We start from the raw sequence: 57,285 nt of genomic DNA on the forward strand, positions 1-57,285 counted from the left end.
GCTGCTGCCAGCCGACCCCGGCACCCGCGACATCGCGCGCCGCCTGCTGGCCAGCGTGGAAGACCTACCCATCATCTCCCCCCACGGCCACCTCGACCCCGCAATGTTTAGCAGCAACGCGGCCTTCCCCAACCCCACCGCCCTGCTCATCAGCCCCGACCACTACCTCACCCGAGTCCTGCACTCGGCTGGCGTGGACCTCGCTGACCTCGGCGTCGGCGGCCACGACTGCGACCCCCGCGCCGCCTGGCGGATCTTCTGCCACCACTGGGACCTCTACGCGGGCACCGCCTCCGGGTACTGGCTAGAGCAAGAATTTGAACACGTCTTTGGCATCAACCCGGACCGACTATCGGTGCGCAGCGATGAAGAAGCAGACGCCATCTATGACGAACTCACCGACCTGCTCGCCCAGCCGGACTTCCGGCCCCGCGAACTCGCCGAACGCTTCGGCCTCGAGGTCCTGGCCACCACCGACGATCCCCTCGACGACCTGGCCATCCACCGCGAACTCGCCGAAGACACCACCTTTAGCCCCCGCATCCTGCCCACCTTCCGGCCCGACGCCTACACCAAGGCCTACCTGCCGGACTTCGCCGCCAATGTCACCCGGCTGATCGACACCGCCGGCGACGGCGCCACCGGATACGCCGGCTACCTCAAGGCCCTGGCCAACCGCCGCCAGTACTTCATCGACCACGGCGCCGTCTCCTCCGACCACGGCACCCACAACGCGGACTCCACCCCGCTGGACCCCGCCGACGCCCAAGCCATCCTGGACAAGGCACTGCGCGGCGAAGCCACCCGCGCCGAAGCCGCCGCCTTTGAAGCCAACATGACCTACCGCTTCGCGGAGATGGCCCAAGACGACCACCTAGTCATGACCATCCACCCCGGGGTCTACCGCAACCACTCCACCAGCGCATTTGATGCCTTCGGGGCGGATACCGGCCACGACATCCCCTTCCGGATGGACTACACCAACGGCCTGCAGCCCCTGCTCAGCGCCTTCGGCGAAAACCCCGACTTCCACTTCGTCATGTTCACCATCGACGAGACGGTCTTCTCCCGCGAACTGGCCCCCCTGGCCGGCTACTACCCGGCCGCCTACCTCGGCGCGCCCTGGTGGTTCATCGACGAAATCGACGCCATGAACCGCTTCCGCCAGGCCAGCACCGGCACCGCCGGCTTCAGCCGCTACTCCGGATTCATCGATGACACGCGCGCCTACTGCTCCATCCCGGCGCGCCACAACACCTCCCGGCGCGTGGAGGCCAACTACCTCGCCCGGCTCGTCGCCGAGCACCGCATCACCGAAGACCGCGCCGCAGACATCATCGTCGACCTGATCGACGCCTCTCCCCGAAGGGTGTTCAAGCTATGACCTCCGCAACCCCCACCCCGCTCAACCGCAGCACCGCACCCTGCCCGCCCGCCCCGCCCGTGCGGCTCGTCCACCTCGGGCTCGGCGCCTTCCACCGCGCCCACCAGGTGTGGTACACCCAAAACGCAGAAGACCCCGCCGGCGACCCGCAATGGGGATACGCTTCCTTCACCGGGCTGGGGCCCGAGCTGGCTGAAGCGCTCGCCCCCCAAGACGGCCTGTACACCCTGGTAGAGCGTTCCGGCAGCGGCGACACCCCGCAGCTGATCTGGTCCCTGGTGGACCCCCGGCCAGCCACCGATACGGCCCGGCTGTGCGAACTGCTTGCCAATCCTGACGTCGCCGTGGTCACCCTCACCGTCACCGAAGCCGGCTACCACCTCACCGCCGCGGGCGAGTTAGACACTGACGACGCCGAGGTCGCCGCGGACATCGCCGCCCTGCGCGGCAGCACCGCCTCCGACGCCGAGGTTGACCTGGTCACCGCCGCCGGGCGCGTCCTGGTGGGCCTGCGCGCCCGCAAAGCGGCACTGGAAGGGGGCGTCGATAAGCAATCCGGAATCGCCGTGATGAGCTGCGATAACATCTCCGCCAACGGGGAAACCACCCGCGCATCCGTGCTGGGCATGGCCCGCGCCGTGGACCCCGAACTGGCCGCCTGGGTCGAAGACCACGTGACGTTCCCCTCCACCTCCATCGACCGCATCACCCCGGCCACCACCGATGAACTCATCGCCGACGTCGCCGAGGAAACCGGCTTTGCCGACGCCGCCCCAGTAGTCACCGAACCCTTCGCCTCCTGGGTCATCTGCGGCGACTTCCCCGCCGGGCGCCCCGACTGGGAAAAGGCCGGCGCACAATTCGTCGACGACATCGACGCCTTCGAACGCCGCAAGCTGTGGCTGCTCAACGGCTCCCACTCGCTCATGGCCTACTACGGGCAACTGCGCGGCCACGACACCGTGGACCAAGCGATCTCCGACCCGCAGATCCGGCAGCGCGTCGAAGCCCTCTGGGACGCCGCCGCCGAACACCTCACCGCACCCGAACTGGCCGTACCCGACTACCGGGCCAGCCTGATCGAGCGCTTTGAAAACCCGCGCATCCGGCACTCTCTGGTGCAGATCGGCACCGACGGGGCCACCAAGCAGCGCATGCGCGCCGCAGCGATCCTGCACGCCGAACGCGCCGCCGGCCGCAGCGGACAAGCCGCCGCATTCTCGCTTGCCGCGTGGATCACCTACCTGCTCGGAGTCAACGAGCGCGGCGAAGAGATCCGCGACACCCGCGCCGCCGACCTGGCCGCAGCCTGCACCAGCGACACCCCCGTCGCCGCGCTGGTGGGTGTCCTCGACGAGGAGCTTGCCGCCGACACCGCGGCGGTGGAGCTCATCGCCGGGCTCGTCGAGGAGCTGCGCGCCGAGGCGTCCTAGCTGCCTGCGGTATCCGGCATCCGCCCCTGCCCCCCTGCCCCCTGCCCCGCATTTCTTCCTACTTCCAAGGAGTAATCCTCATGTTTTCTCAACTGGCCCCGGTGGAATCATCCACCCGCGAACACCGCATCCTGGACGGCACCTGGCGCTTCCTGGTCGACTGGGACAATGACGGCGAAGAGCGCCGCCTGTTCGCCGACACCCTGCCCGGCACCACGGAGATCGCCGTGCCCGCCAGCGTCAATGACCAATTCGCCTCCACGAAGGTGCGCAACCACGTGGGCTACTGGTGGTACCAGACCACCGTGCGCGTGCCCCGCGGCTGGGACGGCCAGCAGATCGTGGTGCGCTTTGGGTCGGTGACCCACCACGCCAGCGTGTGGGCCAATGACGCCCACGTGGGCGATTTCAAGGGCGGCTACATGCCGTGCGAGTTTGACGTCACCGAGCACGTCACCGCGGGCGAGCAGTTCCGCCTGACCGTGCGCGTGGACAACCGGCTGGACAACACCTGCATCCCCCCGGGACAGGTCGTTGAGCTTGCCGATGGGCGTCGGCAGCAAAACTACCTGCACGACTTCTACAACTACTCCGGCCTGCACCGCTCGGTGGTGCTCTACGCCCGCCCGGCGCGCCGCGTCGATGACGTGACCATCACCACCGACATCGACGGCACCACCGGCATCGTCTCCTGGGACATCAGCCAGGCCGGCGGGCCTGAAGCCGATGCCGCCGCAGCGCAGGTGCGCGTGGAAATCCTCGACCAGCCCACCGGCACCGTCGTGGCCACCGCCGACGGAGCCACCGGCACCTGCCGCATCGACGACGCCGTCATCTGGACCCCCGGCATCGGCGGGATGTACGACATGCGCATCACGCTTCTCGACGCCGCCGGCGCCACCATCGACGAATACCTCCAGCCCTTTGGCATCCGCACCGTGGAAGTGCGCGGCACCGAGTTCCTCATCAACGGCACGCCCTTCTACTTCACCGGTTTTGGCATGCACGAGGACCACGAGACCCTGGGCAAGGGCCACAGCAACGCCCACATGATCCAGGACACCGAGCTGTTGGCCTGGATCGGCGCAAACTCCCTGCGCACCAGCCACTACCCCTACTCCGAAGAGTTCATGGACCACTGCGACCGCCACGGCATCGTAGTCATCGACGAGACCCCCGCGGTGGGCCTGAACTGGAAGATGGGCGGCGGCATCATCGACTCCGACGGCGGCGAAACCTTTGAAAAGGGCCACGTTGACGATCAGACCCAAGCCCAGCACAAGCTGGAAATCGAGCGCCTGATCGCCCGCGATAAGAACCGCCCCAGCGTAGTCCTGTGGTCCATTGCCAACGAGCCCGACACCGCCTCCGACGGCGCCCGCGAATACTTCGAGCCGCTGGCCCAACTGGCCCGCGACTGCGACCCGACCCGCCCCGTCGGCTACGTCAACGTCATGTTCGCGCCCTACGACAAGTGCCAGATCTCTGACCTGTTCGACGTGCTCATGATCAACCGCTACTACGGCTGGTACCTCATGCCCGGCGACATGACCTCCGCGGCGCAGGCACTGTCCGCAGAGCTCAAGGGCTGGTCCGAGAAGTACAACCTGCCCATCATCGTCACCGAGTACGGCGCCGATACCGTCGCCGGCCTGCACTCCATCTATGACCAGCCCTTCACCGAGGACTACCAGGTCACCTACCTGGCAGAGACCTCCCGGTGCTTCGACGAGTGCCCCGCCGTCATCGGCGAGCAGATGTGGAACTTCGCGGACTTCCAGACCAAAGCCGGCTTCGCGCGCGTCGACGGCAACAAGAAGGGCGCCTTCACCCGCGACCGCCGCCCCAAGGCCGCCGCGCGCTGGCTCAAGGAGCGCTGGACGTCCATGGACGCCGCCGCCTACGGCCGCCGTAGCCCCGAGCTGCCCTAGTACCCGCTAGGTCAGCGCTAGCCCCTTCTCCCCTGCGCCTAGGGGCTAGTCTCCCCGTCCCGTTTCCTTAACCAGGAGCCACCGTGACCACCACTACCAGCGCATCCGCCTCCCCGCGCCTGAACGCGGGCAAGATGCCCTCCCACCGCGTCTTGTCCTATGCCCTAGGCGATGCGGCCAACAACCTCTCCTTCATGATGACCTCCATGTTCCTGCTGGTCTACATGACGGAGATCGCCGGAATTAGCGCCGCCACCGCCGGCGCGATCTATGGCATCACCAAATTCTGGGCGGGAGCCTCTGACCTCATCGCAGGCCAGACGGTGGATCGCTTTGATACCCGGTGGGGGCGGCTGCGCCCCTGGGTGCTGTTCGGATCCCTGCCGCTGGCAGTGTGCTTTGTGCTGCTGTTTAGCGTCCCGGCGGGCTTAAGCCCGGCGCTGACCGTGGCCTGGGTGTTCCTCTTCGACGCCCTGTTCCAGCTGGGCTACTCCTTTGTCAACATCCCCTACGGCTCGCTGGCCGCCTCGATGACACAGGACCCGGTGGACCGCTCCAAGCTCGCCGGCGCGCGCGCCATTGCGGGTGCGGTCACGGGCGTGGCGTTGAGCTTTGCCATCGCGCCGCAGTTCCGGGACACCGCCGTCGACGGCATCCGGCTGAAGTTCACCCTGACCTGCGCGGGCCTGGCCCTATTGGCCGTGGTGTTCTACCTGATCTGCTTCCTCAACTCTCGGGAGACCGTGCAGCGCCCGGAGGGCAAGATCTCCTTCCGCGCCACGTTCCGGATGCTGCGCAGCAACCGGCCGCTGCTCATGCTGTGCCTGGCTGCCTTCTTCCTGCTGGGCGCCATGTTCACCATGAACGCGGTGAGCATGTACTACGCCACCTATGTGCTGGGCAGCGCGTCCTACTACGTGTGGCTGATGCTCGCGCAGACGGTCGGCGGCGTGCTGGCCGCGTCCCTGACCGCCATGGTCACGGCGCGGTTGGGCAAGCGCAATGGCTACATGACCTTTGGCATGTGCGCCGTCATCGCCTATGTGGGCATCTTCTTCATCCCGGCGGGCAACCTGCCCATCGCCATTGCGGTGTGGTTCCTGTTCGGCATGGGCTCGGGCGGCACCAACGCCTTGATGTTCTCCATGCAGGCGGACACCGTGGACTACGGCGAGTGGCGCTCGGGCATCCGGTCTGAGGGCGGGTCCTATTCCATCCTTTCCTTCATCCGCAAGGTGGGCCAGGGCGTCGGCGGCTGGGCCGGGGCGGCAATCATCAGCATGTTTGGCTACGTGGCCAAGGCGCCCGTGCAAACCGACCACGCGCTTTTGGGCATCCGTATTGCCACGGGGCTAGTGCCGGCGGCGCTGGGCGGCTGCGCTGTGCTGGTGGCCATCGGCTACAACCTCACCGCGTCAGTGCACGCGCGGGCGGTCGCGGAGCTTCACGAGCGGCGCACCCAGGACGCGGTGGCACAGACCAAGGGCGTGGACACCGAGCGGGTGCGGGTCACCGCGCAGGGCAACCGCAACACGCTGCTGTCTCGCCTGGACCAGCCGCACCCGCCGATTGTCACGCTGTTCGGCCTGCGCGGTTCGGGCGCCACGGACATCGGCCCGGCGCTGGCGCAGCGGCTCGGCGTGCCCTACATCCCGCAGGCGTTTAGCTCCGATGAGCTTGTCGACGCCCCCGACATCGCCGGCACCGCGGTGCTCACCGACTCCGGCTTCGACCGGTGGTTGCGCCGAATGTCCCTGTCCTCTACGGACTCGGACCTGGCCAACGCCTCGAACCTGACGGCCAACCGCAAGATGGCCAATGAGAACACCCTCAACGTGCTCCAGTCCGTCGACGGCGGCGCGGTCATCATGGGCCGCAACAGCGCCCTGGTGCTGGGCCGGGTGGTCGGTGCGCTGCACGTGCGCATCGTCTCACCGCTGAAGAAGCGCGTGGAACGCGTCGAAGAGCTCACCGGTCTGCCGCGTGATGCCGCACGCGAACAGTGCTACACCGAGGACCGCCTGCGTGCAGAAATGGCCCGGTCCCTCTACCAATGGAACCCCAACGACGACGAGTACTACGACCTAGTGCTCAATTCCGGATCCCTGTCCGCCGAGCAGATCGTGGACATCATCGCGGAGACCTACAAGGACAAATACCCGGCGTACACGTCGGAGAAGATGCGCGCGGAGGCCGCACAATGACCACTACAACAACCCCCACGCACGGCGTAGGCAACCTGGCGCTCAAGCGCGTCATCGGCTACGGCTTCGGCGACGCGGGCTGCAACATCGCTTTCCAAATGACCGGCCTATTCCTGCTGGTCTACTACACGGACGTGGTGGGGCTTGATCCTCGCCACTCCTCCATGATCTTCATCTTCATCAAGGTCTGGGACGCTTTTGCGGATATCTTTGCCGGCCGGCTGGTGGACTCCACCATGACCAAGTGGGGCAAGTTCCGCCCCTTCCTGCTGTGGTACTCGGTGCCGCTGCTGGCCTCCAACCTGCTGTGCTTCTGGATCCCGGTCACTGACTACACCATGAAGGTGATCTGGGCGACCGTGTCCTACGCGTTGCTCGGCCTGCTCTACTCCCTGGTCAACATCCCGTTCGGCTCCCTGGCCGGGGCGATGAGCCAGGACCCCCAGGACCGTTCACGGATGTCCGCCGCCCGCATGGTCGGCTCCGGATTTACCATCCTGGTACTCGGCGTCTTGCTGGCCCCGCAGATCAAGGCCGCGGCCAACCTGCAGCGGACCTTCCTGTTCACCGCGATCGTCTTCCTGGTGGTAGGCACGGTGTTCTTTGCCATCACGTTTATCACCGCGAAGGAGCGCGTGGTCCGGGAGGTCGAGCGGGTCTCCCTGCGCGACACCTTGGACACGGTGCGCCGCAACGGCCCGCTGCTGCGGCTGTGCGCCTCCTCCTTCTTCTACCTCACCGGCCAAAACGTGGTCTCCGCGATGGGCATCTACATTGGCCTGGACCTGCTGGGCCAGTTCACGGACGGCAACTGGGCCCCCACCGTGGTCACCATCATCACCACCGGCGCGGTGCTCTACATGGGCCCCTTCGGCCCGGCGATCACCCGCTACCTGGGCAAGAAGCGCGGCTTTATCATCGCCGCCCTGTTCACGGTGGCCGGGATGATCATCTTCTGGCTGGGCACCTCGCACCTGGCCAACCTGTGGCTGGCGCTGGTGGGCCTGTTCATCGCGGGTGCGGGCATGGCTGTGCTCAACACCATGACCTGGGCCCTGGAGGCGGACACCGTGGAGTACGGGGAACTGCAGACCGGCATCCGCACCGAGGGCGCCACGTATGCGGCGTTCTCCTTCACCCGCAAGGTGGGCCAGGGCGTCGGTATGGCGCTGGCAGGCGCGGTGCTGTCCCTGGCCGGGTATGTCGCCCGTGACGGCGGCGGGCACATGACGCAGGCCAATGAGGTGCTGGCGTCCATGGGCCTGTGGCTGGCGATCTTCGCGGGCGGCTGCTTCTTGGCGGCCTGCTTGATCATGATGTCCTACCCGCTGACGGAGGAGCGTTTCCAGGAGGTCATGGCGGCGATCGCGGAGAAGCGGGCCAAGTTCGGTTCGATCTCGGGCCACGCCGATTCCTTGGAGGCGCCCACGTCCACCCCCACCCCCTAGTATTGGTACTATCAAACCGGTGGGGCGGGATCGCCCCACCACGCACACTTTTCAGGAGAGTCTCACAATGAGCAGCACAATCACCAAGGCAGAAGTATTCGTCTTCTCCACCTCCCGCAACTTTGTCACCCTGCAAATCACTACTGACGACGGCGTCGTCGGCGTGGGCGACGCCACCCTCAACGGCCGCGAACTCGCCGTCGCCGCCTACCTCAAGGAGCACGTCTGCCAGCTGCTGGTTGGCCGCGACGCCAAGAACATCGAAGACACCTGGCAGTTCCTCTACCGCTCCTGCTACTGGCGCCGCGGTCCGGTAACCATGGCCGCCATCGCCGCGGTGGACATGGCCCTGTGGGACATCCTGGGCAAGATGGCCAACATGCCGGTCTACCAGCTGCTCGGCGGGGCCTGCCGCACCGGCGCCCGCGCCTACGGCCACGCCTCCGGCACCGACCTGGAGAGCCTGTTCGATTCCATCCGCTACGAGATGGACCTGGGCTACACCATGATCCGCGTGCAAACCTCCGTGCCGGGCATCGACAAGCTCTACGGCGTTGCCGCCCAGGAGCAGTCCTCCGGCCAGCGCTATGACTTCGAGCCGGCCAACCGGGGCGACTGGCCGGTCGAGGAAGACTGGGATTCCGCCGCCTACATGCGCCACGTGCCCGGCGTCTTTGAGGCCGTGCGCAACGAGTTCGGACCGGAGCTGCCGCTGCTGCACGACGGCCACAACCGCCTGACCCCCCGCGAGGCGGCCCGCTTTGCCAAGGACCTTGAGCCCTACGACCTGTTCTGGCTCGAAGATGTCACCCTCGGCGAGAACCAGGAGAACCTGCGCATCATCCGCGAGCACTCCACCACGCCGCTGGCCATCGGCGAGGTATTCAACTCGGTCTATGACATCAAGGACCTCATTGACAACCAGCTCATCGACTACGTGCGCTGCGCCACCACGCACTTCGGCGGCATCTCGCCGCTGAAGAAGGTCATGGCCCAGGCCGAGCCGTACCAGATCAAGTCCGGCTTCCACGGCCCCACGGACGTCTCCCCCATCGGCTTCGCTGCCGAGCTGCACCTGGACATCAGCATCCACAACTACGGCGCCCAGGAGTACATGACGCACTCCAAGGAGACCCTGGAGGTCTTTGAGACGTCCATGACCTTTGAAAACGGCCTGCTGCACCCGGGCAATAACCCGGGCCTGGGCGTGACCTTCCACCCGGAGATCGCGGAAAAGTTCCCCTACGAGCAGGCCTACCTGCCCTACAACCGCCTGGCAGACGGCACCGTACACAACTGGTAAGAGGAGTGCTACAGCACGTGACACAGTCAACATCCGCACCCCGCGTGGTGGTCATGGGTGTTTCCGGTGCGGGCAAGACCACCATCGGAACCCTCCTGGCCGAGCGCCTCGGCGTGAGCTATCGCGATGGTGATGATCTCCACCCCCAGGCCAACATCGACAAGATGGCCTCCGGCCAGCCGCTCAATGATGAGGACCGGTGGCCCTGGCTCAAAGAGGTTGGCCAGTGGTTAGCCCAGGCCCATGACGGCGGGGTCATCGGTTGCAGCGCCCTCAAGCGCAGCTACCGGGACCTCATCCGGCAGGCCTGCCCCGACGTGGAGTTCGTCCACGTCCACGGCGACGTCGACGTGCTGGCCTCCCGGATGGACCAGCGCGAGGGGCACTTCATGCCCTCCAGCCTGCTCGAGTCCCAGCTGGCTACCCTCGAGCCGCTCGGCAGCGACGAGGCGGGCGCGGTGTTTGACATCGCCGCCCCCGCGGACGCTGTGGCGGATAAAGCAGCTGCGTGGGTGGCCTCCCGCGCCTAAGATAATGGGGCATGACCAGTCTTATCGTCGTTGACGTTCAGAATGATTTTTGCCCCGGAGGCGCGCTTGCCACCGCCGACGGCGACCGGGTGGCCGCCGGCCTGGCGCAGCTGCTCGCCGGCCCCCACCCCTACCGCCACCTCATAGCCACCCAGGATTGGCACATTGATCCCGGCTCTCACTTCAGTGAGCAGCCGGATTTTGTTGATTCTTGGCCCGTCCACTGCCGGGCAGACTCCGCGGGCGCCCAGTTCCACCCCGCGCTCGCCGACGCCGCCTTCGACGCCGTGTTCCGCAAGGGCCAATACACCGCCGCCTACAGCGGTTTTGAGGGCACGGAGGCCACCGGCCTGTCCTTGGAGCGCTGGCTGCGCGATCAGGACGTCACGCGTATCGACGTCGCCGGCATAGCCACCGACTTCTGCGTCCGCGCCACCGTCCTCGACGCCCTGTCAGCCGGCTTCGAGGTGCGCGTGCTCACCGACTTAGTCTCCGCCGTTGCCCCGGACTCAGGGGCGCGGGCACTCGAAGAGATGCAGGCTGCCGGCGCGCAGCTGGTCTAGCCTTTCGGCCATGGTGCTCAGCATCGCGGTCGCCGACTCAAAGGTGCCGTCCTCGGCTTTGGCCAGCACCGCGATACCCACCGGCGCGCACTGCGCCCCACGGTCGATATAGCCCAGCTGGCGCACCAGGTAGGCGCCGGACTCATCCGGGCCCCACCCGCCCTTGAAGCGGGCCTCGGGCAGCCGACCCAGCCCCCACGACTGCTCGGGCACGATGGCGCCCATCGCCGCAGTCACTGGGCCGGAGCCATCAAGCTGCGGCAGCACGGAGGCAAAACGCGCCTGCTGTGCCACCGACCACTGCGTCTGGCCGAAGGCGGAAAACGGGGGGCGGACGGTGCGGGTTTGGGCGCTCGGTTGGGGGCCGGGGGCGTCGGCAAGCACCGCGGTGGTGGCGCGGCCCGCCTGCTCGGGGGTGCCCAGGGCGGACCACAGTGCCGCGGCGGCGTCATTATCAGAAGCGGTGATCGCCCGCCGGACGGTCGCAGCATCGCCCACCCCGGCGCGCAGGGCGGCGATGGCCACCGGGACCTTCATGGTCGACCACCCCGGGGCGGGATCCTGAAACCCCGCCGCGAGCTCCTGGCCTGGGGAAAAGACCGCCACCCCGGCGGTTCCGGGCAGCCCCGCAACCACCTCATCCAGGGAAGAAACGGGCGCCGCCGACGGATGGGGCGCCGGCACCGTGGGCGCCGGGACGGCAGACGGGTGCGACGAATCCGCCGGCGCGGAGCCGGGACGATCAATAGTGCAGCCGCCCACGGCAACCGCGCAGCCAACGGCCAGCAGGCCCAAGACGATTCGGCGACACACCATCATGCGATGTACACGTTGGCGTTGTCGCCGCCGGTGCAATGCACGTAGCCGCCCCGATCCGCACAATGCATGGAGTAATACAAGCTGGTCACCGGGCTGAACACCACCACGTCACGCTCCAGCTGCCGATCCTGCAAGTAGGCCCGCACCCACTCATCGCGCACCGCCAACGCAAAATCATCGCTGGTGGGACCGGACTTGTACACGTTGTTAAAGTCCCCAGTCGGCTGCTGGGAACGCGCGGCATCATTGACCGGCTCCGCATCCCCCGGTAGCTGCGCCCGCGGGCGCGCCTCCTGCTGCGGGGTCGTCTGCTGCGACGTGCCAGACACCGTCGTGGTTGCGCTGACGGTCGTCTCCGGGGCAGCCGCCGGGTGGGGCTGCTCGTGGTTATGCGAATAGAGCCACGTGCCCGCGGCCACGCCCACGGCGATGGCAGCGGCAGCAGCAGAGCCAATGATGACAGCTACGTTGCGATCCACGGCAGTAGCCTAGTCAGACTAGTCCCGGCCCGCCAGCAAACGCTGCAGCTCCTTGATATCGTTGCCACGCTTGCGGCTGCGCAGCACCCCCACCACGATCAAGCCGGCAAGAATAGCCCCGCTGACCAGCAGAATCTTCTGCGCCTCCGGGTCCTTCAGACGCGCGGTCGCCTGCCGCTTGGCATCATCAACCAAGTTCTTCGGCTTGCTGCGATCCGCCAGCTGGTCCAGCGTGCTGGCCAGCTGACTGCGGGTGCGCTCGATGTCGCGCTGAATATCTTCAATGCTGCGTGCCACGTGTCTTCTCCCAGTAGTTAGATTTTTGGCTACAGATACCTCCCGCATAGTCTAGCCCCCATCCGATACCCCCGGTTAGAGTGGGCGACATGACTTCCCCTCGACTCTCTCCCGGCGACCCCGCCCCAGCATTTTCGCTTCCCGACGCCCACGGCACCACCGTCAGCCTGTCCGACTACTCCGGGCGCCACGTCATCGTCTACTTCTACCCCCGCGCCAACACCCCCGGATGCACCACCGAGGCGTGCGACTTCCGCGACAGCCTCACCCAACTGAACGGACTCGGCGATGGCGACGGCGTCGCCGTGATCGGCATCTCCCCCGACAGCCCCGAAGCCCTCGCCCGCTTCGCCGCGGACCACGACCTGACCTTCCCCCTCCTGTCCGACCCGGACAAAACCACCCTCAGCGCCTGGGGCGCCTTCGGGGAAAAGAAAAACTACGGCAAGACCGTCCACGGAGTCATCCGCTCCACGTTCCTCGTCGCCCCCGACGGCACCATCGCCCAAGCCTGGTACAACGTCAAGGCCACCGGGCACGTGGCCCGGATCCTGCGCGACATTGAGCTCTAGCGCACCGCGAACACCCAAGTGCGCTAGCGGGGGGCGGCCACCGCTAGCGCCATAGGCTGCTCTGCTAGCGCACCGGCTCTGCGACAGTGACGATGTTGTCGGCATAGCCCAACTGGCCGCCCACAAACTCACCACCGCAAGTAATGAGCACCAGCTTGTTCTCTCCGGTGGTGTTGTTGACCACCTCGGGCCAGTCGGCACCCTTGGTCACGTGTACCGGCGCCTCAGTGACCCGGAACTGCCGATCCTCCCCGTTCACATTCACGGTGAACTCCTCACCGACCTTCATATCCACGAAGCGGCGGGCAAAACCATCACCCTGCCCCGCAAAGTTGACGTGCCCGGTAATTACTGAAGAGCCCACGTCACCCTCATCGCCAGGCACCGCAGACGCCGAATACCAGCCCAGCTTGGAAATATCCTGCGGCGGCAGCAACGCACCCTGGTCCGTCAGCTGCACCAAATCCACCGGGGCGGTCTGCCCACCAGCGGTCATGGACATGCTCTGCACCCCGTCGTGCTCCCCGGGGGCGGCCTCCATCTCATGCTCCTGCGCCCCGGAATCATCCACGGCCGGGACACTCGTCTCCGCCGCCGAGCCCGCCTGCGAATCATTATCAGACCCGCAGGACACAAAGCCCCACACCGCCAACGCCACAACCACCACGAGCCCCAGAATTGCCGCGATGAGCGTACGCCGATTCAACGCCCGCTGATCACCGCCAACCGGCACGCTCGACGAACCTTCATCTAGACCATCACCAAATTCAGACATGCCCTAAAAGATACCTGGGCCGCCACCCCCACGCAGCCGCCACTCCCCACCAACGACCCCCCGCGCCCACCTTTTATATAAGGCCCCAAGAATCCGTGCGTGACCAGGGCGTTGCCCCAGCCGCGCTGCGCCCTTCGCAGCCCGCTTCCCGACGCCCCCTGCCCGCACCGACCTCCCCTCGGGGCGCCCTCCCGTCCCCGGGCCCCTGCGGCGCTCCTGCCCCGCCCCGGGGCCCCTCCCGACACCGTGTGACTGGTGTGACGGGGCAAGTGCGCAAATCACCCCCGAAACGGCCCCTTTTCACCCCCGAAAACGCACTCTGTAAACCTCACCAGTCACACGCTGCAAAGCGGGGCACCGCAGAGCCCCCTCCCGCACCACACGCTGCAAAGCGGGGCACCGCAAGGCCGCCGCACCGCCCACCCCGACCGGGGCACCGTCCTCCCTCGCAACGCCCCTGCCCGTCGGGACCTCTCCCGACACCGTGTGACTGGTGTGACAGGGCAAGTGCGCAAATCACCCCCGAAACGGCGCCTTTTCACCCCCGAAACCGCACTCTGTAAACCACACCAGTCACACGCTGCAAAGCGGCAGCACCCCAGCCCCCTCCCCCACCACACGGCCCAAAGCGGCAGCACCCCAGCCCCCTCCCCCACCACACACAAAAAGGGCGGGGCACACAGCCAGCCCGCCGTGCACCCCGCCCTCGGGACCCTTGCCCGCTACCGCAGGAGGTCTTCGTTGATATACGCCGAGGTGAATTCCTCGTTAACCACCGTGGCGCCGGCCCCGTCGAGGACGCGCAGCGTGTAGCCGTCGACCAGGATGGTGTTGGGGTTGGCGGGGACGCGGAAGTATCCGTGGTCGGGGTTAGCGGTGGACATGTCTACGTCGGCTTCAAAGCCCATGCCGTCGCGCAGTCCGCGGTAGTAGTAGCGCCCGTTGTCGGGGTTTTCGCAGATGACTAGGTCGGTGCGTGGGCTTTTTCCGGCGAAGACCCAGGTGTCTATGGAGTTGCATTGGGCGTCTGGGGTTCCTTCCCAGCCGGAGTGGTTGAGGAAGAGCGGGTAGCCGGCGGATTTGCTGACCAAGGGGGGTGCGTCTGGGCTGGTGTGGGTGCGGGGAGTGGGGGTGGGGGTGGGGGACTTATCGCAGCGCACGACTTTCTTGCGAACTTGCTCGGGCACGCCGTCTCGGTCCATCTGTGCGGTGTCCATGCAGCCCCATCCGGTGTCGGTGACTCCGTGGCGGCTGTATTCTTGCCACGCTCCGTCGACGAGGTGGTAGATGCGAATGTCTCCGGAGTAGGCAAGGCCGCTTTGCATCCAGGCGCCGTCGCAGTACATGACTAGGTTGAGCTTTTCTGTGCCCGGGGAGCGGTGTAGGTAGTCCAGCGAGCAGACGTCGGCTTGCGCCTGGGCAGGTGGTTGTTCGCTTTGCGACGCCGCGGGGCTCGCCGTCGGTGCCGATTGTTCGGTTGTCTCCACCGGGGCGGCGGTGGGTTCGGGGTCTTTATGGAGCACCCAGTACCAGGAGGCGGCGATGAGGGCGGCGACCACGATGATTCCAATGACCGCGGCGACCACCCCTGTCCAGTTTTTGCGCTGGGGTTCGGGTTCGACCTGCTGGCCCCATCCTGGACTGCCGCTGTCTTGGCCCTGTCCGGGGCCATTGTGCTCAACCCAAAAATCGGAATCTGACATCGCTACTCTCCTGACGGTCTGTCACAAAGTCTCGGCGCACACCGGCGCTTTATAGCTTCCCATTATGCAACCCTCAGCATGGATGCGCAGGGCCGCGATCACGCTCGGCGTGGCGGCGGCACCGCCGACTCCCGGCACAAAGGCCTTGGCCGCGATTGTCCAATTGCCTTAGCGCGCCGGAGTTGCCAATGCAGATAACCCGATGGCTCGGTCCACAGCACCGCTGTGCCACGCATCGCTATACAACAAAAACGGACACCATCGGGCGAGAAACCGACACCCGCAATTGCCATGAAACTACCCCCGCTACCCCCACCGGATTGGGGGCCACATTCGCCGCTTATACACCGGCCCCAAACAACTGCACTACCGGCACTATCTTTCTGCCTCTTGCGCCTTCGACAGGTTTGCAAAGGCTTCTTATCCCACCTCAGCGCTATGGTTTAGCACAATTGCTTCGCCACACCAGTCATGGGACTCGCGTGCGCCCGATCACACTAGCGAACCAGCACGACCGCGCCCACAACTCGGGAGTGGACCTTAATTTCTCCCCTGTTTGCCCACATCACACACTCACAACCCACACGGCGACCCTCGGCGCCGCCCTACCGTCGATGATCGCGGACACACACCGCAGTACCCAGACGCCACAATGGAATTAGTTTCGCAATATAAAATTTGTATCTAGGTATAAATAAACAACTCTTGCGAGTTAGGCCAATAGTACTTCCACTTCCCCTACCTGCGGGAACAGGCCACCGAATTGCACCGCGGTGTACTAAACACTGCCGACTCCCCTAAACCCCCATCTACGCCCGGAAGGACCCCGCCCCCACGGGGAACTCTCCGAGCTAAAAAACCAGTGCGCCCGGGGGGACTTGAACCCCCACGTCCGTCGGACACTGGAACCTAAATCCAGCGCGTCTGCCTATTCCGCCACGGGCGCGCAACAATGATTCAGTATAGTGCACTGCCTTCAGGCGGGTACTCTAGGACGGGTGAGTAAGAAGGAAAGTCAACGCCGCCAGCACAAACGTGCGCGGTTCACCCACGTCCTCCTGCTCGCAGCCATGGTGGCCGTGAGCATCGCTTTGGCGTGGTGGCAATGGACCCGTTACAAGTCCGGAACCGGAACATTCCAAAACTTGGGATATGCCCTACAGTGGCCGCTCATCGGCGGCTTCTTTGTCTTCGCGTATCGCAAGTACCTAGAGTATGAGAACCTCATGATCGACGCGGAAAACTCGGCGGACGATCCGGACTTCCTCTTCGAACTCGACCAGAAGAAATTCGACGCCGCCGACGCACCGCGGGAGATTGACGCAGACTTCCTGCCGCAGCGCCCCCAGGTAGACATCGAAGAGTTCAACGCGCTCAACACCCCACGCAGGGGCGACACTGACGTGGCAGGCTTGGATGGCAACCCCCGAACCCCCAGAAAGGACACCTAGATTCCGCAATGACTTCCCCTGATCAGCCCACCACCCCCGTGCGGGTCCACCCCGAGCGCCAGCGCCGCGTCCGCCAGGCGCTGACCATCTTCACCATTGCGGCCTGGGTGACCGGCACGCTCTTGCTGTGCCTGTGCGTGCGCATGGTGTGCCAATACCTGCTGCACATGGAGCTGCCCGAGTGGGCAGGGCTCATCGCCAAGATCCACGGCTGGGCGTATATCTGCTTCTTGGCCGCCACGCTCAACCTTGGGCTCAAGGCGCGATGGGAGCCGGCGCGGTGGATCACCACCGCAATTTCCGGCGTTGTTCCCTTCTTGTCCTTCTTTGTCGAGCACTGGCGCCGCCGTGAGGTGACAAAGAAGTTCCAGCTGAACTAGGCCCCGTCGCGCTGCGCGAGCTCTTTGATACGCACCGCCAACTGGCTGAGTGCCTTACCCCGGTGGGAAAGGGAATCCTTTTCCTCCGGGGTTAGTTGTGCCGCGGTGCGGCGGGTGCCGGAGTGGCCGTCTTCCTCGTTGGGGACGAACAGCGGGTCATACCCGAATCCGCCCTCGCCGGCGGGCTCGCGCAGGATGCGGCCCGCCCACTGGCCGGTGGCCAGGGTCTCTTCCCCGTCCGGGGTAACCAGTGCGCACACGGAGACGAAGGCGGCCTGGCGGCGCGAGTCGGGGACGCTGGCCAGCTGGCTGAGCAGCAGGGCGTTGTTGGCGGCGTCGTCGCCGTGGGTGCCTGACCAGCGTGCGGAGAGCACCCCGGGCATGCCGCCGAGTTCCTCGACGGTTAGGCCGGAGTCGTCGGCAACCGTGGCTAGCCCGGTGTGCGCGACTCCCGCGCGCGCCTTGATCAGGGCGTTGTCGGCGAAGGTGCGGCCGGTTTCCTCGGGCTCGGGGTAGGCCGGGACGTCGGCGAGGCGGAGGAGTTCCACCCCGGCGACGTCGTGAGCATCGAGGATGCGCTGGAGTTCGACGAGCTTCTTGGGGTTGTTGGAGGCGACGAGGAGTTTCATGAGGCGGACTCCAGGGCGTCGCGCTGGAGGGCGATGAGGTCCTGGCAGCCCGCCTGCGCGAGGTCGAGGAGTTCGCCGAGCTGGGCGCGGTCGAAGGTGCCCTCCTCACCGGTTCCCTGGATTTCCACGAAGCGGCCTGCTGCGGTCATGACCACGTTCATGTCTACCTCGGCGCGGGAGTCTTCCTCGTAGGGAAGGTCGAGCACCGCGGTGCCGTCGACGATGCCCACGGAGACCGCGGCCACTGGGTCGCGCAGGGGGGAGCCGGGCACGACGCCGCGTGCGTGCAGTACCCCGATGGCGTCGGCAAGCGCAACATAGGCACCGGTGATCGACGCCGTGCGGGTGCCACCATCGGCCTGGAGGACATCGCAGTCAATGTTGATGGTGTTTTCGCCGAGTTCGCGCAGGTCCACTGCGGCGCGCAGGCTGCGCCCGATGAGCCGGGAGATCTCATGGGTACGCCCCTTGACCTTCCCGCGCATGGATTCCCGCGGCATCCGCTCCGAGGGGGCGGCGGGCAGCATCGCGTACTCCGCGGTGAGCCACCCCTCCCCCGAATCGCGTTTGAAGCGCGGCACCCCCTCGGCGATGGACGCCGTGCACAGCACCCGGGTCTGCCCGAACTCCACGAGCACGCTGCCCGCCGGGTTGGTGGTGAAATTGCGGGTGATGCGCACCGGGCGCAACTGGTCAACGGCCCTGCCGTCTGCACGAGACAAAGAACTCATAGCGCCCCAGGCTACCCGCGCCGCCGGTTGCGTTTCATCCCGGCGACAAATCCCCCGCCCCGGGCGGCCTAACCCGTGGTGTAGGTTGCCCCCGGCGCCCCAAATTCCACGGGGCCGTCAAATTCCCGGCGCGCCGCCGCCACCGCGTCTTCCGGATCCTCCCAGGGTGGAACGTGCACGATGACCAGCCGGCCTACCCCGGCCAGGCGGGCTGCCGTGCCGGCCTCCGCCCCACACAGGTGCATGTCTGGGGCTTTGCCCTGACTGGTGGCACCCCAGTTGGCCTCGCAGAGGAAAACGTCCGCGCCGGCAGCTGCGGTGACCAGGTTGGGCGTCCAGCCGGAGTCGCCGGAGTAGACCACGCAGGCGCCGGTGTCGCGCTCAACGATGCGCAGGGAGTACGCCTCCACGGGGTGGACGGCGCGGTAGGGGGTGATGCTCAGGGCGTCGAGATGGTGGGTGCGGCCGTCCTCCCAGGCGGTGAACTCGAAGGTGTCGGAGCAGTCGTCGATGCCGTCGGGTTGGTCGTCGGCGCTGAGGCGGCCCAGGTGGACCGGCGCGGGTCCGGGGCCGAGCAGCTGGGAGCGGGTTCGGGCCGCGTGGGTGGGGTGAAAGCGGCGCCACACCATCAGCGAGGGGAAGTCGAGGCAGTGGTCGGCATGGAGGTGGGACAGGGCAACGTGGCAGGTCGCCGGGTCTGTCAGCGTCTGCAATCGCGCGAGGGCGCCGGGGCCTAGGTCCATGATCAGTCCGGGCATGCCTCCGGCCTCCAGGAGGTAGCCGGAGGCCGGGTTGTCCGGGGATCCCAAGCTGCCGGAGCTGCCGAGGATGGTCACCTTCATGTCCACTACCCTGCCACGAAGGCGCCGCTAAGGGGGAATTGTGCCGGTCTAGGCTTCCCGCGGCGGCACGTCTGCGGGGGCTTCGCCGTAGTCCAGCTCGGTGGCGCCGGGGCCCAGGAAGCGGCTGGCCAAGCGCTCAAAAAGGGCCGGGTCGCCGGTGGTTTCAAAGTGGCGGGTGGGCGGTTGGTCGGGGTCGTGCTGGGCGAGCAGATCCCGGCGCGCCAGCGCGGTGAAGACGTCCTTGGTGGCTTCCTCGGCGGAGGAGACCAGGGTGACGGAATCCCCCATGGCCATCTGGATGACTCCGGCGAGGTGAGGGTAGTGGGTGCAGCCGAGGACCAGGGTGTCTACTCCGGCGCGGCGGAGGGGTTCGAGGTAGCCGCGAGCGACGCCGAGGACCTCCGCGCCGGTGGTTTCTCCCCTTTCGACGAATTCGACGAAGCGGGGGCAGGCGGCGGCGAAGATCTCCACGCTGGGGTTGACGGAGAAGAGGTCCTGGTAGGCCCCGGAGTTGATGGTGCCGATGGTGCCGATGACCCCGATGCGCCCGTTGCGGGTAGTGGCCACCGCGCGGCGCACCGCGGGGTGGATGACCTCGATGACGGGGACGCTGTAGCGTTCGCGCGCGTCATGGAGGAAGGATGCGGAGGCGGTGTTGCAGGCAATCACGATCATCTTGCAGCCGCGTGCCACCAGCGAATCGGCGATGCGGGTGGCGTGTTCGCGGACCCGGGCGATGGGTAGCGGGCCGTAGGGGCCGTTGGCGGTGTCGCCGATATAAAGGATCGATTCATCGGGCAGCTGATCCATCATGGTGCGCGCGACGGTCAGCCCGCCCAGTCCGGAATCGAACACACCGATCGGCGCCGTGTGCGCCCTGTCTTCTGCACTCACGAGGCCCCATCCTACGCGTCGGCATACCGCGTGCCGACGCCGCGACCCTACCGCCCCGCAGGCCCCTCCGGCAGGCGGGGGGTGTTCATGGCCCGGACGATCTTGCCCATCACCCGGTTGAGGTCGGCCACATCGTCCGCGTCGAGTTGGTCGAAGACCAACCGCCGGACCGTTGCCACGTGTGTGGGCGCCGCGGCGCGCACAAAGTCCCAGCCCGCCTGCGTCAATTCCACGTTGGTGGAGCGCCCGTCGGCCGGGTCCGGGCAGCGCAGCACGTAGCCCGTCTTTTCCAGCCGGGTGATCACCCGGGACAGGTGGGACAGCGTCATGTCCGACAGCTCCGCCAGGCTTGACATGCGCAGCCGCCGCCCCGGCGACATGGAGATCTGCGCCAACGCGAAGTAGTCATAGTGGCTGATGCCAAAGTCCTGGCGCAGCTGGGCGTCGAGCCGCGAGGGCAGCCAACTATGGAAGGACCAGACCTTCAACCAGGCCTGCATCTCGGTGGTGGTTAGCCAGCGGGTGCCGTCCCCTGACGGGGTGGAGGCGTCATCAATTTCGGCGGTCATCCTTTTAGAGCCTTACTGTGTGTGTGCTTGTCTACGTGCTGGTGCTTGTGATCGTGCCGGCTTCCGGGACACATCATCTGACGTAATAATCATGCCAGCTAATACCCCACCAATCGCCCCAAAAAGGTGGCTCTCCCACGACACCCCGGCCTGGAGCGGCAGCACCCCCCAGATCCACCCGGAGTAGGCCATTCCTAAGATGACGCCCAGCCCCAGCTGTCCGAGCGAACGGTTGAACACACCACGCACCAACAGGTAGGCCAGCCAGCCGTAGACCAGCCCGGAGGCGCCGATGTGGTTAGACCCCACGCCGCCAAAGACCCAGGTCCCCAGCCCGGCCACCACCACGGTGATGGCGGTGACTTCCCAGAAGGCCCGCGGCCCGGACAGCCCGATGAGGAACGCGAACACCGCCCCGGGCACCGTGTTGGCCACGATGTGCGCCAGGTTGGCGTGCAGGACCGGCGCGGCGAGCACGCCGGTCAGCCCGGACAGGTCCAGCGGATGGACCCCAAAGGCGTTGAGCGCACCGCCGAAGACGATGACGTTGACCAGGAAGACGGCCCAGATGACCAGCACGTATCCCACCGCGCACCGCAGGCCCGTGCCCAGGTGGGAGCGCGCCTGCGCGCGCCAGGATTGCGGCTGGGCAAGCGGCTGGGGGTGGTGCGGGGGCGGGGCAAAGGTCATCGGGCAGCGGGGTCCTTCTGTGTCGATGCGGGCGCGGTCGATGTGGGCGCGGGGGCGGGCTGGGCCAGAATCTCGCTCCAGGCGGTCATCCCCAGTCCCGGGCTGGCGGACATGACGGCGTCAGCGATAGCGCTTTCTACCGCGGTGGCGGCTGCGGCGCACAGGCCAGCCAGCTTCGCAGTATCCACCGGGGTGGCACCGGGTTCGGCGGTGGACAGGGCAAAGAGCGTATCGCCATCCATGGGCAGGTGTGCCGGGCGGATGGCCCGCGCGATGCCGTCGTGGCCGCACAGCGCCAGCCGGCGGGCCTGCCCCGGGGTCAGCGCGGCGTCGGTAGCCACCACCCCGATGGTGGTGTTGAGGCTGGCATCCGGCGCGTGCAGCTGGGCGAAGGCGTGCGGGTCAACCGCCGGGTAGTCGCCGTGAGCCCACAGCCGCCCGGTGCGCGGGTCCACGACCTCGCCGACCGGGTTAGCCACCACGAGCGCGCCAACCGTGACCTCGCCGACCTGCACCGTCGCCTGGCCCACGCCGCCGCGCAGCCGCCCGGCGCTGGCCCCACAGCCCGCACCGACGCTTCCCGACGCCGCCGTGGTCCCGCACGCGCGCACCGCCGCCACGCCGTCATGGGCGCAGGGGTAGTGGTCGCGCGCGCCGACCATGAGGTCAAAGATCACCGCAGCCGGCACGATGGGCACGCGCACCTGGCCTGCCACGTCAAAGCCCACCCCTTGGGCGGCCAGCTCGCGCATGGCGCCGTCGGCGGCCGCCAGGCCAAAGGCCGAGCCGCCGCACAGCGCTATCGCGTGGACGCGCTCGACCGTATTGTGCGCCGCCAGCAGATCAGTTTCGCGGGTGCCGGGCCCGCCGCCGCGCACATCCACCGCGGCGACGGCGCCGTGGGGGCTGACAGGGCGGATGACGGTCACCCCGGTATCGGTGAGGCTGGCGTGACCAACGGTGATGCCGGGGACGTCGGAAAGCATTTACTCGCCCACCGTCCCCATCATCGCGGTGAGCAGGGAATCCTGGTTGAACGCCAACCATTCCACCAGCGTGTGCGTGTCCGGGTGATCCCCCGCGGACAGGTACAGCCGCAGGTCATTGAGCGCGGCAACCCACGCCTGGGCCTGGGCCTCATCCAGGGTCACCGCGACGGAGCCATCCGGCCCCAACGCCTGGGTGACCACCTGAAGGTTCTCCAGCTTCGCGCGGGTGATGTCATTTTCGTGGAAGGAGCGCAGCAGCGCGTTATCGCCCTCGAACTCCTCATCGCCGGGGCGAACAAAGTCCGGCAGCAGGCGCGCCAGGGACGGGTCCTCCGGGGCCTCCTTGTGGCCGCTGGACAGCCCGGTCATCTCCGCGAGCTCATCGCGGGGAGCCGACCGCACCCGGGCGATCAAGGCCTCCGCAACCGTGGCCGCCAGGTTGCCCAACACCTCGCGCTCCATGGGGTCAAAGACCGTGGAATAGCGGGTGGGGCGCATCAGCCCCTTCTTCTTGCGCCAATCCTCCATGTTTACAATCGCCTACCCTGCCTGCTGCATCGTCGCCCACAGGCCCGCAACCTGGAGCTTTTTCACGTCGCCTTCAACCTTGTCCCGCTCGCCCGAGGACACCACGGCCTTGCCTTCCGTATGCACCTGCATCATCAGTTCGGTGGCCCGCTTGCGGTCATAGCCCAGCACCGTCTGGAAGACATAGGTGACGTAACTCATCAGGTTGACGGGATCGTCCCACACCACGCACACCCACGGAATGTTCTCCGCGGTGGCCACATCGACGTCGATAGCCTCATCGAGCTCGGGGGTGGCCATGGGCGCCATCGGCGAGGACAGGCGCACGAGGAAATCCGGGCAAGTCATGTCTCACAGCCTAGTCAACGCGGCGCCGCGGGGCGTTAGAGTGGTGGACGTGAAACACACCGACCCCGCACCCACGCAGCGCTCCACCGCACTGCTCACCGACAAATACGAGCTCACCATGCTGCAAGCCGCCCTGCGCGACGGCACCGCCAGCCGCCGCAGCACCTTTGAGGTCTTTGGCCGCAAGCTGCCCAACGAGCGCCGCTACGGGGTTGTCGCCGGCACCCCGCGCGTGCTGGCCGCCGTAGAGGACTTCCGCTTCACCGACGCCCAGCTGGACACCCTCGACTTCCTCGACGAGGCGACCTTAGAATTCCTGCGCGACTTCCGCTTTAGCGGGCACATTGACGGCTACCGGGAAGGCGAACTCTATTTCCCCTACTCCCCGATCCTCACCGTGCGCGGCTCCTTTGCCGAATGCGTCATCTTAGAGACGGTCATCCTGTCCATCATGAACGCCGACTCGGCCGTGGCGTCCGCCGCCGCCCGCATGGTCACCGCCGCCGACGGCCGACCCATCATCGAGATGGGCTCGCGGCGCACCCACGAATACGCCGCAGTCACCGCCTCCCGGGCGGCATACCTCGCCGGCTTTAGCGCCACCTCCAACCTCGAGGCCGCCTTCCGCTACGGCATCCCCGCCTCCGGAACCTCCGCCCACTCCTGGACCCTCCTGCACACCAACCCCGACGGCACCCCCGACGAAGCAGAGGCCGCCGCCTTCCGCGCCCAGGTCGACGCCCTTGGCCCCGAGACCACGCTGCTGGTAGACACCTACGACATCGCCCGCGGCGTGGCCACCGCCATCGAGGTGGCCGGCACCCAGCTCGGCGGGGTGCGCATTGACTCCGGCGACCTGGGCATGATGACCCGGCAGGTGCGCCGCCAGCTCGACGAACTCGGCGCCTACAACACCAAGATCGTGGTCTCCTCCGACCTGGACGAATTCACCATCGCCGGCCTGCGCGGCGACCCAGTGGATTCCTTCGGCGTAGGCACCTCCGTGGTCACCGGCTCCGGCGCCCCCACCCCCGGCATGGTGTACAAGCTCGTGGAGGTCGACGGCGTGCCCGTGGCCAAGCGCTCCCGGGGCAAGGCCACCGTGGGCGGGGCCAAACGCGCCCTGCGCACCTTCCGCGCCACCGGCACCGCCGTCGAGGAGATCGTGGTGCCCTTCGGCTCCGCCGACCCGGACCTGGGCACCCTGGACTCCCACGCGCTGACCATCCCGCTCATGCGCGACGGCGCGACCGTGGCGGACCTGCCGGACCTGGAGGCCTCGCGGGCGCACCTGGCGCAGCAGTTGGTCACCCTGCCGTGGGAGGGCCTGGCGCTCTCGCGCGACGAGCCGGCGATTGGGACCCGCTTCGTGGGCTTCCCGGACCGACTCGCGGGACACTAGGAGGCGCGAGGGGACACGAGGAGAGACGAGGTGTCCCGCCCCAGTAGGTCGCGCGCATAGGACGCCTGTGTGCGCACGGCTCACCGCCGCTGTGAAGCCAGACACAACCGGGAACTACGTCCGGGGGTAATTTGCGGGCAACCGGAAGTTGGGAATCTCAAAACACGGGAAACCAGGCCCCCGCGCGCCCGACTACTGCGGCATGAACACTTCGAGCGCGCGCACGCGCACCGGTGGGCTACGCCCCACCCTCTACCGCATGCACAGCTGGGCCGGCGTCCTCGTCGCCCCCTTCCTGGTGGCCGCCGCCCTTACCGGCCTGGCCTACTCCTTTGGCCCCGTGGCCGAGGAGGTCTACTACCACCACGAACTGACCGCCTCCGAGGGCACCCACCACCCCGTCTCCAGCGCCATCGCCGCCGCGCGCGCCGTCCACCCCGACCTGCCGCTGGCCGGCGCCGTCGTCTCCGACAAGGCCGAAGACTCCGTGCGCGTCCTGTTCAAGGACGAGTCGCTGCCCGGCCCCAGTTTCAAGCGCGCCGTCTTTGTTGACCCCGTCACCGACGAAATCCTGGGCGACATGCCCCAATACGCCTCCTTCCACTCCCTGCCGCTGCGCACCTTCATCGACGAAGGCCACGCCAACCTGTGGCTCGGAGAGCCCGGCCGCTTCTACTCGGAGATGGCCGCCTCCTGGCTCGGCGCCCTGACCATCACCGGGCTGTTCCTGCTGTTCAACAAGTGGCGCCGATCGATGAGCACCAAGAACGCGCCACGGCGCTGGCACTCCCTGATCGGCCTGGTGTGCGTCCCCGGCTTCCTGGTCCTCACACTCACCGGCCTGACCTGGTCTAAAACCGCGGGCAAGGCCATCGCCTGGATCCGCACCGAACTGTCCTGGCGCCCGCCGGTTCCTGCTGCCGGGCCGCCCGTTGACGGCCCCGGGCTTGCCGGCGACGCCGGGGTGGATACCGCCATCGCCGTCGCCCGCTCCCACGGACTGACCGGAGTCTTTGATGTCTTGGCCCCCAAGGGCGGAGACGTGTGGAAGATCACAGAATCCGCAGCCCAGCCGTGGGTCTTTTCCTACGATGCCATCTCCGTCAACGGTGCCGACGGCTCCGTGGTGGGAACCGTGCCTTTCTCCGACTGGCCCCTGGCCGCCCAGCTGACCGAATGGCTCATCCGCGCCCACGTGGGAACCCTCTTTGGCCTGCTCAACCAGATCATCCTGGCCGCCACCGCGGCGGGCATCCTCGCCGCGATCGTGCTCGGCTACATCATCTGGTACCGCCGCGGGCGCACCGGAAAGTTCGGGCGCCTGCCCGCCCCGCGCAGCTGGCAAACCGTGCCGCGCGGCTGGCTCATCGTCTTTTTGATCATCATGGCCATCTACGCCGTCGCGGCCCCCTATTTCGGCCTCAGCCTGCTGATATTCCTGGCTATCGACGCCGCCTGGCGCCGCGCTAAACTGGGCACCCATGCCCGCAGTGCCGCCCACGCCTAAGCTTCTCGACGCCGCCGTCGCCGCCCTCGGCGGCAGTGCGCGCGTCGGCCAAGAAAAGATGGCGCACGCGGTGACCCGGGCCTTAGACTCCGGGCGCCACCTGGCCGTCCAAGCCGGCACCGGCACCGGAAAGTCCCTGGCCTACCTGGTGCCGGCGCTGCGCCACGCCCAGGCCACCGACACTACAGTCGTCGTCTCCACCGCCACCATCGCTCTGCAACGCCAACTCGTTGAACGCGACCTGCCGCGCCTGGCCGAGGCCCTGGAAGACGAGCTGCCCCACCGGCCGACCTTTGCCATCCAGAAGGGCCGATCCAACTACCTGTGCCTGCACAAGATCTCCGCCGGGGAGCCCACCGCAGACCTCCTCGACGACGCGGAGCTCACCGCCACCGGCAAGCAGGTGCGCCGCCTGCACGACTGGGCCGAACAGACCACCACCGGGGACCGCGACAGCCTAGAAACCGGCGTCTCCGATACCGTGTGGCGCCAGGTGTCTGTCACCTCCGCCGAATGCATCGGCGCGGGCCGCTGCCCCCACGGGGCCGACTGCTTCGCCGAACTAGCCCGGCAGGCCGCCCGGGACGTCGACGTGGTGGTAACCAACCACGCCCTGCTGGCCATCGACGCCCTCACCGACTCCGCGGTGCTTCCCGAACACGACGCCGTGATCATCGACGAAGCCCACGAGCTCGACGCCCGCATCACCTCCGTATCCACCGCCCAGCTGACCCCCACCAGCCTGCGCCTGGTCTCGCGCCGCATGGCCGCACTGGGCGCCTCCCCCGATACCTTTGACACCGCGGTAGCCACCTGGGAGGAGCGCCTGCCCCTGCTGGACCAAGGCCGCTGGCGCGCCACCGATGAGGACACCCACGGCCTGCTGGTGGGCCTGCGTGACGAACTCTGGGCCGGCCACCTATCCGTCACCTCCGGCGGCTCCCCCGACGATGACGTAGACACCAAGGCCGAACGCGCCAACCTGGCCAACCACATGGTCGACCTCTACGACACCGCCGTGCGCATCCTCGCCGTCCTCGACGCCGACGCCGAACAGACCCCCGACGACGTCGTTTGGCTCACCGAGGCCGCCCTGTCCGTCGCCCCGCTGTCCGTCGCCGGGCTGCTCGCCGGGCACCTGTTCGCCCAGAACACCGCCGTGTTGACCTCAGCGACCTTAAGCGTAGGCGGCAACTTCGATGCCCTGGCCGCCTCCTGGGGCCTGCCATCCGGGACCTGGGACGGCCTGGACGTGGGCACGCCCTTCGACCCGGCACGCGCCGGGATCCTCTACATCGCCCGCCACCTACCCGCCCCATCGCGCGAAGGGCCCAGCCCCGCGGCCCTCGACGAGATGGCCGAGCTGATCACCGCCGCCGGCGGGCGCACCCTGGCGCTTTTTGCCTCCCGACGCGCCGCCCAACAGGCCGCCACCGCCCTGCGCGCCCGGCTGCCCTTTGACATCCTGGTCCAGGGGGAAGACTCCACCGGTGTGCTCGTGGAACGTTTTGCCCGCAACGAAAACACCTGCCTCTTTGGCACCCTGACCTTGTGGCAGGGAGTGGACGTCCCGGGCCGCTCGCTCAGCTTGGTCATCATTGACAAGATCCCCTTCCCCCGCCCCGATGACCCCCTGCTCCAGGCCCGCAAGGAGGCTGCCGACGCCGCCGGGCGCAACGGATTCATGAGCGTTGCCGCCACCCACGCCGCCCTCCTGCTCGCCCAGGGCGCCGGCCGGCTGCTGCGCTCCACCACCGACCGCGGCGTGGTGGCCATCCTCGACCCCCGCCTGCTGACCAAACGCTACGGGTCCTTCCTGCGCGCCAGCCTGCCCCCGCTGTGGCCCACCAGCAACCCCACGACCGTGCGCGAAGCCCTGCGCAGGCTGGTCGCCGCCCGCTAAAATGTCCCAACCATGGACATCCTGCGCGACGCCGACCTGACCCTGCGCCCCCTGTCCCCACAGGACGCCGCAGCCCTGACCAAGGCCTGCTTAGACCCCACCACCGCGCGCTTTACCGAGGTGCCCGCCAACTACACCCAGGAGATGGCCGAGCAGTTCATCGCCGCCGACCCCGGCTTCCCGCGCTGGGCCCTCGACGTCGAGGGCACCTTCTGCGGCGTCATCGAAGCCCGCTACACCACCGGCAGCACACCTGGCGTGGACCTGGGCTACCACACCGCCCCCTGGGCACGCCGCCGCGGACTCATGCGGCGCGCAGTGACGCTGGTCACCGCCTGGGCGCACGACAACGGCTACCCGGTGGTCACGCTGCGCACCCGGGCCGACAACGCCGGCAGCCGTGCCGTTGCCCGCTCCTGCGGGTTTGTTCTAGAGCACATCTCCGGGATGACCGTCAGCTACCGGCACCGCAGCGCTTAGCCCAAGCAGCGGGATGAGCGCGTCAAGGCGCGGCACATCCAGGCACACATCGGCGACCTCCCGCAGCGCTGGCTTGCCGCACAGCGCCACCCCCAGGTCCGCGGCGGCAACCATCGCGCAGTCATTGGCGCCATCGCCAACTGCCACCGTCGCGTCCGCCCCGAAATCCTGAGCCAGCCGCGCTAAGAAGCGGGCCTTTTCCTGCTTATCGACGACCCCTCCCCTCACCCGCCCCGTCAACGTACCGTCCACCACCTCTAGGGTGTTGGCGGCCACGGCGTCGAGGCGCAACTGCGCGGCCAAGGGCTTAAGAACCTGAATGAAGCCCCCGGAGACCACGCCAACCACGTGCCCGTCCGCGTGCAGGGCGGCGATGAGCTCCTGGGCCCCTGTAGTCAGCTCCAGGCCGGCGGCAACCTCATCGATGATGCCGGCATCAAGCCCGGCGAGGGTGGCCACCCGGGCCCGCAGAGAGTCTGCAAAGTCGAGCTCGCCCTCCATGGCCCGGCGGGTCACCTCCGCGACTTCTTCACGCTTGCCGGCGCGGTCTGCCAGCATCTCAATGACCTCCCCGGTAATCAGCGTGGAGTCACAGTCGAGGCACACCGCCAGGCGGCGCGCCTGGGTCAGGCGGGCGTCGATCGCCAGGACCTGCGCGCCGTCGGTGACCTGGCGCGCCCATTCGGCCGCGGCGTCGATGCCCTGCGGGGCGGGGACGTGGGTGCAAACGGCGGGGAAGGGGGCGTCGATAAGCGTCCACGAGGAATCGGGCGGGGTGGATGTCAGCGCGACGATGTGGGCGTCCATGGGGGCCTTTCTGGGGTGGTGTGGGTAGCGCAAACCCCCGCCCCGGTCCCCTGGTGTGGGGAGGATGGGCGGGGGTGTGGCAGGAGGAAAGATCTGATTAGTGGTTGCCCACGTGAGCCTCGCGACGCATGCGCTCCACCATGTGCGGGTAGTGCAGCTCGAAGGCCGGACGCTCGGAGCGGATCCGCGGCAGGGACACGAAGTTGTGACGCGGGGGCGGGCAGGAGGTGGCCCACTCCAGCGAGTTTCCGTAGCCCCACGGATCATCAACGGTGACAACCTCGCCGTAGCGCCAGGAACGGAACACGTTCCAGATGAACGGCAGCACCGAGATGCCCAGCACCACGCAGAAGACGGTGGAGATCTGGTTGAACAGCGTGAAGCCGTCCGTATCCAGGTAGTCCGCGTAGCGGCGCGGCATGCCCATGTTGCCCAGCCAGTGCTGGATGAGGAAGGTGCCGTGGAAGCCCACGAAGGTCAGCCAGAAGTGCACCTTGCCCAGGCGCTCGTCGAGCATGCGGCCCGTCATCTTGGGGAACCAGAAATAGATACCCGCGAAGGAAGCGAAGACCAGCGTGCCGAACAGCGTGTAGTGGAAGTGCGCGATGAGGAAGTAGGACTCAGACAGCTGGAAGTCCAGCGGCGGGGAGGCCAGCATGATGCCGGTCAGACCACCGAAGAGGAACGTGGCCAGGAAGCCCACCGCGAAGACCATCGGGGTCTCCCAGGTGATGTGCCCCTTCCACATGGTGCCGGTCCAGTTGAAGAACTTCACGCCCGTAGGAACGGAGATGAGGAACGTCATGAAGGAGAAGAACGGCAGCAGGATCGCGCCCGTGGGGTACAGGTGGTGCGCCCACACGGCCATGGACAGGCCACCGATGGACAGGGTGGCAAAGATCAGGCCCACGTAGCCGAACATCGGCTTGCGGCTAAACACCGGGATGATCTCGGAGACGATGCCAAAGAACGGCAAGGCCAGGACGTAGACCTCCGGGTGGCCGAAGAACCAGAACAGGTGCTGCCACAGGATGGAACCGCCGTTGCCCGGGTCATAGATGTGCCCGCCGAGCTTGCGGTCGTAGAGGATGCCCAGCGCCGCGGCCAGCAGCGGCGGGAAGATGAGCAGCACGATCAGGGACGCAACGAACACGTTCCAGGTGAAGATCGGCATACGGAACATGGTCATGCCCGGAGCGCGCAAGCACAGGATCGAGGTCATCATATTGATGGCCGAGGCGACCGTGCCCACGCCGGTGGCACCGACGCCGACGATCCAGAAGTCCGCGCCCACACCCGGGGTGTGGATGGCATCGGACAGCGGCGAGTACATGGTCCAGCCGAAGTCGGCGGCGCCGCCGGGGGTGAGGAAGCCGCACAGCATGGCGACGATGCCCACCTGGGTAATCCAGAAGCCGAAGGCGTTCAGGCGCGGGAAGGCCACATCCGGGGCGCCGATCTGGAGCGGCATCACATAGTTGGCAAAACCCCAGACGATGGGGGTACCAAAGGCCAGCAGCATGATGGTTCCGTGCATGGTGAACAGCTGGTTGAACTGCTCATTGGACAGGAACTGCAGGCCCGGGGTGGTCAGCTCCGCACGCAACAGCAGCGCCATGAGTCCACCGACGAAGAACCAGATCATGGACATCGTGATATACGCGACGCCCAGCTCCTTGTGGTCGGTGGTGGTCAGCAGCGTCCACAGCCTTGATCCCTTGCGGCTGGGCGCGGTTGGTGCGGGACGAACGGGCTCAACATAATTGTCGAGCCGTGGCGTCACAGCAGTCATACGATCCTCCTGACTATAGGAAACCCTCGGGAACACAGGGTTATCCAAGTTTTCTACCGCCTCATGATAAATCAAGCGCAACAGCATTATCCACCCGTCTGAGCTGCCACGGAGTAGTCCAAAGTACTGAATAACACTGGACAAAACCCGACAATCGGACCCCAGAGGGCGCATTCTCCCTGCACCAGGCCCACCCGCGAGCACATGGAGTGTGACTTGTTACACACTTTGCGGTCGGCTGGCGGCGGCCACCAGCACCGCGTTACACCCAAAACCACCCCCGTAGTGGCTCAAACTTAGGGATGAGCAGGCCACAACGAGGGTGGAAGGTGTGTCACCAGCAGCGCGCTAGTACAGGCTAGAAGTCCCAGTCATCATCGGTGGTGTTCTCTGCCTTACCAATGACATACGAGGAACCAGACCCGGAGAAGAAGTCATGGTTTTCATCCGCATTCGGCGACAGCGCTGACAAGATCGCAGGCGACACGCGCGTCTCATCCGCGGGGAACAGCGCCTCATAGCCCAAGTTATTCAGCGCCTTATTGGCGTTATAGCGCAGGAAGCGCTTGACGTCCTCGGTCCAGCCGACCGCATCATAGAGGTCCTCGGTGTATTGGATCTCATTGTCATAGAGGTCCAGCAGCAGGTCGAAGGTGTACTCCTTGAGCTCGTCGCGGCGGGCCTGGTCGGCCTGCTTGAGCGCCTGCTGATACTTGTAGCCGATGTAGTAGCCGTGCACGGCCTCATCCCGGATGATCAGGCGGATGATGTCCGCGGTGTTGGTCAGCTTGGCGTGGCTGGACCAGTACATGGGTAGATAGAACCCGGAGTAGAACAGGAAGGACTCCAGCAGCGTGGAGGCCACCTTGCGCTTGAGCGGGTCATCGCCCTCGTAGTAGGCCAGCACGATCTTGGCCTTGCGCTGAAGGTTCTCGTTTTCTTCTGACCATCGGAACGCGTCGTTGATCTCCGGGGTGGAGGCGAGCGTCATAAAGATATTGGAGTAGCTCTTGGCGTGGACGGACTCCATGAAGGCGATGTTGGTGAGCACCGCTTCCTCGTGGAGGGTGGTGGCGTCCGGAAGCAAGGACACCGCGCCCACGGTGCCCTGGATGGTGTCCAGCAGCGTCAGGCCGGTGAACACGCGCATGGTCGTCTGCTGCTCCAGGGCAGTCAGCGTCTTCCAGCTCTTGATGTCATTGGACACCGGGATCTTTTCCGGCAGCCAGAAGTTGCCGGTGAGCCGGTCCCAGACCTCCAGGTCCTTTTCATCTGGGATTGTGTTCCAGTTGATCGCCTCCACGGGACCGGTATGGGCGGCCAGGTAGCCGTCATAGCCCTCGTGGAGTTCCTCGTGCCCTGACTGTCCGGACATCGCTTCGTGCCTCCCAGCGTGATGATCAAAAAATATGTGGTAGCGGGCGGCCTGCGGCGCCACGCTGCATCCGGCGCGGGATGGCGCGCGGGTGGTGGGCGTGCGCGGCACGGCCGCAACCCCTCCCGCCTACTCTAGTGGAGTCCTTGCGCTAGTTCGCCCGGGGCGCCCACAGGGGCCGTAGGTACTGCCTAACCTCAGGTGACAGGCCCTCTCAGCTGCTACTACGCTCGGGCCCATGGCTATCAATGACAAGTTGGCAAAGGCATTCAATGAGCAGGTGACCATGGAGATCGAGGCCTCCTTGATCTACCTTCAGCTCTCCTACGCGCTCGATGATCTGGGCCTGGTGGGCATGCGCGATTGGATGAAGCATCAGCACGACGAGGAGCTGGAGCACGCGCACCGCTTCGCCCAGCACCTCCTCGACCGCGATTTCCTGCCGCAGATTCAGGACATCCCGGCCCCGAAGCTGTCCATCTCCACCGCCAAGGAAGCCTTCGAGGCCTCCCTGGAGCATGAGAAGAAGGTCTCCGCCTCCATCCGCAACCTGGCCGCCCTCCAGGCCGAGGTGCAGGATTGGGATTCCCGCCCGCTCATCGACTGGTTCCTCGACGAGCAGATCGAAGAAGAGGCCACCGTCTCCGAGATCCTGGATCGCATTGCCCTAGCAGGCAAGGACGGATCCTCCATCCTGCGTATCGACGCCGAGCTGGGTCAACGCGACGCGTAACTCGCCACGGCGGGCACGTCGGACAGGGGCACCATCCGGTGCCCCTTTTTTGCGTTATGGTCTTATCAGTAGCTTTGATAAGTTTTTTCCCGTTCCCGCGCGCGTGTCCCCCACCGCGCACCGCGCAGCCAAGCACCCCACTTGCCCGCGCCAGCCCCATACACAGGAAGTGTCGGCTATGCCCCGATCCACCCCCTCGCCCACCACTCCCCTGCTGGAGAAGGTCCTCGATGCCCTCGGCGGCGAAATAGTCTCCGGCCTCTTCGAGGAAGGTGACGTTTTTACCCTCCAAGAGATCAGTGACCGCTTTGATATCTCCCGCACTGTCGCCCGCGAGGTCATGCGCGCCCTGGAACTGATGGGCCTTGTGGCCTCCTCCCGGCGCGTCGGCCTCAAGGTCCAGCCGCCGAGCAACTGGTCCGTGCTCAACCCCCACATCATCGAGTGGCGGCTGCGCTCGGAGGCCACCCGCGACGCTCAGATGCGCTCACTGTTCCAGCTGCGCGCCGCCATCGAGCCTGCCGCCGCCCGCTACGCGGCCCGCAACGCCTCCGAGGATCACCGCCTCCACCTGGGCGAATTGGCCGAGGAGCTGCTGACCTTAGGCCAAGAAGGCCAGGGGGATTCCCCGGCCTTCCTCGCCGCGGACTTGGAGTTCCACAGCCTGATCCTCAAGGCCTCCGGCAATGAGATGTTCGCCGCCCTAGCCCCCAGCCTGGGCGCCGTGATGAGCGGACGCACGGCGCTGGGCCTCCAGCCCGCCGCGCCGAACGAGGCCGCGCTGCGCGACCACCTGGAGCTGGCCCAGGCGATCGTCACCGGCGACGCCGCCACCGCAGAGGCGCGGTGCCGGTCCATCGTCGCCGAGGCCGACCACGCCCTGCGCTAGCCCGCCGCGGCCTTAGAGCATGCAGCTCACGCAGCCGTCTACCTCTGTTCCGGAGAGCGCAACCTGGCGCAGGCGGATGTAGTAGAGGGTCTTGATGCCCTTGCGCCAGGCGTAGATCTGCGCCCGGTTGATGTCGCGCGTGGTCGCGGTGTCCTTGAAGAACAGCGTCAGCGACAGCCCCTGGTCCACGTAGCGGGTAGCCACCGCGTAGGTGTCAATGATCTTTTCGTAGCCAATCTCATAGGCATCCCGGAAGTAGTCCAGGTTGTCATTGTCCATGTGCGGCGCCGGGTAGTACACCCGCCCGATCTTGCCTTCCTTGCGGATCTCAATCTTGGAGGCAATCGGGTGGATCGACGAGGTGGAGTTGTTGATGTAGGAGATGGACCCCGTCGGCGGCACGGCCTGGAGGTAGCGGTTGTAGATGCCATCTGCCATGACATCCCGCTTGAGCTCCTCCCAGTCCTGCGCTGTGGGAACGTGGACCGAGGAGGCGTCGAAAAGCTCCTTGACCTTGTCCGTCTTGGGGGCGAACTCGGCGGGATCGAAGCGATCAAAGTAGCTGCCGTCCGCGTAGTCCGAGTCCTCGAAGCCACCGAAGGTGGTGCCGCGCTCCTTCGCAATCGCGTGGGAGGCGCGCAGGGCCGCGTAGAGCACCGCCGCGAAGTAGGCGTTGGTAAAGTCCAGGCCCTCCTCCGAGCCGTAGTGGATGTACTCCCGGCCCAGGTAGCCGTGCAGGTTCATCTGCCCCAGGCCGATGGCGTGGGCGGAGGCGTTTCCCTGGCGGATCGACGGCACCGAATCGATGCTCGTCTGCTCTGACACCGCCGTCAGGCCCCGCACCGCGGTCTCAATGGTCTGCGCGAAGTCCGGCGAATCCATGGTCAGCGCGATGTTCAAGGAACCCAGGTTGCAGGAGATGTCATCGCCGATGGTCTTGTAGGTCAGGTCCTCGTGGTACGTCGAGGGCGAGTTGACCTGCAAAATCTCCGAGCACAGGTTGGACATGTTGACCCGGCCCGCGATCGGGTTGGCCGCGTTGGCGGTGTCTTCGAACAGGATGTAGGGGTAGCCGGACTCGAACTGAATCTCTGCGAGGGTCTGGAAGAACTGGCGCGCGTTGATCTTGGTCTTGCGAATGCGCGGATCCTCCACCATCTCCTCGTAGTGCTCGGTAATAGACAGGTCGGCGAAGGCCTTCCCGTAGACGCGCTCGACGTCATAAGGGGAAAACAGGTACATGTCATCGTTGCGCTTGGCCAGCTCGAACGTGATATCCGGGATGACTACACCGAGCGAGAGAGTCTTAATACGGATCTTCTCATCCGCGTTCTCCCGCTTGGTATCCAGGAAGGACAAGATGTCCGGGTGGTGGGCGCTCAGATAGACCGCCCCGGCCCCCTGGCGGGCGCCTAGCTGGTTGGCGTAGGAGAACGAGTCTTCCAGCAGCTTCATCACGGGGATGACGCCGGAAGACTGGTTTTCAATGTGCTTAATGGGGGCGCCGGCCTCGCGCAGGTTGCTCAGCAGCAGGGCCACGCCGCCGCCGCGCTTGGACAGCTGGAGGGCGGAGTTGATGGCCCGCCCGATGGACTCCATGTTGTCCTCGATGCGCACCAGGAAGCAGGACACGGGCTCGCCGCGCTGCGCCTTGCCCTCGTTGAGGAAGGTCGGCGTGGCGGGCTGGAAGCGGCCGGCCATGATCTCATCGACGAGGTGTTCGGCAAGGCGTTCATCTCCGTCTGCCAGCGCCAGGGAGACCATGGCTACGCGGTCTTCAAAACGCTCCAGGTAGCGGCGCCCGTCGAAGGTCTTCAGCGTGTAGGAGGTGTAGTACTTGTACGCGCCCAGGAAGGTGCTGAACCGGAATTTTACCGCGTAGGCACGCTTGTACAGGCTTTTAATAAACTCGAAATCATACTTGTCCAGCACGGACTTATCGTAGTAATCATTATCTACCAGGTAGTCGAGCTTTTCGCGCAGGTTGTGGAAAAACACGGTGTTCTGGTTGACATGCTGGAGGAAGAATTGGTTGGCGGCCTCATGGTCTTTCTCAAACTGAATGCGACCATCCGCATCATAGAGATTCAGCAGCGCGTTGAGGGCGTGGTAGTCCAGCTGTTCGTTGGGGGCTACCGGTTCTGCTACGTTTTTTCCCAGCTCAGGCACGGTGGGGTCAACCCTTTCTTCTGCGGTGGTGTCCGGCCCACGGCGGTGACCGCGGGCCGGTGTGGCGTGGTATGAAATTGTGGGTTTAGCTTGCCAGTCCCAGGTCTTCGGCGTTTTCTAGCAGGCCGGCGCGCAGTATTTCTACGTCCTCTGCGGTACCAAGCAGTTCAAATCTGTAGACGTAGGGGACGTTGCATTTGGCGGAGATGACGTCGCCGGCTTTCCCAAAATCGGTGCCAAAGTTGGTGTTTCCGCTGGAGACAACCGCCCGGATGAGGGATCGGTTGTGCTTGTTGTTGAGGAAGCGGATGACCTGTGAGGGCACCGGCCGGGAGTTTTGGTGGGTGATGGATGCCCCGCCGCCATAGGTGGGGCAGATCAGGACGTAGGGCTCGTTGACTATGAGTTCCGGGTCGCTGCGACGCAGTGGGATGCGCTGTGCGGGCAGGCCGAGCTTCTCAACAAAGCGGCGGGTGTTTTCCGTTGCGGAGGAGAAGTACACAACCAGCACTTCTGCTCACTTCCCTTCAAAAATGACACAACTTAGACGGCTGCCGCGGCTCAACGAATGGTCTCATCGCGTTGGAACCGCGGCTTCATTCCTCGCGGCCGGGCCGGGTTGTGGCCGGCCAGGCCGGGGGCGTGTGAGGAGGAAAGCGGGCGCGCTCGGCGCCCCTTGGGGTTTAGGCTACCCGCGCACTGAGCGAGCGGATGCGCTCCGGGCGGAAGCCGGACCAGTGGTCGCCGTCCACCTCGACGACCGGGGCCTGCAGGTAGCCCAGCGCGAGGACGTACTCCCGGGCCTCTTCATCCATGGAGATATCCACCAGGGTGTAGTCCAGGCCGGCGCGGTCGAGCGCCTTCTTTGTAGCGTTGCACTGCATGCAGGCCGGCTTGGTGTACACGGTGATGGCCATGGTGGACTACCCCTTTGGATCAGGCTTGGACGGTGATGTCGCCCTCGCGGCGACATCAACGACACTATACTTTGTGGTGGTTTTAAGCAAGGGCCACTACATATGGTAGTTACATCGATGAAACTCCCAGCTGGGGGATTCTTCCACCCCCACATGTTGACCCCGGGGGATCACACCCCTGTCATTCCACCTGGGACTTCCGGCGAGCCAGTGAGAAAGTTCACAACGCCCCGCAAAGGTGAGCACTCCAGTCACACCGGCGCGCAAGGCCACCCGCACCGCCCCGGGACGCGCAAAACCCCCGCCTCTCAACTCCCACACGGGGGAAGAGACGGGGGCACATGCGGGCCCGCGCGGGCCACAGCCAGTGTTTAGCCCTGGCGTGCCTTGAAGCGCGGATCCTTCTTGTTGATCACGTAGACCTTACCGCGGCGACGCACAACCTGGGCGCCCGGCTTGTTCTTCAGCGACCGAAGCGACTTGCGGACCTTCATCGGGCGCTCCTTTCTGTATGCGCTGCTATGGTAGCGGACCATCAATGAAACCGCCGGAACCGGCGGCCATGACACGAAGAGACATAATAGAACAGTTCAGCCGCGATGTTCAAACCACCGCTAATTTCGCGGTTCATCCTGCGGCTCATATCGCTGCATGAACTCCCGCGTGACGTCGTCTAGCGTACGCCCCGTGGTCTCCGGGACCAGCCGCAGCACAAAGATCACGGCCACCACCCCGGCGCCGGCGAAGCCGATGAACGTTGCCGGTCCGCCCACCGCCTGGACAACGGGCAGGAAGAATTGCGCGACGGCCCAGTTGACCACCCAGAGCGCCAGTCCGGCAAGTCCCATCCCGAGTCCGCGCACGGCGCCGGGGACCAGCTCAGAAATGAGCAGCCAGGTGGCCAGGGAGACGGCGGCCTGCTGGAAGGCCATGAACAGGGCCATTGCCCCCAGGGCGGCCAGGGCGGCCGCCCTGCTGTTCTGTGCGGCGTGATACCCCGCCGCCAGGGCGAGCAGGGAGACGACGTTGCCGGCCAGGCCCACGATGAGCAGGCGGCGGCGCCCGACGCGGTCGACGATGCGCAGCCCTACCGCACAGGCGGCCACGCTGACCACGCCGATGACTATGGAGGTGTAGACGGAGTCCTGGGCGGGCAGGCCCACCTTGTTCATCATTGTCGGCGCAAAGTAGATCACGGAGTTGACCCCCGTGACCTGCTGAATCACGCCCAGCCCCACGGCAACGCCCGTGGCCGCGGCCAGGCCCGGGTGGGCGCGCAGCTGCGCCCACTCGCTGCCGGAGCGGCGCTGCTTCACGGCGGGTTGCGGGACCTCGAGACCCAAGCGGGCGGCCACGGCTGCCGCGCGGTCCATCCGCCCGCGGGTGGCGTACCAGGCGGGGGTGTCTGGCAGGAAGACCATTCCCAGGGCCAGCACCAGGCCGGGCACCGCGGCGAGCCCGAGCATGAGCCGCCAGTTTTCGGTGTGCGCCAGGCTTGAGTTGACCAGGTAGGCGGACAGTTGGCCCACCACGATCATGAGGGTGTTCAGGGAGACCAGCCGGCCGCGCACCCGCGGCGGGACCATTTCGGCAATGTACATCGGCGCGATGATGGAGACGCCGCCCACGGCGAGACCAAGCAGGGTGCGTGCCGCCGCCATGGATCCCACCGAGCCCGCGGCCGCGCACCACAGCGAGCCCACCACAAAGACCACGCCGCCGCCGAGCAGGGCCATCCGGCGGCCCACGGCCTCTGCCACGGCGCCACCGCCGAGTGCCCCCACGGCCGCCCCGGCGAGCAGCATGGAGGTCACCAGCCCCTCCTGGCTGGGGCTGAGCCCAAAGTCCGGGGCGAGGAAGAGCAACGCGCCGGACATCACGCCGGTGTCATAGCCAAAGAGGAGGCCGCCAAAGGCAGCGACCAGCGCTACAGTGGCCACATAGTGTCTGGATGAACGCATCCGCTTATTGTCCCACCTTTGGAAAGGACCGTGCATGCCAGCCCGCACCCAACAGGACATCATCGCCGCCCTGGGCACTCTTCCGCGTATCGACGCCCCCGCTCAGACGCAGGCACGCATCGACTTCCTCGCGGACTATCTGCGCGCCACCGGCGCGCGCGGCCTGGTGCTGGGCATCTCCGGCGGCCAGGATTCCACCCTGGCCGGGCGCCTGGCGCAGCTGGCCTGCCAGGAGGTTGACGGCGCCGAGTTTTGGGCGGTGCGCCTACCCCACGGCGTTCAGGCTGACGAGGCGGACGCCCAGGTGGCCCTGGAGTTCATCCGCCCCGACCACTGCGTCACCGTCAATATCGCCGAGCCCACCGCCGCCATGGGCGCGGCCGTGGCCGCCGCGCTGGGCCGCGAACGGCTGGGCGACTTCAACCTGGGCAACGTCAAGGCCCGCCAGCGCATGATCGCCCAATACGCCATCGCCGGGGAGCTGGGCCTGCTGGTGGTGGGCACCGACCACGCCGCGGAGAACGTCACCGGCTTTTTTACCAAGTTCGGCGACGGCGCAGCCGACGTGCTCCCCCTGGCCGGGCTGAATAAGCGCCAGGGCGCCGAACTCTTGCAGCACCTGGGGGCCCCGGAGTCCACGTGGACGAAGGTCCCCACTGCGGACCTGGAGGACGACCGCCCGGCGCTACCCGATGAGCAGGCCCTCGGCGTCACCTACCGGGAGATTGATGATTTCCTGGAGGGGCGGGACGTCGATAAGCAGGCGCGCGAACGCATCGAGCAACTCTGGGCGCGCGGGCAACACAAGCGCCACCTGCCGCCCGGACCCGCCGATACCTGGTGGCGCTAGCCCAGTAACTCCAGCGTGCGCTCGGCGGCGCGAGCCAGGTCCGGCACGTAGCCGGGCCCGTGGGTCAGGGCGTGGACTGCCAGCGGGTGAAGCTGATGGAGGGGGATCTGCGCGCGCCAGCCGTCCGGCAGCGTGGCCACCGACTCATAGCCCGCGAAAATGTCCGGGAGGAATGGCGCACCAAAAAGGTCGAGCATGGCCAGGTCCGTCACGGGGTGGCCGCCGTGGGCGGCGGGATCAATAAACACCGGACCCGAGGCAGAAAACAGCAGGTTACCGGCCCATAGGTCCCCATGAATCCGCGCCGGGGCCACGCCCCAGTCCCCCACCGCCTCGATCGCCGCGCAGGCCCGCTCCACCAGGGATGCCACCGCCTGCGGCAGTTGGGCGCGGCGCGCAAAGGGCAGCACCCGCTGCTGCGCGTAGAACCGCCCCCACGCGGCATCCGGGCGGCAGGCCTGCTCCTGCGTGCCAATGAAGTACGGCCCGTCCCAGCCCGGCGGCGGCGCACCGAACGCCGCAGCGCCCGCACGGTGTATCCGCGCCAGCTGGACGCCCGCCTGCCGCGCCGCCTGCGCCGTCGGCGCCACCGTATCCACCCGGGCGAGGGTGAGCCGGGTATCCGTGACGTCCACGACCTCCACCACGGCGGTGCTTGCGGCGCGCAGCCACGCCAGTCCCGCGGCCTCGGCACGCGCAGCACCCGCCTGGGCAGGGCACTTGATTACCCGGTCGCCGGAAAATGTCACGCCCACTAGAACCGCTCCGGCTCCTCGCCGAGACGGAAGCGGCGCCCCGAGATCGCCTCAATATCCACGCGCACGTAGTTGTACTTCAGCGTGGGCACCAGGGGCTTGAGCGGCAGCGCGTCGGCGTGGGCGTACTCGCTGGCAGAATCGACCTTCACCGCCGAGCCGCGGACCACCACCGACCAGGCCGTCGCATTGTCCTGATCAACAAAGTCCGTCTCTAGCAGCACGTCCGAGTTCAGGCTCAGGGTAAACAGCTTCGCACCCTCCGCTGTGCGGAAGTACACCGCGCGCGAACCGTCGACGACGTAGTTGATGGGGAAGATGTCCACCTCGCTGGCGCGGCGCACGACCAGCCGGCCGAAACTCTCCCCAGCCAGCAGCTCCAGGGACTCCTCCTCGCTGAGAACGGTCACGGGGTTTTCTGGATCATAGTTGCTCATGCCTCTATTATTCACTTCTTTGCCACAAGGGGGCAGGCTGCGTGCGGTAGCCGCTATGCAGCGTCCCACTGGCCCCCTCCCCCCGCGCCCCCTGCTCCCACCGTTCCCCATCGACACCCGTTCCCCATCGTCACCCGTTCCCCATCGTCACCCCGCCGTGCCCCGGAGACGAAAAACTCCCCGGCGCCAAGCGCCGGGGAGATGAAGTGGAGCTAACGGGATTCGAACCCGTGACCCCCACACTGCCAGTGTGGTGCGCTACCAGCTGCGCCATAGCCCCAGAGAAAAGAATGTCGCGGCCGTGCCGCGGCAACGCAGATAAATGTACATCAAGGCCGGGAACCAGGACAAATTGCCTGGTCACCGGCCCTGTGTTGGCCTCAGAAAGGCGCTTACTGTGCGGCGGTGGTGGCCGCGGCGCTGGCCTCAGCCGACGCGGCTTCGCCTGCGGCGCTGGCTGATGCCTCGCTGGCCTTCGCCTCCTCGGCGGCCTCTTCCTTCGGGTCGGTGTAGATGTCGGTCTTGCCGTCGATGACCTTGGAGATCCAGTCCATGCCGGTCTTCTTCAGGTCGAGCTTCTTGTCGCCCACGTACAGCGTCGGGGAGGAAATCTTGGAGCCAAGCGCCTTCATCTTGTCGCCGTTGGCCTTGTAGACCTTCTGGGCGTCCGGCAGGTACTTGGTGTCCTTGATGTCTTGCTGGACCTCCTCGCTGGCGCCGAGGTCAGCGGCAAGCTTGGCGTAGTCTTCCGGCGAGAACTTGTGGTAGACGTCCGCCTGCTTCTGGAAGAGCATGTCGCGGTAGTTCCAGAACAGCGAGGCGTCCCCGGACTGCGCGACGGCCAGCAGCGCGGCAAGCGACTGGTGGGAGGCCTTGGTCTGCGCTTCCTTGGGGTCTACGCCGTCGGTCTCATCCATGAAGGCCAGGGAGCGGATGTGCAAGGCTAGCTTGCCGTCGTTGAGGGCGTTGAGCATGTCATCGTGGTCGGTGTCATGCAGCTGCGCGCAGTGGGTGCAGGAGTAGTCCTCATACAGGTCCACCACGGGCGTGTTGGGCTTGAGGTTATCGGCGGCCAGCACGAAGGCGTTGTCCTGTTGGGTCATGGTGAACTTGGCATCGTCGATGGCCCGCTCTTCGGGCTTGTTGCTCATCATGAAGTAGGCGATCACCGCGGCGATGGCCACCAGGATGGCGATGACGGCGATCATGAATCCACGGCTTTGCTGTCCGGGGTTGGAAACGGGTTTTGAGCTAGCCACTGTCTTCCTTACTCTCTTTGACCTTGTGGGCGTTATCCACTTCAGTGCGCAAGCATAACTGACCCTTCCGGGTGGTGGGAATTTCCCCGAGCTGCACGCACTCCGTTAGGCCACCCCCACATTGGGGTATCCGGGCAAGTTTTCCCAGATTTTTCTTCGCCTTCCCGTGACACACCTCCCCCTGAACGGGTAGCTTCCTGCCATGGACTCCATTGAAAAACTCACCGACTTCTTGGCCTCCATCACCGCGGTGGTGTGGGGCCCGTTCCTGCTCATCCCGCTGCTTCTGGGCACCGGGCTGTACCTGACCATCCGCCTAGGCGGATTGCAGTTCCGCGCCCTGATCCGCGGCCTCAAGCACGTGTTTACCAGCGAAGACCACGCTGACATCAACGGCGATATTTCCAATTACCAGGCGCTGACTACCGCCCTGGCGGCCACGGTGGGGGTGGGCAACATCGTGGGCGTGGCCACGGCCTTGAGCATCGGCGGGCCCGGTTCGCTGCTGTGGATCTGGATCACCGGACTGGTGGGAATGGCCTCGAAGTACACGGAAGCCTATTTGGGGGTGCGCTTCCGGGAGACGGACGTCCACGGCGAGCAGTCCGGTGGCCCGCAGGTCTACCTGCGCCGGGGCATTCCCGGCCCGGTGGGCAAGGTGTTGGCCCTGGCGTTTACTATCTTTGCCGTCATCGCGTCCTTTGGCATTGGCAACCTGACGCAGGGCAACGCCGTGGCTACCGGGATGAAGGAGACCTTTGGTATCGATCCGGTGCTCACGGGGCTGATCCTGTTCATCGGTGTGGGCGCGGTGCTGCTCGGCGGGATTCAGTCCATCGGGCGGATTACGGCCGGCTTCGTGCCCATGATGATCGTGGTCTATGTGGTCGCCGGCATCGTGGTGCTCATCATGAACATCTCCCAGGTGCCCGCGGCCTTCGGCGAGATCTTCTCCGCGGCGTTTACTGGCTCGTCTGCCGTCGGTGGCTTTGCTGGGGCGGGCATCATTGTTGCGGTGCAGATGGGTGTTGCCCGCGGCATCTTCTCCAACGAGTCCGGCATGGGCTCGGCCGCTATCGCGGCTGCTGCCGCGCGCACCACGCACCCGGTGCGCCAGGGCTTGGTGTCCATGACGCAGACGTTTATTGACACGATCATCGTCGTGTCCATCACTGGGCTGTGCATCGTCACCACGGGCGTGTGGGATCGGGGCCGCGACCAGGCAGGGTCCATGACGTCCGAGGCGTTTGCCACGGGCTTGCCGGGCCACTGGGGCGGCACGATTGTCTCCCTGTCCGTCATCTTCTTCGCGTTCTCCACGATCCTGGGCTGGTCCTACTATGGCGAGCGCTGCATCGTCGCGCTGCTGGGGCACAAAGCCTCCATGCCCTACCGGATGGTCTTTACGCTCATCGTCTTTGTGGGCGCCACCACGCAGCTGACGCTGGCGTGGACGTTCTCTGACCTTGCCAATGGTCTGATGGCGCTGCCCAACCTGGTGGGGCTGATCATCCTGGCGGGCCTGGTTGCGCGGGAGACGCGCAGCTACCTGACGTTCGATCCCAAGCTGTCTGCCTCGGCTGATGAGGTGCGCGGCCACATTGCGGCCACCGGCATGGATTGGAAGTAACAGGCCGGTACTAGTATGCGAAAGCATGCTTCGCGATTGTCTGCTCGCCGGCCTCGGCGCCGCGCTGGGATCCCTGGCCCGCTGGGGACTCGGCGAGGTCATCGCGCAGGCCGATCTGCTGCTCCTGGCCATCAACATCGCGGGCTCTGCGGCGATGGGCTGGGCGCGCCCGGGGGTGTTCTGGGGCAAGGGAGTCCTCGGGGGGGTTACCAGCTTCTCCGCCTTCGCCCTCGTGCTTAGCGACGCCCCCCTCCCCCACGCCTGCGCCTATGGTTGCGCAACCATCGTCGGCGCCGTGGGCGCCTGGGTCCTCGGCGACGTGTGCCGGCAGCGGGTTCAGGCATGATCGCGGCGTGCTGCGCCGTGGCCGGCGGCGGGATGATCGGCGGGAGCGCGCGCTTTGTCCTGGCGCAGCGCCCGGGCGGGGTGTGGGGGACGTGGCTGGCCAACTCGCTGGCCTGCCTGGTCTTGGGCGTTGTCACCGCCGCCGGCGCGGCGGGCGCGCTGGTGGTGCTGGCCGCCGGCACGGGGTTCGCCGGCGCGCTGTCGACCTGGTCGACGCTGGCCGCCGAGCTGGGCGCGCGCGTGCGGGCGCGGCGCTGGGCAAGCGCCGCGGGCTACCTTGCCGCAACAGTTGCTGCGGGGGTGAGCCTCGCGGGCGTCGGAAAGCTGTGTGGCCAGCTATTCTTCTGAGATCGCGTCGAGGGCGGGGGTGGCCGCGGCGCGGCGCGCAGGCCACAGGGCCGCAAGCACGCCCACCACGCCGGAGCCGAGCAGCATGAGCACCAGCTGGCCGTAGGGCACGGAGATGGTGGCCAGGCCGTTGCCCGCGAGGACCTTGAGGAAGGCCCAGCCCAGCACCAGGCCCAGGATCATTCCGGAGATCGCGCCGAAGATGGCCAGCTGTACCGCCTCCAGGGTGATCATGGTGCGGATGTGGCTGCGCTGCGCACCCACGGCCCGCAGCATGCCGATCTCGCGGCGCCGTTCGATGACGTTGAGCGTCAAGGTATTGACGATGCCCAGCACCGCGATGATCACCGCCAGCGCCAGCAGCCCGTAGAGAACGTTGAGCATCTGGTCGACCAGCTGGGCGGACTCGCCGGCGACATCGTCAGCGTCGCTGACCTTGACCACCAGGTAGTCCTTGACCGCGTCCTCAAGGTTTTCGCGCAAGGTGTCATGGGTGACGTAGCCGTCCGCCAGCACCCCGATGCTCAGCAGCTGGAGGGCGGTCTGCGGGATGACGTCCTTGGCGCTGGTCTTTGACACCACCATCGGCCCAAGCACCGAGTTGCCCGGCTCATAGGTGCCCACCAACTCAACATCGGCCTTGCGGGTGGACACCGCGGAACTGAGCTCCACCTCGTCGCCGACGGACCAGCCGTTCGCTGCGGCGAAGTCTGCGTCTGCAATAAAGCCCCGGGAATCCAGATCCAGGCTGCCCTCAATGGTCTTCGCCCCCGTGGCGGCCACCAGGTCGCCTTCTGCCACCTGGGTCAAAGCCATGCCAAAGCCGATGCCCGAACGGCCATCAACCTGCACCGGGCCCATGTAGAACTCCACCACGGAGCCCACCCCGTCGACCTCCTTGACGGTATCTACCGTCTCAGCGGGCAGCGGGAACGACCCATTGGTGGGACCGGAGAGATGGAAATCGGCGGCCACCTCCCGCTCGATGAGGTCCGAGACGGAATCCTTCATCGTCGCGCCCAACATCCCAATAGAGGTCACCAGCGCCACCCCCAAAGTCAGAGCAAACGCGGTGGTGGCGCTGCGGCGCGGGTTGCGCTCCGAATTGGTGGCGGCCAGCTTGCCGGCCTGCCCGAAGGGCTTACCCAGCAGGCGACCCAGCGCCGGCACCACCGGCAGGGTCAGCGCGGGGCTCGCCAGGAAATAGCCCACGATCACCAGCACGGCGCCCAGCCCCACGAGGCTGGCACGCACCCCGGTGCCCGCGGTCAGGGCCACGCCGATGATCAGGGCAAACAGCCCGGCCACCGCCACGGCCGCACCGACGATGGTGCGGGTGTGCAGCGAGGTGGCTGACGACGTCTCCGTCGTGCGCATCGCCTCAACCGGGCGCACCGCCCCGGCCCGGCGAGCCGGCATCCACGCCGACAGCACCGTAACCACGGTTCCCAGCACCAACGGGAAGATCACGGCTGTGGGACTCAGTCCCAGGCCCCCGCCCGGCAGGTCCAAACCGCGGGCCCCCAGGACGGCCTTGATCACAGCCACCAGCCCCACGCCGACGACGATGCCCACCAGAGAGCCGATCACCCCGATGATCGCCGCCTCAAGAACCACCGAGCGGGTAATCTGCCCGCGCGAGGCGCCCAAGGCGCGCAGCAGCGCGAACTCCCGCGTGCGCTGGGCGACGATCATAGAGAAGGTGTTGGCAATCAAGAACGTGCCCACCAACAGCGCCACCAGGCCAAAGGCCACCAGGAAGTAATTGACAAAGCTCAGCGCCGTCTTGATCGACTGGGAGGTCTCCTTGGCCAGATTGTCGCCGGTATCCGCGGTGACATCCGAATACACGGAACTGACGTGTTCCATCAGCTCGTCCGGCGACACCCCGTCGGCGGCCTTGAGCAGCACCTGGCTGACGTAGTTGCCGTCGGTGAACTCATCCAGATAGGCGCTTTCATCCATCCGCAGTCCTGCCACGGAACCGGTATCCATGGCCATCTCATAGATGCCCACCACCGTCACATCGTGACGATCCTGCGGGTCAACCATGATGATGCTATCGCCCACGTTGATGTCGAGAGCTCGGGCCACCTTCTCATTGAGCAGCACCTCATCCGAGCCCGTCGGGTTGCTGCCCTCCACAAGCTTCTCCGGCTCCCGGACAGTATCGCGCTCGGTGTACCACGGCGACAGGTTTGCCGAACCCCGGAAATCAAACGCCTCCCCCTTACTATTGCCCATCACCACCGGGGTGGAGGACTGAACATTGACCTTGTCCACCTTCGGATCGGACATGATCACGGTCCGCGTCGTGCCCGACACCCCCGGCTGGCCCTGCCCCGCAGACACCACCACATCCACCCCGTCATAGGTGGTGGCCACGGCCTGATCGAAACTATTGGACAGGGTCTTAGTGAACATGAACGACCCGGCAATAAACGCCGTGCCCAGCACCACCGCAACAACAGTCAGCGCAAGCCGCAGCTTATGCGCAACTACATTGCGTAGGCCCACCTTCTGGAGGGCGCGATCCTTCGTCTGCATTCGCCGTCCCGCCTAGCGCTCGATGCCGCTCATCGCGGCCAAAATCTGATCCATGCTGGGCGTGCGCAGCTCATTGACGATCATCCCGTCAGCCAGGAACACCACCCGGTCCGCGTACGACGCCGCCCGCGCATCATGGGTAACGATCACCACGGTCTGCCCATCCTGATCCACCGAAGTGCGCAAAATGTTCATCACCTCGGCCGAAGAATTGGAATCCAAATTGCCGGTCGGCTCATCGCCGAAAATAATCTCCGGGCGCGACACCAACGCGCGCGCACACGCCACGCGCTGCTGCTGGCCGCCAGACAACTCCGCGGGGCGGTGATCCAGGCGATCAGCCAAGCCCAAACGCTGGGTAATCTGCTCAAACCACGCCTGATCAACCTCAGTGCCCGCAATATCCAGCGGCAACGTAATATTCTCCGCCGCCGTCAAAGTAGGAACGAGGTTAAACGACTGGAAAATGAATCCCAGCCGCTCCCGCCGCAGCGCCGTCATCTCCTTATCGCCAAGCTTGGACAAATCCGTCTCCCCGATAAACACCGACCCCGACGTCGCCGAATCCAGCCCCGCCATGCAGTGCATGAGAGTCGACTTACCCGACCCCGACGGGCCCATGATGGCGGTAAACTGCCCGCGCGCGAAGTCCACATCGACGCCCCCCAGTGCCACAACCGCAGTATCGCCCTGCCCGTAGCGCTTGTACAGCGCCCGAGCATAGGCGGCCGCCTGCCCATGAGGTTGCTTATCGACGCCCCCACCGCTCACCGCAGGTGCAGCCGGTCCGGGTGCAGCGGGCGCGGGTGTTGGCGCCGGTTGCTGCGCAGCAGGAGCAAGCGCAGCCGCCTGTGGAGCCGGAGCCGACGCAGGTTGTTGGGCCGCAGGGGCCTTCTTCTTGGTCTGCGGGATGCCACCCAGGCTCTCTGTACGTGCTGCCGGTTGCGGTGCCTGCTGGGGAGCAGCTTGTTGTGGGGCGGCTTGCTGTGGGGCGGTTTGCTGGGGTGCTGCCTGTTGGGGAACTCTTTGTTGCGGCGTTGCTGGTTGCTGAGGCACAGGGGCCTGCGGGGCGGGACGCTGAGGAGCTGGAGCCTGCTGCACCGGGGCCTGGGGTGCCGGGGCGGCGGGCTTGTGCACGGCGGGCCAAGACGTCGATGGTGCTGCCTGCTGGTTCGAGGATGGCTGATTTGCGGGGACCTGCGGCGGGCGCACTTGCACTTGCGGCCACACGACTTTCTCAGGCTGCTTGGGCTGAGGCGCAGCGTTTGCCGGTACGGATGGGGATTTCTCCGGGTTGGGTTCAGCGGAGGGGGCCGTTGGGTGTTGCGGCCATACCGGGGTATGCGCTGACATTCCGGATAGGTTGCCGTCTGTTCCTGAGCCGGGGCGCGCCTGATTCATATCGGGCAATCTCCTGTCGCCGTTGAATTCTTAAGCTTTGTGTACTGACGAATCTACCGGTTAAGGCTGACCTGCGGTAGTACGGGGGCCGAGAAAATATATCTGGGTATGCGAAAGTGGTCTGTGTGTAACACCAGGGCACAACACCCCGGCCCACACACAGACCACAAACACAAACATTAAGTTAAAGGTCGGCAGCAACCTACTCTCCCACACCCTCCCGAGTGCAGTACCATCAGCGTGAAACGGGCTTAGCTTCCGGGTTCGAAAAGGGACCGGGCGTGACCCCGCCACCATCAACCACCGACACAACCAAAAAACAACCAACCAGCACAAGCCAACAAGCCATGCCAGACACTGCACAGTGGACGCAAACACCCATAATACTCTTGCACAACAACAACGATTGTTGTGTTACTCGGCGAATTAGTACCAGTCACCTCCACCACTTACATGGCTTCCAGATCTAGCCTATCAACCCCGTCATCTACAGGACACCTCAAACGAAACCTCATCTCAAAACAGGCTTCCCGCTTAGATGCTTTCAGCGGTTATCCCTCCCGTACGTAGCCAACCAGCCCTACCCTTGGCAGAATAACTGGCACACCAGAGGTACGTCCGTCCCGGTCCTCTCGTACTAGGGACAGCCTTTCTCAAGTTTCAACGCGCGCGGCGGATAGAGACCGAACTGTCTCACGACGTTCTAAACCCAGCTCGCGTGCCGCTTTAATGGGCGAACAGCCCAACCCTTGGGACCTACTCCAGCCCCAGGATGCGACGAGCCGACATCGAGGTGCCAAACCATCCCGTCGATATGGACTCTTGGGGAAGATCAGCCTGTTATCCCCGGGGTACCTTTTATCCGTTGAGCGACACCACATCCACAAGTAGGTGCCGGATCACTAGTCCCGACTTTCGTCCCTGCTCGAGCCGTCACTCTCACAGTCAAGCTCCCTTATACACTTACACTCAACACTTGATTGCCAACCAAGCTGAGGGAACCTTTGGGCGCCTCCGTTACCATTTAGGAGGCAACCGCCCCAGTTAAACTACCCACCAGGCACTGTCCCCAACCCAGATCATGGGCCAAGGTTAAGATGCCCGATCCGACCAGAGTGGTATTTCACTTGCCGACTCCACACCAACTAGCGTCAATGCTTCAACGTCTCCCACCTATACTACACAAATCGAACCAAACACCAATACCAAGCTATAGTGAAGGTCCCGGGGTCTTTTCGTCCTGCCGCGCGTAACGAGCATCTTTACTCGTACTGCAATTTCACCGGGCCTGTGGTTGAGACAGCAGGGAAGTCGTTACGCCATTCGTGCAGGTCGGAACTTACCCGACAAGGAATTTCGCTACCTTAGGATGGTTATAGTTACCACCGCCGTTTACTGGGGCTTAAATTCTCCGCTTCGACCCACAAGGGATCTAACAGGTCCTCTTAACCTTCCAGCACCGGGCAGGCGTCAGTCCGTATACATCAACTTCAACGTTTTCGCACGGACCTGTGTTTTTAATAAACAGTCGCTTCCCTCTATCCTCTGCGCCCACACACAGCACAACCACCGCACAGGATGATGCACCACACATGGGCCCCCTTCTCCCGAAGTTACGGGGGCAATTTGCCGAATTCCTTAACCACAGTTCACCCGAACGCCTTAGTATACTCTACTCGACTACCTGTGTCGGTTTAGGGTACGGGCCGTACATGCACTCGCTAGAGGCTTTTCTCGACAGCACAGGATCACTGACATCACCCTCAAAAAAGGCTACGCATCACGCCTCAGGTTTAACATGGCACGGATTTACCTACACCACACCCTACACGCTTACACCACAATCCAATAAGTGGCCCAGCTACCCTACTGCGTCACCCCATCACTTGGCTACTACCAGATCAGGCCCTGCGCACCACCACCAACAACACACACCCAAAAAGGGCATGCGACAAAGCCAGTGACAGCAGGCAGTTAGTATCCCTGATTCACCATGGACGCACACACACGGGTACGGGAATATCAACCCGTTAACCATCGACTACGCCTGTCGGCCTCGCCTTAGGCCCCGACTCACCCTGGGAAGACGAACTTGACCCAGGAACCCTTAGTCATACGGCGGGTAAGATTCTCACTTACCACTCGTTACTCATGCCTGCATTCTCACTCGCACACACTCCACACCACGCTCACACGGACGCTTCAACACATGCACGACGCTCCCCTACCCAACAAGCCAAAAGACTTGCTGCCGCGGCTTCGGCGGTGTACTTCAGCCCCACTACATTGTCGGCGCAGAACCACTCGACCAGTGAGCTATTACGCACTCTTTCAAGGATGGCTGCTTCTAAGCCAACCTCCTGGCTGTCTTCGCGATCCCACATCCTTTTCCACTTAGTACACCCTTAGGGGCCTTAGCCGGCGATCTGGGCTGTTTCCCTCTCGACCAATGGAGCTTATCCCCCACAGTCTCACTGCCATGCACCACTTAACCGGCATTCGGAGTTTGGCTGATGTTGCTAAGATGATAGTCCCGCTCAACCAACCAGTAGCTCTACCTCCGGCAAGCTAACACAACGCTGCACCTAAATGCATTTCGGGGAGAACCAGCTATCACGGAGTTTGATTAGCCTTTCACCCCTACCCACAACTCATCCCCTCAGTTTTCAACCTAAGTGGGTTCGCGCCTCCACGACGTCTTACCATCGCTTCACACTGGCCATGGGTAGATCACCCCGCTTCGGGTCCAGAACATGCCACTAAAAACACCCAATTAGGATTCGCTTTCGCTACGACTACCCCACACGGGTTAACCTCGCGACATGCCGCTGACTCGCAGGCTCATTCTTCAAAAGGCACGCCATCACCCCACAGTCAAGGCTCTGACGGATTGTCAACACACGGTTTCAGGTACTATTTCACTCCCCTCCCGGGGTACTTTTCACCATTCCCTCACGGTACTCAATCCGCTATCGGTCACACTGAGTATTCAGGCTTACCGGGTGGTCCCGGCAGATTCACAGCAGATTCCACGAGCCCGCTGCTACTCGGGTAAACACATTAGCGCCACACATGATGATTCACGTACAGGACTCTCACCTACTCCGGCAGGCCATTCCAAACCACTTCCGCTTCACCACGCACAAAAACGCCGACAGGCTGACAGACCCATCACACATGCACCCACAACCCCACACACGCAAACCCTGCCAAGTATCACACGCATGCAGTTTAGCCATTCGTCCGCGTTCGTTCGCCACTACTAACGGAATCACTATTGTTTTCTTCTCCTACGGGTACTGAGATGTTTCACTTCCCCGCGTAACCCCCACAACCACTATGAATTCATGGAAGGGTGACCACCAACAACGATGGCCGGGTTTCCCCATTCGGACATCCTCGGATCAACGCTTAGTTGCCAACTCCCCGAGGCTTAACGCAGACTCACACGTCCTTCATCGGCTCAGTATGCCAAGGCATCCACCGTGTGCCTTAAAAAACACAACAAACAATTTACACAAGAATAAAGATGCTCGCGTCCACTATACAGTTCTCACACAACCCATCAACCTGCAACCAACCACCACGAAAACACGGCAGCCAGCCTACTGGCCGATCAACGACACCACACACAACAAGCATGCCATGCCAGACACCCAACAACGCACCAACATACAACACGATTTTGCCATCACCATCCCACAGACGTGGCATGCGATCCACCCAGAAAACAAAATAAATAAACAAAACTCCTTAGAAAGGAGGTGATCCAGCCGCACCTTCCGGTACGGCTACCTTGTTACGACTTCGTCCCAATCGCCGATCCCACCTTCGACCACTCCCCCCAGAAAACTGGTTGGGCCATGGGCTTCGGGTGTTACCAACTTTCATGACGTGACGGGCGGTGTGTACAAGGCCCGGGAACGTATTCACCGCAGCGTTGCTGATCTGCGATTACTAGCGACTCCGACTTCATGGGGTCGAGTTGCAGACCCCAATCCGAACTAAGGCCGGCTTTAAAAGGATTAGCTCCACCTCACGGTCTCGCAACCTACTGTACCGACCATTGTAGCATGTGTGAAGCCCTGGGCATAAGGGGCATGATGATTTGACGTCATCCCCACCTTCCTCCGAGTTAACCCCGGCAGTCTCTCATGAGTCCCCACCACAACGTGCTGGCAACATAAGACAAGGGTTGCGCTCGTTGCGGGACTTAACCCAACATCTCACGACACGAGCTGACGACAACCATGCACCACCTGTACACCGACCACAAAGGGAAGACACATCTCTGCGCCGATCCAGTGCATGTCAAACCCAGGTAAGGTTCTTCGCGTTGCATCGAATTAATCCACATGCTCCGCCGCTTGTGCGGGCCCCCGTCAATTCCTTTGAGTTTTAGCCTTGCGGCCGTACTCCCCAGGCGGGGCGCTTAATGCGTTAGCTACGGCACGAAAGTCGTGGAAGACCCTCACACCTAGCGCCCACCGTTTACGGCATGGACTACCAGGGTATCTAATCCTGTTCGCTACCCATGCTTTCGCTCCTCAGCGTCAGTAACTGCCCAGTAACCTGCCTTCGCCATCGGTGTTCCTCCTGATATCTGCGCATTCCACCGCTACACCAGGAATTCCAGTTACCCCTACAGTACTCAAGTTATGCCCGTATCGCCTGCACGCCCGGAGTTAAGCCCCGGAATTTCACAGACGACGCGACAAACCACCTACGAGCTCTTTACGCCCAGTAAATCCGGACAACGCTCGCACCCTACGTATTACCGCGGCTGCTGGCACGTAGTTAGCCGGTGCTTCTTCTCACGGTACCGTCACAAAAAGCTTCGTCCCATGCGAAAGGAGTTTACAACCCGAAGGCCGTCATCCCCCACGCGGCGTCGCTGCATCAGGCTTGCGCCCATTGTGCAATATTCCCCACTGCTGCCTCCCGTAGGAGTCTGGGCCGTATCTCAGTCCCAATGTGGCCGTCCACCCTCTCAGGCCGGCTACCCGTCGCCGCCTTGGTAGGCCATTACCCCACCAACAAGCTGATAGGCCGCGAGCTCATCCCTGACCGCAAAAGCTTTCCACCACCGACACTAAACGATGGTCCTATCCGGTATTAGACCCAGTTTCCCAGGCTTATCCCAAAGTCAAGGGCAGATCACCCACGTGTTACTCACCCGTTCGCCACTCGAGTACCCCCTGCAAGCAGGAGGCCTTTCCGTTCGACTTGCATGTGTTAAGCACGCCGCCAGCGTTCGTCCTGAGCCAGGATCAAACTCTCCACAAAAGGCTCGTGAAAAGCCAAAACCTAGCAAAAAAGAAAAACTGACAAGAAAAATAATCAAAACAACAATCATCACTGCCAGCCAACAACAACCACCACAACCAAATTGTGGCACTTATTTAACGTGGCCGTTACACCACGCTGGCACACACCAACCAACCCCACCCATACAAAGCAGAGCCAGCTGAAACAATGACAACAAAATCAAAAAAGTACATTGGTACGCTATTGAGTTCTCACACAACACACCCACAACCCTCCACACACCAGCACAACCAGGATGAAAGGAGAAGGAGTAATGATGGCCAGCGTCTTGTTTTCCTATCGCCACACTCACCAGCTACTGGCGGGGGCGCTGTCGGTCGCGCTGACTCGAACTAATCTACACACACCCCACCAACAACACAACCCCCCAGCTCACACCACATTTTCCCACCACCACAGCGCGCCATCAGACACCACCAGGCGACACCACGCAGCGATGTCACCCGGACACCGCTGCACTACTGGCCGTGGCCGTGGATGCGCTGCACGTTGGCGCCAAGCGCCTGGAGGTTTTCCACAAAGTTGGGGTAACCCCGGTCGATGTGGTGGACGTCGTGGACGGTGGTCTGCCCCTCGGCCACCAGGGCGGCGAGCACCAAGCCGGCCCCGGCGCGGATGTCTGAGGACCACACCTCTGTTGAAGAGAGTTGTTCTATCCCACGCAGCACCACGTGGTGCCCGTCCACGGTGGCGTCCGCACCGAGGCGCAGCATCTCATCAACGAACCGGAAGCGCGCCTCAAAGACGTTTTCCGTAATCACCGACGTGCCGTCGGCCACCGCGGAGATGCCAATGGCCATCGGCTGGAGATCCGTGGGGAAGCCAGGGAAGGGCAAGGTCTGGTAGTCCACGGCCGCAGGCCGGTGGTCCATGCGCACCCGGAAGCCGGTTTCATAGGACTCCACGTCCGCGCCCGCTACCTTGAGCTTTTCCAGCGGCAGGTGCAGGTGGCGCGGGGAGATCCCGCCCACGGTGATGTCCCCTTGGGTCATCGCCGCGGCGTAGGCCCAGGTGCCGGCGACGATGCGGTCGCCGATCACTTCGTGTTCGGTGGGATGGAGCCGCTCGACGCCGTCGATGGTGATGGTGGAGGTGCCCGCGCCGTCGATACGCGCCCCCATGGACACCAGCATGGCGCACAGGTCGGAGATCTCCGGTTCCCGCGCGGCGTTGTCCAGCACCGTGCGACCACTGGCGAGCACGGCCGCGGTGAGGATATTTTCCGTCGCCCCCACCGAGGGGAAGTCCAGCTTGATGTGTGCGCCGACGAGCTGCTCAGCCTCCGCGACAACCGCCCCGTGCTGGATGCGGGTCACGGCCCCCAACTGCTCCAGGCCCGACTGGTGCATGTCCAGCGGGCGCGATCCGATGGCGTCACCGCCGGGTAGCGCCACCACGGCGCGCCGGCACCGGGCTGTCAGCGGCCCCAGCACACACACGGAGGCGCGGAACTGGCGCACGGCATCGAAGGAGGCATCGCTCGACGGCTGCGCGGGCGTGGTGATGTGCACGACGGGGCCGTCGATAAGCACCTCGCACCCCAGCCCCTCCAGAACGTCCCGCATGAGCGGAACGTCCAGGATTTCCGGGCAATTGCGCAGCGTGGTGGTCCCCTCCGCCAACAGCGCCGCCGCCATCAGCTTTAACACGCTGTTCTTGGCGCCGCTGACTCTGACCGAGCCGACCAGCCGCGCCCCTCCAGTTACGATGAAACGATCCTTCACGGGTTCCCAGACTAGCCGGTCCCCGCACATACCGCCCGGCTCAGGGCAACGCCCCAATCCGCCGCGCCGCGTTGACCGCCTCATAGCGGGTATGGGCACCCAGCTTGCGCATGACCGAGCGCAGGTAGCTCTTGACCGTCTCCGCGCCGATGCCCATCTCCTCCGCCGCTTCCAGGTTGGTGTGCCCCAAGGCCACGCACGAGAGCACATCCAGCTCACGGGTGGACAGCTTGGTGGACTGTTTGACGTGGACGGGCGTGACCATCTGGTCGCACAGGGCCTCCAGGTCCCGGCGCACCTCCTCGTCTTCGACCCGGTTGGTCAGCATCCGCAGTTTCGAATGGGTGGACCGCACCTGCTCCCACTCCGCGCCCGACAGCGCCCTGCCCGGCTTGAGCACCGCGGGGGCCGGGGCGCCCGCAGCGAGCCGCAGTGCGGCGTTGACGGCCAGGTCCTGCTCCAGGGTTCGGGCGGTCATGGTGACCTCCTCGATGACCTTGTCGCCCAGGCGCACCGGCGAGTGGACGCCCACGTAGAGCACGCCGCGGATGTCCCTGCGCACGATCACCGGCACGGCGACCAGGGAGTAGAGACCTTCGTCCTGGATGTAGCTGTCATTTTCGTGGGAGATCACGGACGCGCGGGTGTAGTCGCTAACTCCCACGGGGCGGCGGGTGGTGACCACGCGGCCCCCCACGCCTACCCCCGGCTCGATGATCAAGTTGTGCAGGGCGGGGGTACGTAGCCCCACCCATTGGGTGATCTGGAGCCGATTCCCGGGCAACATGGCTGCGAAGAGCGTCACCGGGATGCCGGTGGCGGTTTTTAGTGAAGTCAGTGCTTGGTGCACTACCTCTTCGTCGTCCTTGATGCGCTGGGGTTCCACATCGCCCTCCTCGCGTGCATCGTCGGGATGCACAGTAATTGTCCTGTTAACCTGGGGTGATAGGCAAGCGGGGGTGATCGAATCACTCCCCGCACTCATTTTTGCCCGAAATAACGGTCGAAATTATAACCCCTGGACCGGGGGTAGAGGAAAGTTTCCCCAGCGCCCCCGGCCTGGGAAAGCAGTCCGAGCCCGCCTGCACACACGTAGAAAACGGGGGTAGGAGCCGCGAACCCTTCGCGTGAGCGCGCCCGAGTATGCCCGGATCCGCTGCTCACACTACCCCCGGATTGATTAAGTGTGGAAACCTTTCAATACACATTGATGACTTTGAGTGATTCCCGTCAC

The 57,285-nt window shown here is 65.1% G+C and carries 51 protein-coding genes, 2 tRNA genes and 3 rRNA genes (1 of these 56 running past the window's edge); 21 read left to right on the top strand and 35 right to left on the bottom strand.

Features of this window, described 5'->3' with window-relative positions:
* From uxaC to LH390_RS09175, 8 genes are all read left to right on the top strand, one after another.
* Nucleotides 1-1,384, top strand: the 3' portion of a protein-coding gene (gene uxaC, locus LH390_RS09140) for a glucuronate isomerase (RefSeq protein WP_227281608.1). It extends 32 nt beyond the left edge of the window; only the last 1,384 of its 1,416 coding nucleotides appear in the window; its start codon lies beyond the left edge, outside the window; its stop codon occupies nt 1,382-1,384.
* Nucleotides 1,381-2,817 carry a mannitol dehydrogenase family protein gene (locus tag LH390_RS09145; RefSeq protein ID WP_227324278.1) on the top strand — a complete coding sequence of 479 codons (1,437 nt, stop codon included), beginning with the start codon at nt 1,381-1,383 and terminating at the stop codon, nt 2,815-2,817. Before uxaC ends, LH390_RS09145 begins: the two co-directional genes overlap by 4 nt.
* Before the next feature lie 80 nt (nt 2,818-2,897).
* On the top strand, nt 2,898-4,748 hold the full coding sequence (gene uidA / locus LH390_RS09150) for a beta-glucuronidase (RefSeq protein WP_227281606.1): 1,851 nt from the start codon (nt 2,898-2,900) through the stop codon (nt 4,746-4,748).
* Between the two features lie 134 nt (nt 4,749-4,882).
* Nucleotides 4,883-6,952, top strand: coding sequence for a cytidylate kinase family protein (locus LH390_RS09155; protein WP_274709872.1), 2,070 nt, complete (start codon nt 4,883-4,885; stop codon nt 6,950-6,952).
* A complete protein-coding gene (locus LH390_RS09160) occupies nt 6,949-8,400 on the top strand; it encodes a glycoside-pentoside-hexuronide (GPH):cation symporter (RefSeq protein ID WP_227281604.1) in 1,452 nt (483 codons plus the stop codon). The genes LH390_RS09155 and LH390_RS09160 overlap by 4 nt, the downstream gene beginning before the upstream one ends.
* Nucleotides 8,401-8,467: 67 nt before the next feature.
* A complete protein-coding gene (gene manD, locus LH390_RS09165) occupies nt 8,468-9,703 on the top strand; it encodes a D-mannonate dehydratase ManD (RefSeq protein ID WP_227281603.1) in 1,236 nt (411 codons plus the stop codon).
* A gap of 53 nt (nt 9,704-9,756) precedes the next feature.
* A complete protein-coding gene (locus LH390_RS09170) occupies nt 9,757-10,233 on the top strand; it encodes a gluconokinase (RefSeq protein ID WP_227282712.1) in 477 nt (158 codons plus the stop codon).
* Between the two features lie 11 nt (nt 10,234-10,244).
* On the top strand, nt 10,245-10,796 hold the full coding sequence (locus tag LH390_RS09175) for a nicotinamidase (protein ID WP_227281602.1): 552 nt from the start codon (nt 10,245-10,247) through the stop codon (nt 10,794-10,796).
* On the opposite strand, the gene LH390_RS09180 is transcribed toward LH390_RS09175, so the two are convergent.
* From LH390_RS09180 to LH390_RS09190, 3 genes are read right to left on the bottom strand one after another with little or no spacing between them, the layout of a single operon-like run.
* Nucleotides 10,743-11,615: a hypothetical protein gene (locus LH390_RS09180; protein WP_227281601.1), complete on the bottom strand. Its 873-nt coding sequence runs from the start codon at nt 11,613-11,615 to the stop codon at nt 10,743-10,745. The genes LH390_RS09175 and LH390_RS09180 overlap by 54 nt on opposite strands.
* A complete protein-coding gene (locus tag LH390_RS09185) occupies nt 11,612-12,094 on the bottom strand; it encodes a hypothetical protein (protein ID WP_227288206.1) in 483 nt (160 codons plus the stop codon). The genes LH390_RS09180 and LH390_RS09185 overlap by 4 nt, the downstream gene beginning before the upstream one ends.
* Nucleotides 12,095-12,112: 18 nt before the next feature.
* On the bottom strand, nt 12,113-12,391 hold the full coding sequence (locus LH390_RS09190; protein ID WP_227281599.1) for a DUF3618 domain-containing protein: 279 nt from the start codon (nt 12,389-12,391) through the stop codon (nt 12,113-12,115).
* 89 nt (nt 12,392-12,480) lie between these two features.
* Here LH390_RS09190 and bcp point away from each other — a divergent pair, with 89 nt between their 5' ends.
* The gene (bcp, locus tag LH390_RS09195) at nt 12,481-12,963 is read left to right on the top strand and encodes a thioredoxin-dependent thiol peroxidase (RefSeq protein ID WP_227281598.1); all 483 of its coding nucleotides are present in this window, start codon (nt 12,481-12,483) and stop codon (nt 12,961-12,963) included.
* 64 nt (nt 12,964-13,027) lie between these two features.
* Here bcp and LH390_RS09200 read toward each other — a convergent pair whose 3' ends face one another.
* The 3 genes from LH390_RS09200 to LH390_RS09210 all read right to left on the bottom strand — a co-directional run bounded on the left by LH390_RS09200 (nt 13,028) and on the right by LH390_RS09210 (nt 16,387).
* On the bottom strand, nt 13,028-13,738 hold the full coding sequence (locus LH390_RS09200; RefSeq protein ID WP_227281597.1) for a class F sortase: 711 nt from the start codon (nt 13,736-13,738) through the stop codon (nt 13,028-13,030).
* 722 nt (nt 13,739-14,460) lie between these two features.
* The gene (locus LH390_RS09205) at nt 14,461-15,441 is read right to left on the bottom strand and encodes a hypothetical protein (RefSeq protein ID WP_227281596.1); all 981 of its coding nucleotides are present in this window, start codon (nt 15,439-15,441) and stop codon (nt 14,461-14,463) included.
* Nucleotides 15,442-16,304: 863 nt separating this feature from the next.
* Nucleotides 16,305-16,387, bottom strand: a tRNA-Leu gene (locus tag LH390_RS09210).
* Between the two features lie 52 nt (nt 16,388-16,439).
* Here LH390_RS09210 and LH390_RS09215 point away from each other — a divergent pair.
* Both LH390_RS09215 and LH390_RS09220 read left to right on the top strand, forming a co-directional pair.
* Nucleotides 16,440-16,892: a hypothetical protein gene (locus tag LH390_RS09215; protein WP_399524934.1), complete on the top strand. Its 453-nt coding sequence runs from the start codon at nt 16,440-16,442 to the stop codon at nt 16,890-16,892.
* An 8-nt stretch (nt 16,893-16,900) separates the two neighbouring features.
* Nucleotides 16,901-17,272 carry a DUF3817 domain-containing protein gene (locus tag LH390_RS09220; protein WP_227281595.1) on the top strand — a complete coding sequence of 124 codons (372 nt, stop codon included), beginning with the start codon at nt 16,901-16,903 and terminating at the stop codon, nt 17,270-17,272.
* On the opposite strand, the gene rdgB is transcribed toward LH390_RS09220, so the two are convergent.
* From rdgB to clpS, 9 genes are all read right to left on the bottom strand, one after another.
* Nucleotides 17,269-17,901, bottom strand: a complete 633-nt coding sequence (rdgB, locus tag LH390_RS09225; protein ID WP_227281594.1) for an RdgB/HAM1 family non-canonical purine NTP pyrophosphatase — start codon at nt 17,899-17,901, stop codon at nt 17,269-17,271. The genes LH390_RS09220 and rdgB overlap by 4 nt on opposite strands.
* Nucleotides 17,898-18,632, bottom strand: a complete 735-nt coding sequence (gene rph, locus LH390_RS09230; RefSeq protein ID WP_227281593.1) for a ribonuclease PH — start codon at nt 18,630-18,632, stop codon at nt 17,898-17,900. The genes rdgB and rph overlap by 4 nt, the downstream gene beginning before the upstream one ends.
* 68 nt (nt 18,633-18,700) lie before the next feature.
* A complete protein-coding gene (locus tag LH390_RS09235; RefSeq protein ID WP_227281592.1) occupies nt 18,701-19,474 on the bottom strand; it encodes an MBL fold metallo-hydrolase in 774 nt (257 codons plus the stop codon).
* 48 nt (nt 19,475-19,522) lie between these two features.
* On the bottom strand, nt 19,523-20,368 hold the full coding sequence (gene murI, locus LH390_RS09240; RefSeq protein ID WP_227281591.1) for a glutamate racemase: 846 nt from the start codon (nt 20,366-20,368) through the stop codon (nt 19,523-19,525).
* 47 nt (nt 20,369-20,415) lie between these two features.
* Nucleotides 20,416-20,937: a MarR family winged helix-turn-helix transcriptional regulator gene (locus tag LH390_RS09245; protein WP_399524937.1), complete on the bottom strand. Its 522-nt coding sequence runs from the start codon at nt 20,935-20,937 to the stop codon at nt 20,416-20,418.
* A 12-nt stretch (nt 20,938-20,949) separates the two neighbouring features.
* Nucleotides 20,950-21,627, bottom strand: a complete 678-nt coding sequence (locus LH390_RS09250; protein ID WP_227281590.1) for a rhomboid family intramembrane serine protease — start codon at nt 21,625-21,627, stop codon at nt 20,950-20,952.
* Complete coding sequence (locus LH390_RS09255) at nt 21,624-22,613, bottom strand: P1 family peptidase (RefSeq protein ID WP_227281589.1); 990 nt, start codon at nt 22,611-22,613, stop codon at nt 21,624-21,626. The genes LH390_RS09250 and LH390_RS09255 overlap by 4 nt, the downstream gene beginning before the upstream one ends.
* On the bottom strand, nt 22,614-23,144 hold the full coding sequence (locus LH390_RS09260; RefSeq protein WP_227281588.1) for a DUF2017 domain-containing protein: 531 nt from the start codon (nt 23,142-23,144) through the stop codon (nt 22,614-22,616).
* A gap of 12 nt (nt 23,145-23,156) precedes the next feature.
* On the bottom strand, nt 23,157-23,492 hold the full coding sequence (gene clpS, locus LH390_RS09265) for an ATP-dependent Clp protease adapter ClpS (RefSeq protein ID WP_227281587.1): 336 nt from the start codon (nt 23,490-23,492) through the stop codon (nt 23,157-23,159).
* A gap of 49 nt (nt 23,493-23,541) precedes the next feature.
* Between clpS and LH390_RS09270 the strand changes: the two genes are divergently transcribed.
* From LH390_RS09270 to LH390_RS09285, 4 genes are all read left to right on the top strand, one after another.
* Nucleotides 23,542-24,894 carry a nicotinate phosphoribosyltransferase gene (locus tag LH390_RS09270; RefSeq protein ID WP_227281586.1) on the top strand — a complete coding sequence of 451 codons (1,353 nt, stop codon included), beginning with the start codon at nt 23,542-23,544 and terminating at the stop codon, nt 24,892-24,894.
* A gap of 202 nt (nt 24,895-25,096) precedes the next feature.
* A complete protein-coding gene (locus LH390_RS09275; RefSeq protein ID WP_227288207.1) occupies nt 25,097-26,401 on the top strand; it encodes a PepSY-associated TM helix domain-containing protein in 1,305 nt (434 codons plus the stop codon).
* Entirely contained in the window at nt 26,376-28,304 is a 1,929-nt protein-coding gene (locus LH390_RS09280; protein WP_227281584.1) for an ATP-dependent DNA helicase, read from the top strand. The genes LH390_RS09275 and LH390_RS09280 overlap by 26 nt, the downstream gene beginning before the upstream one ends.
* Nucleotides 28,305-28,316: 12 nt before the next feature.
* Complete coding sequence (locus LH390_RS09285) at nt 28,317-28,784, top strand: GNAT family N-acetyltransferase (protein WP_227326815.1); 468 nt, start codon at nt 28,317-28,319, stop codon at nt 28,782-28,784.
* Here LH390_RS09285 and serB read toward each other — a convergent pair.
* The 3 genes from serB to nrdF form a co-directional block, all read right to left on the bottom strand.
* Entirely contained in the window at nt 28,734-29,591 is an 858-nt protein-coding gene (gene serB / locus LH390_RS09290; protein WP_311516951.1) for a phosphoserine phosphatase SerB, read from the bottom strand. The genes LH390_RS09285 and serB overlap by 51 nt on opposite strands.
* A 97-nt stretch (nt 29,592-29,688) precedes the next feature.
* Nucleotides 29,689-31,383 carry an aa3-type cytochrome oxidase subunit I gene (ctaD, locus tag LH390_RS09295; RefSeq protein WP_227281582.1) on the bottom strand — a complete coding sequence of 565 codons (1,695 nt, stop codon included), beginning with the start codon at nt 31,381-31,383 and terminating at the stop codon, nt 29,689-29,691.
* A gap of 358 nt (nt 31,384-31,741) precedes the next feature.
* Complete coding sequence (gene nrdF, locus LH390_RS09300) at nt 31,742-32,758, bottom strand: class 1b ribonucleoside-diphosphate reductase subunit beta (RefSeq protein WP_227281581.1); 1,017 nt, start codon at nt 32,756-32,758, stop codon at nt 31,742-31,744.
* Nucleotides 32,759-32,996: 238 nt separating this feature from the next.
* On the opposite strand from nrdF, the gene LH390_RS09305 reads away from it, so the two are divergent.
* Together LH390_RS09305 and LH390_RS09310 are read left to right on the top strand one after the other, a co-directional pair.
* Entirely contained in the window at nt 32,997-33,491 is a 495-nt protein-coding gene (locus LH390_RS09305; RefSeq protein ID WP_227281580.1) for a ferritin, read from the top strand.
* Nucleotides 33,492-33,669: 178 nt separating this feature from the next.
* Nucleotides 33,670-34,380, top strand: a complete 711-nt coding sequence (locus LH390_RS09310; protein WP_227281579.1) for a FadR/GntR family transcriptional regulator — start codon at nt 33,670-33,672, stop codon at nt 34,378-34,380.
* Nucleotides 34,381-34,392: 12 nt separating this feature from the next.
* On the opposite strand, the gene nrdE is transcribed toward LH390_RS09310, so the two are convergent.
* The 5 genes from nrdE to LH390_RS09335 all read right to left on the bottom strand — a co-directional run bounded on the left by nrdE (nt 34,393) and on the right by LH390_RS09335 (nt 39,427).
* Nucleotides 34,393-36,540 carry a class 1b ribonucleoside-diphosphate reductase subunit alpha gene (gene nrdE / locus LH390_RS09315; protein ID WP_227282709.1) on the bottom strand — a complete coding sequence of 716 codons (2,148 nt, stop codon included), beginning with the start codon at nt 36,538-36,540 and terminating at the stop codon, nt 34,393-34,395.
* A 94-nt stretch (nt 36,541-36,634) separates the two neighbouring features.
* The gene (gene nrdI, locus LH390_RS09320) at nt 36,635-37,060 is read right to left on the bottom strand and encodes a class Ib ribonucleoside-diphosphate reductase assembly flavoprotein NrdI (protein WP_227281578.1); all 426 of its coding nucleotides are present in this window, start codon (nt 37,058-37,060) and stop codon (nt 36,635-36,637) included.
* A gap of 172 nt (nt 37,061-37,232) precedes the next feature.
* A complete protein-coding gene (gene nrdH, locus LH390_RS09325; RefSeq protein ID WP_227281577.1) occupies nt 37,233-37,466 on the bottom strand; it encodes a glutaredoxin-like protein NrdH in 234 nt (77 codons plus the stop codon).
* Nucleotides 37,467-37,837: 371 nt separating this feature from the next.
* Nucleotides 37,838-37,960 carry a type B 50S ribosomal protein L36 gene (gene ykgO / locus LH390_RS09330; RefSeq protein WP_003852698.1) on the bottom strand — a complete coding sequence of 41 codons (123 nt, stop codon included), beginning with the start codon at nt 37,958-37,960 and terminating at the stop codon, nt 37,838-37,840.
* 120 nt (nt 37,961-38,080) lie between these two features.
* Nucleotides 38,081-39,427, bottom strand: coding sequence for a sugar porter family MFS transporter (locus LH390_RS09335; RefSeq protein WP_227281576.1), 1,347 nt, complete (start codon nt 39,425-39,427; stop codon nt 38,081-38,083).
* Nucleotides 39,428-39,461: 34 nt separating this feature from the next.
* Here LH390_RS09335 and nadE point away from each other — a divergent pair, with 34 nt between their 5' ends.
* Entirely contained in the window at nt 39,462-40,277 is an 816-nt protein-coding gene (gene nadE / locus LH390_RS09340; RefSeq protein ID WP_227281575.1) for an NAD(+) synthase, read from the top strand.
* Here the strand turns inward: nadE and LH390_RS09345 are convergent.
* The 4 genes from LH390_RS09345 to LH390_RS09360 all read right to left on the bottom strand — a co-directional run bounded on the left by LH390_RS09345 (nt 40,274) and on the right by LH390_RS09360 (nt 42,677).
* Nucleotides 40,274-41,032: a fructosamine kinase family protein gene (locus LH390_RS09345; protein WP_227281574.1), complete on the bottom strand. Its 759-nt coding sequence runs from the start codon at nt 41,030-41,032 to the stop codon at nt 40,274-40,276. The genes nadE and LH390_RS09345 overlap by 4 nt on opposite strands.
* Entirely contained in the window at nt 41,032-41,469 is a 438-nt protein-coding gene (locus LH390_RS09350; RefSeq protein WP_227281573.1) for a pyridoxamine 5'-phosphate oxidase family protein, read from the bottom strand. The genes LH390_RS09345 and LH390_RS09350 overlap by 1 nt, the downstream gene beginning before the upstream one ends.
* 207 nt (nt 41,470-41,676) lie before the next feature.
* Nucleotides 41,677-41,749 (bottom strand) — tRNA-Ala (locus LH390_RS09355).
* Between the two features lie 112 nt (nt 41,750-41,861).
* The gene (locus LH390_RS09360) at nt 41,862-42,677 is read right to left on the bottom strand and encodes a DsbA family protein (RefSeq protein ID WP_227281572.1); all 816 of its coding nucleotides are present in this window, start codon (nt 42,675-42,677) and stop codon (nt 41,862-41,864) included.
* Nucleotides 42,678-42,930: 253 nt separating this feature from the next.
* On the opposite strand from LH390_RS09360, the gene LH390_RS09365 reads away from it, so the two are divergent.
* From LH390_RS09365 to LH390_RS09375, 3 genes are read left to right on the top strand one after another with little or no spacing between them, the layout of a single operon-like run.
* On the top strand, nt 42,931-44,358 hold the full coding sequence (locus tag LH390_RS09365) for an alanine/glycine:cation symporter family protein (protein WP_227281571.1): 1,428 nt from the start codon (nt 42,931-42,933) through the stop codon (nt 44,356-44,358).
* 25 nt (nt 44,359-44,383) lie between these two features.
* On the top strand, nt 44,384-44,704 hold the full coding sequence (locus LH390_RS09370) for a fluoride efflux transporter family protein (RefSeq protein ID WP_227324280.1): 321 nt from the start codon (nt 44,384-44,386) through the stop codon (nt 44,702-44,704).
* A complete protein-coding gene (locus tag LH390_RS09375; protein WP_227281569.1) occupies nt 44,701-45,051 on the top strand; it encodes a fluoride efflux transporter FluC in 351 nt (116 codons plus the stop codon). The genes LH390_RS09370 and LH390_RS09375 overlap by 4 nt, the downstream gene beginning before the upstream one ends.
* On the opposite strand, the gene LH390_RS09380 is transcribed toward LH390_RS09375, so the two are convergent.
* The 8 genes from LH390_RS09380 to ramA form a co-directional block, all read right to left on the bottom strand.
* The gene (locus tag LH390_RS09380) at nt 45,040-47,598 is read right to left on the bottom strand and encodes an ABC transporter permease (RefSeq protein ID WP_227281568.1); all 2,559 of its coding nucleotides are present in this window, start codon (nt 47,596-47,598) and stop codon (nt 45,040-45,042) included. The genes LH390_RS09375 and LH390_RS09380 overlap by 12 nt on opposite strands.
* A gap of 12 nt (nt 47,599-47,610) precedes the next feature.
* On the bottom strand, nt 47,611-48,369 hold the full coding sequence (locus tag LH390_RS09385; RefSeq protein WP_227281567.1) for an ABC transporter ATP-binding protein: 759 nt from the start codon (nt 48,367-48,369) through the stop codon (nt 47,611-47,613).
* An 819-nt stretch (nt 48,370-49,188) separates the two neighbouring features.
* Nucleotides 49,189-49,307, bottom strand: a 5S ribosomal RNA gene (gene rrf / locus LH390_RS09390).
* Nucleotides 49,308-49,404: 97 nt separating this feature from the next.
* Nucleotides 49,405-52,506, bottom strand: a 23S ribosomal RNA gene (locus LH390_RS09395).
* Between the two features lie 6 nt (nt 52,507-52,512).
* Nucleotides 52,513-52,746: a hypothetical protein gene (locus LH390_RS09400; RefSeq protein ID WP_227288208.1), complete on the bottom strand. Its 234-nt coding sequence runs from the start codon at nt 52,744-52,746 to the stop codon at nt 52,513-52,515.
* Between the two features lie 10 nt (nt 52,747-52,756).
* Nucleotides 52,757-54,285 (bottom strand): 16S ribosomal RNA (locus LH390_RS09405).
* The 16S, 23S and 5S rRNA genes sit together here, the layout of an rRNA operon.
* Nucleotides 54,286-54,785: 500 nt before the next feature.
* Nucleotides 54,786-56,051 (bottom strand): UDP-N-acetylglucosamine 1-carboxyvinyltransferase, encoded by a 1,266-nt coding sequence (murA, locus tag LH390_RS09410; RefSeq protein ID WP_227281566.1) that lies wholly within the window; start codon nt 56,049-56,051, stop codon nt 54,786-54,788.
* 40 nt (nt 56,052-56,091) lie between these two features.
* Complete coding sequence (gene ramA / locus LH390_RS09415; protein ID WP_227282708.1) at nt 56,092-56,937, bottom strand: acetate metabolism transcriptional regulator RamA; 846 nt, start codon at nt 56,935-56,937, stop codon at nt 56,092-56,094.
* Between the last annotated feature and the right edge of the window lie 348 nt (nt 56,938-57,285).

This window comes from Corynebacterium uberis, from assembly GCF_020616335.1.
GTDB classification, from domain to species: domain Bacteria; phylum Actinomycetota; class Actinomycetes; order Mycobacteriales; family Mycobacteriaceae; genus Corynebacterium; species Corynebacterium uberis.

What these genes read in the sequence shown, in the direction of transcription:
- LH390_RS09145 (WP_227324278.1), top strand. Translation starts at nt 1,381, where the DNA reads ATGACCTCCGCAACCCCCACCCCGCTCAACCGCAGCACCGCACCCTGC.
- uidA (WP_227281606.1), top strand. Translation starts at nt 2,898, where the DNA reads ATGTTTTCTCAACTGGCCCCGGTGGAATCATCCACCCGCGAACACCGC.
- LH390_RS09155 (WP_274709872.1), top strand. Translation starts at nt 4,883, where the DNA reads ATGCCCTCCCACCGCGTCTTGTCCTATGCCCTAGGCGATGCGGCCAAC.
- LH390_RS09160 (WP_227281604.1), top strand. Translation starts at nt 6,949, where the DNA reads ATGACCACTACAACAACCCCCACGCACGGCGTAGGCAACCTGGCGCTC.
- manD (WP_227281603.1), top strand. Translation starts at nt 8,468, where the DNA reads ATGAGCAGCACAATCACCAAGGCAGAAGTATTCGTCTTCTCCACCTCC.
- LH390_RS09170 (WP_227282712.1), top strand. Translation starts at nt 9,757, where the DNA reads ATGGGTGTTTCCGGTGCGGGCAAGACCACCATCGGAACCCTCCTGGCC.
- LH390_RS09175 (WP_227281602.1), top strand. Translation starts at nt 10,245, where the DNA reads ATGACCAGTCTTATCGTCGTTGACGTTCAGAATGATTTTTGCCCCGGA.
- LH390_RS09180 (WP_227281601.1), bottom strand. Translation starts at nt 11,615, where the DNA reads ATGATGGTGTGTCGCCGAATCGTCTTGGGCCTGCTGGCCGTTGGCTGC.
- bcp (WP_227281598.1), top strand. Translation starts at nt 12,481, where the DNA reads ATGACTTCCCCTCGACTCTCTCCCGGCGACCCCGCCCCAGCATTTTCG.
- LH390_RS09200 (WP_227281597.1), bottom strand. Translation starts at nt 13,738, where the DNA reads ATGTCTGAATTTGGTGATGGTCTAGATGAAGGTTCGTCGAGCGTGCCG.
- LH390_RS09205 (WP_227281596.1), bottom strand. Translation starts at nt 15,441, where the DNA reads ATGTCAGATTCCGATTTTTGGGTTGAGCACAATGGCCCCGGACAGGGC.
- LH390_RS09220 (WP_227281595.1), top strand. Translation starts at nt 16,901, where the DNA reads ATGACTTCCCCTGATCAGCCCACCACCCCCGTGCGGGTCCACCCCGAG.
- rdgB (WP_227281594.1), bottom strand. Translation starts at nt 17,901, where the DNA reads ATGAAACTCCTCGTCGCCTCCAACAACCCCAAGAAGCTCGTCGAACTC.
- rph (WP_227281593.1), bottom strand. Translation starts at nt 18,632, where the DNA reads ATGAGTTCTTTGTCTCGTGCAGACGGCAGGGCCGTTGACCAGTTGCGC.
- LH390_RS09235 (WP_227281592.1), bottom strand. Translation starts at nt 19,474, where the DNA reads ATGAAGGTGACCATCCTCGGCAGCTCCGGCAGCTTGGGATCCCCGGAC.
- LH390_RS09245 (WP_399524937.1), bottom strand. Translation starts at nt 20,937, where the DNA reads ATGACCGCCGAAATTGATGACGCCTCCACCCCGTCAGGGGACGGCACC.
- LH390_RS09250 (WP_227281590.1), bottom strand. Translation starts at nt 21,627, where the DNA reads ATGACCTTTGCCCCGCCCCCGCACCACCCCCAGCCGCTTGCCCAGCCG.
- LH390_RS09255 (WP_227281589.1), bottom strand. Translation starts at nt 22,613, where the DNA reads ATGCTTTCCGACGTCCCCGGCATCACCGTTGGTCACGCCAGCCTCACC.
- LH390_RS09260 (WP_227281588.1), bottom strand. Translation starts at nt 23,144, where the DNA reads ATGGAGGATTGGCGCAAGAAGAAGGGGCTGATGCGCCCCACCCGCTAT.
- clpS (WP_227281587.1), bottom strand. Translation starts at nt 23,492, where the DNA reads ATGACTTGCCCGGATTTCCTCGTGCGCCTGTCCTCGCCGATGGCGCCC.
- LH390_RS09275 (WP_227288207.1), top strand. Translation starts at nt 25,097, where the DNA reads ATGAACACTTCGAGCGCGCGCACGCGCACCGGTGGGCTACGCCCCACC.
- LH390_RS09280 (WP_227281584.1), top strand. Translation starts at nt 26,376, where the DNA reads ATGCCCGCAGTGCCGCCCACGCCTAAGCTTCTCGACGCCGCCGTCGCC.
- LH390_RS09285 (WP_227326815.1), top strand. Translation starts at nt 28,317, where the DNA reads ATGGACATCCTGCGCGACGCCGACCTGACCCTGCGCCCCCTGTCCCCA.
- serB (WP_311516951.1), bottom strand. Translation starts at nt 29,591, where the DNA reads ATGGACGCCCACATCGTCGCGCTGACATCCACCCCGCCCGATTCCTCG.
- ctaD (WP_227281582.1), bottom strand. Translation starts at nt 31,383, where the DNA reads ATGACTGCTGTGACGCCACGGCTCGACAATTATGTTGAGCCCGTTCGT.
- nrdF (WP_227281581.1), bottom strand. Translation starts at nt 32,758, where the DNA reads ATGTCCGGACAGTCAGGGCACGAGGAACTCCACGAGGGCTATGACGGC.
- LH390_RS09305 (WP_227281580.1), top strand. Translation starts at nt 32,997, where the DNA reads ATGGCTATCAATGACAAGTTGGCAAAGGCATTCAATGAGCAGGTGACC.
- LH390_RS09310 (WP_227281579.1), top strand. Translation starts at nt 33,670, where the DNA reads ATGCCCCGATCCACCCCCTCGCCCACCACTCCCCTGCTGGAGAAGGTC.
- nrdH (WP_227281577.1), bottom strand. Translation starts at nt 37,466, where the DNA reads ATGGCCATCACCGTGTACACCAAGCCGGCCTGCATGCAGTGCAACGCT.
- ykgO (WP_003852698.1), bottom strand. Translation starts at nt 37,960, where the DNA reads ATGAAGGTCCGCAAGTCGCTTCGGTCGCTGAAGAACAAGCCGGGCGCC.
- LH390_RS09335 (WP_227281576.1), bottom strand. Translation starts at nt 39,427, where the DNA reads ATGCGTTCATCCAGACACTATGTGGCCACTGTAGCGCTGGTCGCTGCC.
- nadE (WP_227281575.1), top strand. Translation starts at nt 39,462, where the DNA reads ATGCCAGCCCGCACCCAACAGGACATCATCGCCGCCCTGGGCACTCTT.
- LH390_RS09350 (WP_227281573.1), bottom strand. Translation starts at nt 41,469, where the DNA reads ATGAGCAACTATGATCCAGAAAACCCCGTGACCGTTCTCAGCGAGGAG.
- LH390_RS09360 (WP_227281572.1), bottom strand. Translation starts at nt 42,677, where the DNA reads ATGATCGCCGTCATCGCCATCCTGGTGGCCATCGCCGCGGTGATCGCC.
- LH390_RS09365 (WP_227281571.1), top strand. Translation starts at nt 42,931, where the DNA reads ATGGACTCCATTGAAAAACTCACCGACTTCTTGGCCTCCATCACCGCG.
- LH390_RS09370 (WP_227324280.1), top strand. Translation starts at nt 44,384, where the DNA reads ATGCTTCGCGATTGTCTGCTCGCCGGCCTCGGCGCCGCGCTGGGATCC.
- LH390_RS09375 (WP_227281569.1), top strand. Translation starts at nt 44,701, where the DNA reads ATGATCGCGGCGTGCTGCGCCGTGGCCGGCGGCGGGATGATCGGCGGG.
- LH390_RS09380 (WP_227281568.1), bottom strand. Translation starts at nt 47,598, where the DNA reads ATGCAGACGAAGGATCGCGCCCTCCAGAAGGTGGGCCTACGCAATGTA.